Raw genomic sequence first — 57,501 nt, 5'->3', positions numbered from 1 at the left:
AGTCTGCCAAGAAGAATGGCGGGGCTTTTATGCACACCATCGACGGCGTGCTCAAAGTGGGTTCCAAAGTTTTTGATTGGGCCGCGACGGCTGTGGGCCTCCTCAGCTTCGTTCCGGGCCTGGGTCAAATCGCCGATGCCGTTTCAATGGCGCTCGAGGGGGCGTCGCAAGCAGGGAAACTCATTCATACCGCTATTAGTGGAGGCAACATTAAGAAGGCATTGGCCGAAGCAGGGCTCGATATCGCTGCTCAGGCTGTAGGCCTTGTCGCTGGCCCCGAGGTCAAACTCGCGATTCGCAACGGGCTCGCGAAGGCGGCGCTGGAAGAGGCCTTTACGGCCGGCGTCAACCTACCGGTCGAAGCCGCCAAATCCTACGCGGAGAATTATCTAACCGATCTGAAGGCAAGCCTTGAGGCTGGCCCCATGCAAGCGGCAGGCGTTCCCGACTTTGTAGGTATGGCGACGCTGGCTCAACGCGTGGCCTGACAAATCAATCCGCGTCTCCTTCGGCGCGGATTGGCCTATCCTGCCAATCAGCGGCTGTACAAACTTTGTCGCTTGATTGGTGGGCTAGGTGGCGACAGGGTGAACCCTTGGACGTGACAGATCGTGCATTGCATCGTCGGCGCGCCATCCAAAAACGATTTTCGTGAATCCTTCTGACAACAGTTCCGCGGGTCGATCGCCGACGCGGAGCGTAGCTCTACTCGATCCGGTGCCTGAGAGTAGCCTGGCAGGAAGGCGAAGTCTGTCCGACTGCGATAGCGCCCCCCAATGAATGCGCGGCTGTCTTTAGACTGATCTTCCGACGACCATTGCCATTTGCAGGCGTGGATTGACGAGGAGGAGTTGTCGAACAACGCGCGAACTCCTCGAGCGTCAGAGCCGGAGCACCATAGTTATCCCGATCACCTTCTGCACGTGGTACAGGCGGATCGAAAATGTGACACAGGACAGGAGGTATTTCACGGCGGCGGCGTGAGAAGTCGATCAGTAATTCCAACGAATGCTTCATCCCAGGGCAAACCAGGCAACATTCTGACGACGCTCCGAAGGGCTTTTGGGGAGAGGTTCCTCAAGTCTGATCGCCTAAATTTAATCGCCGCCCGGCATAGCCCGTTGCGTAATGCCTCCATCGATACCGTTGGCACCCAGCGACCATTCCTGCCCTTGCGCAACCGCCGTCATGCGTTGCCTGGCGGCGTATGTGCCATGGCCCCAATTGCTGTTACTTTCCCTGTTCTGCGCTGCTGGTCTTGCCCGTCTCGAAGGTCCTGTATTTGGCAACCGGGATAGCCGCGCGATCACCGAGACTTGGCCTGACAGCGTTGTTGTCGATCAAGTCGCGCGGATCGTTGACCATGACCGCCAAATTGCGGCGAGTCGAGCAGCCAAGCGTCCGGTCGAAGGAACTGTCATTGGCTAAAGGACCGGAAAATGGCGGACAGTCAGGAGGGAGGCTGTCGTAGACAATCGCCTCTATTCGCGCTGCAGAACGGTGGTGCTGTTCAAAGAGGCGGATGTTGTAGCCGTCAACTCCCATCTCCATCACCTGACTGGCGATCTGTGCGCCGAGCCAGGGCGGGCCGCTGATAAAAAGATGGACGGCATCGCTCCGGCCACGGCTGGCACTCGCAATGAAATTACGCAAACGCTGCCGTTCGACAGCGCGAAGGCTCTGCAAGAACAAGACCTTGTTCTCCTGCCGGACAATGATTTCGGTCGATGACTCAACCGGCGAGGAGCTTGTGCAGCCACTCACGCTTGCGCTCAGAGCGACCAGGAGGCTTGTGATCCGCATCATCATGGGCGTTACTATTCGATGATGAAGCCATCCAGGGCGCCTGAGCCGCCGGTAGCGTGGTCTTGCGGCGGATTTTCCGATGAATTCATCGGAGTGGCCTCCACGTCGGAAGCTGAGCCGAGGCGATCGGTGGGTGCGCTCATCTGCTTGGGATTTGATCCAGGCCTCACGATGTAAGGTGTGACTATGATAACCAGTTCCGTCTCCTCCTTTTGAAATGATGACGAACGGAACAGCGCGCCGAGGATCGGCAAGTCGCCCAGCCAAGGGAAGGCGCGAATATCAGTATTGACGCTACGCCTGATCAGCCCACCGATTGCAAAGCTTTGACCGCTGCCGAGCTCAACGGCGGTCTCGGCACGCCGGGTGGAGATGGCAGGCACGGAAATACCGTTGATTTGGACGGCACCTTGTGTCGACAGCTCACTGGCTTCCGACTTCACGCGAATATTGATCTGCTCGTTGTTGAGAACGGTTGGCACGAACTCCAGGCCGACGCCGAAGTGACGGAATTCAACCGAGACTTGCCCACTCCCCTGCACGACCGGAATGGGAAATTCACCGCCGGCCAGGAAGTTGGCGGATTCACCGGACATCGCGGTGAGATTCGGCTCAGCTAAGACAGAAGCGACATGCTCCTTTGCAAGCGCGTCGAGAACCGCGCCAAGGCTGACATTGCCATCATTGTACGCGACGCCGGCCGTACCGCCGCCGCTCGCCGCACCAGAACCGGCACCTTTGCCGCTGGCCAAACCCACTGTCAGATTGCCGATCTTGCCGAAAGCGGACAGGTTGATACCGAGTTCCTTCATGGCGCTACGGGAGACTTCAGCTACGCGCACACTCAGATTGACCTGCAACGACCCAGCGACTTGAATCTCATTGACGACCTGCGCACCGTCACCGAGAAATTGCTCAGTGACTTTCGTTGCGGTGTCGACGACTTGGGCATTGGGCGCTGTCCCGCTAAGGATCGCGCCGCGCGGCGTATAGCTGACGTGGATTGGATAGTCGCCGACCCGAGTCCTCAACATGGCGCGCAGATCCTCGATGGGTTCAGTGACAACAATATGCAATTGCGCGAGAGCCTCCCCGTTGGCGTCCAAAGCGAATAGGCTGGTCCGCCCGGATTTCTTGCCAAAGACGAAGACAGTCTTATTCGAGGGTGCCTGAAAATCTGCGATCGTCGGATCGGCAATAAAGATGCTGGCGGCTGGTGCGGACAAATGAATTGTCTTGCCAAGCGAAGAGGAAAGATTCAGCGTGCCGTTGATGCTATTGGCAGTGGCACGCGGTGCGCCTTCGTACCGCTTGTTTTGGGCCGTAGCAGAAAATGGGAAAAACAGAATGAGCGCGCAAAGAAGATAGGCCGAGCAAGGAGAAACCATAGTTCTCAAACCGCCAATGACGGTCGACCGACGATTGGTGGCAGGATGGCCAATAGGAACGACTTTCAAGACAATCTTCGCTTTCAAATGCGACCAGCTTAGGCAGATGGTGCGTCAGTCAATTCAAGGATGTAGCCAATGCCACGCGCTGTGTTGATTCGCAGCGTTGCCCCTGACTGACTCAGATTTTTGCGCAAACGATAGATGCCGACTTCGAGCGCGTTGGCCGAAACTTCATCGTCGAACGCATAGAGGCTATCTTCTAGCTGCGCGCGGGGAACAGTGCGGCCTGCGCGGTTGAGTAGATGCTCGAGAATACACAGTTCGCGGCGTGCTATCTTTACTGCCTGGCCCTCAACGAAAACTTGTCGGCCGATCGGATCGAATTGCAGGTTGCCAAATGCAAGGGTGGGGTCGGCAATTTGTGTTGAACGCCGCAGAATGGCTCGCATTCTGGCGATGAGCTCTTCGGTGCAGAAGGGCTTACGCAGGAAATCGTCCGCACCACCGTTGAAAATCGCGATCCGTTTTTCGAGATCGTCGACACTGCTCATGATGAGGGCAGGAACCGAATGCCCGTTGCTCCTTAACTGTGCCAGCCAGGGCAAGCTATCACCGTCCGGCATGACCAACTCCAACAGGAGAATGTGATAGCTCGCGCAACAAAATGCAGTGGATGCCTCGTCCAGGGTACGAGCCACGTCAACGGCGAAACCGCAATCCTCGAGCGCCCCCTGTATCGTGCGTGTAAGGTGGGCATGATGGTCAATGAGCAGCGTTCGCATTTCATCACCAATCAAGCACGTCAAAACATGGGTCCCGAATAGTGCGCGGTTTGTCGTGGCCGTCGGATAGAGGGTAGTCAACGCCCTCTTGTCCGAAGATCTGGTCTCTCCTTGCGCCGTAAATGACCTCACCGGACGGGATGGACTCGTGGCCGCCGCGACCGTCGATCCAGTCAACGCCCTGAGGCTGCTCGATCAGATCGTCGCTCTCACTGCTGAAGAAGGTATCGGGTCCGGTCATACCGCGAAGAGCGTTTGCCATCGGACATACTCCTGATGATGGCCCCCATGGTACTTTTTACACTTTACTTTGGATTCTTGAAAATCGATTGCTTGGATAATGTTCATCCACGTTACGGATGGATCACATTTCGCCCTTCCACTTTGCACTTTGTGTGATCTCATGAATTCCATGTAGCTATAACTTCGAATTTTGAGGCTAACCGGGGCAGACGCGACCTGTGAAGCACTGGATCAAAATAAGCCTGCCGCCAGTCCCCTTTCAATCGGCGGGTCCTGCCGGGTTCGCGGATTGACACGCATTTGTAACCGGCCATATTGACGGCCCAATTCTCGATCGGGGGTTCAGGTCCTGAAGGCCGCAGAATCTGCAACCGAGCAGTAGCTTCATGAGGTGGTCGTGGCCACGAGCCGGTTGAGTTTCTCAGCGCAAGAGTCACCCGAACGCGAACTCGGCCTACCTGAACGCGCTGCGCGCCTTCGAGGCCAGACAGAGACGATATTGTTGTTCGAGGTGTGGCGCCAAAGGTGGACGCTTCGGATTGGCAGCGCCGACGCAGTCGGTGATCGGCGGCGCTGATATGGCTGCAAGGGGCGCGCGCTGCCTTGCTCGCGCCGTAGGGCATTGGCATCCCCGCGATGGACGGCGCGGCTCGCCATATTGACGGTGCGTCGCCCGCCGTTGTCTTGAAGTGCTGGATAGCTTCCTTCCGAGATCGGCGGCGGCAAAAAAGCTGAAACTCCTTGTGCCAAGCCGATTTCCAGCGGCGCCAGCGCGCCAGCAGCGCTTCGGCGCTTAGCCTATGCGACCGTACTAAGCGATGGGACGGGCTCGTTCCGCGGTAAATTTTCGACGATTACCGCGCCGATATCGCCGGATTCCGCCATAACGAGAACAGTCTAGGTCGCCAATCAGCTTGCCCATCCTTGTCTCACTTACGTCAACAGATCGACCTGGGGTCCCCAAGTGTCGGAGAGCACAAAGCCGACAGGGAATGGTTCGTCGTGCGCAATCCGCAACTCCGAACGCCCGAAGACATAACCACGACCTGTGACGCGCGGCAGCACGGCCTTGCGGCCGCCGATTTCCGCTTCGCCTATCGCCTCGGCCGTGAACTCGCCGCCGATGATGGACCGAGAGATGCGGGCATCGCCGACTTTCACCAGGCCGCGTGCAAAAAGCGCCGCGAGGTTGGCGGAACTTCCGGTACCGCATGGCGAGCGGTCCACCCGGCCCGGCGGCAGCGTCGTGCAGGTACGCACCGCGCCATCGGGCTCGTGATCGCGGAACATGACGTAGGCAATCTCGTCGACACCCGAGAGCGTGGGATGGCTCACCGTCACCTGCTCCGCGAGCAGGCGCTTGAGCTCGATACCTGCTTCGGCGAGCCCGCGCGCGTTGGATGGCTTGATGGAAAGCCCGATCTGGCCCACGTCAACCAGAGCATAGTAGACGCCGCCGAACGCGACATCGACCTTGATCTTGCCCCATTGCGGCGTGTCGATTGCGTGGTCAAGCAGCTCCGCGAAGCTCGGCACGTTGTCGAGGCTGACGGACAGGCAGCGTCCGTTATCGCAGCGCGCCCGCGCCACGATGAGGCCAGCAGGCGTGTCCAGCCGCACGACCGTCTCGGGCTCGTGCATGGCGACGCATCCGCTTTCGAGAATCGCCGTGACGACGCAAATGCAGTTGCTGCCAGACATGGGATGAGCCTTGTCTGCCTGCAACACGATGAAGCCGGCATCCGCATCGGCTCGGGTCGGCGCGACCAGTAGGTTCACCGACATGGCCACATTCGCGCGCGGTTCTCTGGTGACGATGCGACGCAGGCTGTCATCCACGGCGTTGATGTGGTTCATCTTGTCGAGCATGGTACTGCCCGGGATTTGCGGCGCGCCGCCGGTCAGCACATGACCGACCTCGCCCTGGCAATGGACGAGCAAAAGGTCGAGGGATTTTTCGAAGCGCATGTGCCGGCTCCTACCAGGCCCAGGGGTCGTCGGTGACGTATTTCGTGATGAGCTGAGTGCTGCCGCCCTTCACGGGCTGAACCCATTTGCATCGATATAGAGTTGGCTTCGCATGGTCCGTCCCTTCCTGTCGAGCATCGCGGCGCTTTCTAGAAGCGGTCGACGCGATAGGGATTCATATCGATGGGCGGCTTGGCGCCTGTCACGAGATCGGCCATCAGCCGGCCGGTGGTCGCCGCATACGTCAGTCCCAAATGCCCGTGCCCGGTTGCATAGAAAACATTGTGATGCTTCGCGGAAGGTCCCATGACTGGTACCGTGTCGGGCAAAGCAGGGCGGTGCCCCATCCATTCGCTGGCCTCGTCGACCGTCAGGTCCGGCAAGGCTTCCTTCGCCCGCTTCACCAGCACCTTGGCACGGCGATAGTCTGGCGGAGCTTCGAGGCCCGCCATTTCCACCGTGCCGCCGACGCGTATGCCACCGGCCGTAGGCGTCACCATGAAGGCTCGGGCTGGCCAGATGATCGAGTGGCGCATCGAAATGCCAGGGGCCATGATCTGCGTGGAATAGCCGCGCTCGGTCTCGAGGGGAATCGGTTCGCCCAGCTTGGTGGAGAAGCCGGCAGTATAGGCCCCGGCGGCAAGCACGACGCGATCGGCCTCGAGGCGTCGTCCGTCCTTGAGCCGCAGCGCGGAAATCCCTGTCTCACTTTGCTCGAAGGCCACCACATCGCCTCGCACGATCGTGCCGCCGAGCGCCTGGAACGCCTCGAGCAGCGCTACGACGAGCTTGTACGGATCCGATATCGAACGGTTGTCGGGGAAAAGGACTGCCTTGCCGATCTTGCTCGCAAGTGCCGGTTCCAGTTCGCGGATTGCATAGCCATGGAGCACCTGGTGGCGCAAACCGAAGCGCTCGAGGATCTTAATATGCTCGCGGTCGGCGCGAAATTCCGCCTCGTCGGCATAAAGGCTAAGGCAACCCTCGGCACTCAGCATGTGCTGCAGCCCGGTCTCGCTCAGAAGCGCTGCCAGGTCTTCGTGTACGCGCCCGCAGAGCGCGGCACCGGCGGCTTCCAGTTCGCGCAGCTTCGACGGCCAGCTGGCTGCGAGAAAGCGCAGGAACCACGGTACCAGCCTCGGCATGTAGGCGGGGCGGATTCGCATCGGGCCTTCCCGATCGAGCAGCCATTTCGGCATTTGCGCCCAGACGCTGGGTCGCGATGCCGGCATGAACTCGGTCACCGCGATGCTCGCCATGTTGCCGAAGGATGCACCCCTGCCCGGCTGATTTCGATCAATCAGAACGACGGTCTCGCCGCGTCGCTGCAACGTGTAGGCTATCGTGGTGCCGATTATGCCGGCGCCAACGACCACGGTCTTTGAGTTCGGTTGTTGCGATCGAGCCATGCTAGATCAACCCAGGACGGGAGCCATGGCCTTCGCGAAGGCCACCTTTTCTTCCTCGTTCAATGGCAGCAGCGGTCCGCGACCATTACCGACCGGGGTTCCGGCCAACTCACAACCATACTTCACCTTTTGCACGAACTTGCCGCTCTCCAGGCTCGACATGGCTCCGTAGATCACCTGCATCTTGTCGCGAGCACCGATCCAGTCACCGGACTCGATCGTCTTCACGAGGTCCACACAGGCCTTGGCCATGCAATTCGCGGGGCCGCAAATCCAGGAAGTTGCGCCCCAGAGATAGAAGTCCAGCGTCTGGTCGTCCGAACCGTTGGTGACCTGGTAGCGGTCGCCAAAGCGCGAGCGGATGTCGATGGCGCGCAGCAAGTTGCCGCTGGACTCCTTGATGCCGATGATGCGCGGCTCGTCGACGAATGCGTCCAGCACCTCAAGCCCTACTTCGACGCCCACCTTGGGCGGATAATTGTAGACTACGATTTCAACGTCTACGGCATCCAGCACCGCGCGATAGTGCGAGATGAGCTCGTTCGGCGCCGGCGTTGCATAGTATGGCGCCGAAAGCAGCACGGTGCCGTAGCCAAGCGCGCGCGCACGTATGGTGTGCTCGATTACTTCCCAGGTTGACCCAGCATTCGTTCCGGCAATCAGAAGTTCGTCCTTGTTGGCGAACTCGGCCACGAACTTCAGGACTGAAGCACGCTCGTCCGCCGTCATTGCGTTGTATTCGCCTGTCGATCCACAGGGCACCCAACCCGATACTCCGTCGGCGCGCAGCTTGGTCAGAAGCTTCTCGAACGCCTTGAAATCGATCTTTCCTGCGGCATCAAATGGCGTCACCAGGGCCGGCATCACACCTTTTAGCTTCATAATCTTCTCCTTTGTCTTTGTGGATCGCGCGGTTCAGACCGCTAGTTTCTGGAGGATGCGCCTCTCGATCACAGTCACCGCCCTGGTCAGTGGGAACGCGATGACGAAGTAGATCAGAGCGACGACCGTCAGGACCTCGACCGGACGCGCCGTGTTGTTGGAAATGTTCGAGCCGATGAACATCAGGTCGGCCATGCCAACCGCCGACACGAGTGCGCTTTCCTTGAAGAGGCTCACGCAATTCGACAGCAAGGTGGGGATGGCGCGCAGCAAGGCCTGGGGAAGCACGACACTCGTGATCTGCGTCCACCGTGGCAAGCCGAGTGCCACGCAAGCATCGTACTGCTCCCGTCCGATCGATTTAAGGGACGCCCGGAATGTCTCGCTGGTGATTGCCCCCATATAGAGCGTGAGAGCGATGACCCCGGACGCGAAATTCGAGAGTTCGATGCCGAGCAGCAACGGCAGGCAGAAGAAAATCCAGAAAAGCTGAATCAGGACCGGAGTGCCTCGGAAGAACTCGACATAGACACTCGACAAATTGCGAAGCACAAGATTTGTGGATGTCCTCGCCAGCCCGACCGCAAATCCGATTGAGCAGCCCAGGACGACGCAGATCAAAGTGAGTTCCAGCGTGGTGGAGAGGCCTTGCAGGAGGGCATCGCGGAACCGAAGGACGACAGTGAAATCGAGAGAGTCCATGGCCATCTCCTATCCGGCAACCGCCAAGCGGCGACGCTCGAGATAGTCGACGAGCTGGGTCACCGGGAACGAGACGGCGAAATAAATCAGCGCCGCCACTGAGAAGGTCTCGATTGGACGATATGTTTGGGTCGCGAGAGATTTTGCCTGATACATCAGGTCCTGGACGGCCACGATCGCCACTAGCGCGCTCTGCTGGAAGATCACTATGCCGTTGGTCAGCAAAACGGGGATCGAGGCCCGAAAGGCAGTCGGCAGGACGATGTAGAGGATGCGCTGAACAGGGTTCAGCCCAAGCGCGATGCCAGCGTCGAGCTGCTCGCGCGGAACGGCCTGGATGGAAGCACGGTAGGCTTCCGCGTTGAACGCGGCGAGGTTGAACCCCAAAGCCAATATGCCCATGGTGATGGAGCCCAGAAACACGTTGAACAGCATTGGCACGCAGTAAAAGAACCAGATGATCTGGACGAGCGCAGGCGTGCAGCGGAAAAACTCCACGAAAAGGGTCACGGGCAGCCGCATCAAACGCCAGGGGCTCATCAAGAGCAACGCGAGCACAAAGCCTAGGGTGAGGCCGATCGCATTCGCGGCTACCGTAAGCTGGAGAGTCACCGCGAGACCGTCGAAAAGTGGACCAAGATTGCGCGTGACGGACTGGAAATCGAAACTGTAATTCATCGCGCTGCCTCACTGCCGAATGTGGAAGACGCGGTCGATGAAGTCCCGGGTTCTCTCCTCTTTGGGCGAGCCGAGCACCTGCTCGGGCGGACCGTCCTCGACGATTACGCCACCCGCACAGAACAACACCCGCGAGGCGATGTTTTTGGCAAACCACATGTCGTGCGTGACAATCATCATCGGCATGTCTTGCTTGGCGAGCTGAAGAATGACCTGCTCGACCTCGCCGACGAGTTCCGGATCAAGGGCCGAAGTCACCTCGTCGAAAAGCATCAGCTTGGGATCAAGCATGAGCGCGCGAGCAATGGCGACACGCTGCTTCTGGCCCCCCGACAGCTGGGAGGGATAGGCGGCCAGTTTTTCGCCAAGACCGAACCGGGAAAGCAGAGCGGCCGCTCTTTCGGATGCCTTGGCCTTCTTCTCGCCGCGGACCTTGCACGGGGCAAGGATCAGGTTCTGCATCACGTTCAGATGAGGGAACAGCGTGTAGTGCTGGAAGACCATTCCGATCGAGCGTCGCACCGCGATATCGATAACGGTGCGCGCCGGGGTCGCACCCGCCCGAATGTATGGCTTGCCGGCTAGAGTGACCGATCCGCCGTTGATGGTTTCCAAGCCCATCATGACCCTGAGCAGCGTGCTTTTGCCGCCGCCGCTGGGACCGATCACGACCAGCCTCTCGCCCGGTTTCATGGTTAGATCGATGCCCTTGAGAACTTTGAGGGCTCCATAGCTCTTTTGGAGCCCGCTCGCGCTGACAAGTGGAGCTGCCGGCTGATCGCGCATGGCGGACACCCTCATTCGTTTCGAGTTTCGTGAATAGCAATGAGGGCCGGACAATCCGTCGCAGCCCTCTTCGCGAAGCCTATTTCGCGCCCCTGAGCACTTCGTCGTTTGCTTTCTTGATCAGTTCGTCCACCTGGCCCGTCGCGACCCTCTCTTCGAGGAAGATGTTGACAACGTCCACATCGGAGAACGACAGGCTGTGCGGGAGGCCGAAGGCAACGCCTTGCTTCGCCAGCGCCGGCGTCGGATTCAGTGCGACAGCCCAATCCGGATTGGCCTGCGTGAACAGCGCGTTCGTATCTGAAGCGTCCACGAGGATGTCCGCACGGTGCGATTTCAACGCCAGGCGGGTCTCATCGTTTCCTGGAAGCCGTAGCACTTGAGCCTGCTTGATCGCCGCAGAGATAGCCTTGTCCTGCGCAGTACCGGACATGACTGCCAGCGTGATGCCGGGCTTGTCTATATCGGCGACCGACTTGGCGTCCGCAGCGATCTTGGAGTTGCTCTTATTGTAGACCAACGAGATCTGGTACTCCATCGCGGGAATGGAGAAGTTCACGGCCATGGCACGCGGCGGCGTGCGATTGAGCGCCAACGAGAGGTCCCACTTCCCCGCCTGAAGTCCGGCGACGATGTTGTCCCAGGTTGTGTCGACGAACTGGGGCTTGACCTTAAGGACGTCGGCGAATTCGCGGCAGAGTTCGGCAAAGAACCCCGAATACTCGCCAGTTGCCGGATCGCGCATGACGTAAGGAGGCGCCACGGCAGCTCCGCATCGCAGCACGCCCGCCTTTTGAACGCCCTCCCAATATCCCTCGGCTGATTGAGCACGGACCGTGGTCGAGATCGTCACGGCGATCGCAACCGCCGACAGCACCTTCAGGCTGGCGGCAAGAAATCTAGGCAGCATTGAATTCTCCTCTCTTCGAGCGCCCTCAGGCGCGTTCTCCGCGCAAGTCGGCTTCGGCCGATCATTTTTATGTCGGCATGGTGCCGACAAGATTTATATTGTCGGCACGCTGCCGACATGTCAACGGAAAAGTACAACGTGTCGACATGACCCCAGATTTGGGGCAATATGAATCGCGGCGCATGTCCGAGCCGGCGCACAAGGCGCGTGCTCTAATGCATAAGGAGGGCGAGATGGACGCGGGAACGGAGCCAAAACGGACTAAGGGGACGGGTTGGAAGAGCGTCTACGACACGCTTCGCGGGGAAATCCTATCGCTGGAGCTTCAACCGGGTACGCTGCTGGACGAGACGACGCTGTCGGAGCGGTTCGACATGTCCCGCTCACCCGTGCGCGAAGCGCTCATCCGGCTCGCGGGCGAAGAGCTTGTCGTGACGCTGCCAAACAGAAGCACCATTGTCGCCCCTATCGAGATCGCAAGCTTCCCGAAATACGTTGAGGCGCTCGACGTCGCGCAGCGGATGAACACTCGTCTCGCCGCTGAGCTTCGCACTGAAGGTGACCTCAAGAACATCGCTCGCCGCGAGCGCGAGTTCGAGGCAGCAGTCAAATCCGGCAATCATCTGGCCATGTCCGAAACCAACAAACAGTTTCACATGGCTATCGCGCATGCCGGCCGGAACCCCTACTTAGCCTCGTTCTACGAACGATTGCTCGATCAAGGTAGGCGTATGCTCCATTTGCATTTTGAGTTCCTGGAGCGAACCCACGATGGATATCTGCTTACCGATGAGCACCATCTCATGTTCACCGCGATCAAAGCGAAGGACGTGGAACAGGCAGACATTTTGGCGCACGCCCACACGCGCCAGTTCCAGGCCAACTTCATCAACTTCATGCTCGAGAACTATACGACCGATGTCACTCTTGGGCCTCCCTAATGGCGGCCAAATAGGGATGATTGCCCACAGCGTCGGTTTCATGGGAACGGGCCGCGGTGGGAAGATCATGCCGAAGGCATAGGCGGCCGCCTATGCCGCGCACCAGCGCCCGGTGCGGCGCGAGCCGCGAGCCCAGCGAAGCTGGTCGGTCACTCACAGGATGCCTGCGTCCAAGTGAACGGCCGGAATGAGGCGCGAAGCAGCCATTCATGGTTTAGCTGAGCGACTCTTGACAGTCTCGGATACGCTGCCTTGAGGGATCGGGGGTAGCGAACCCTCTGGCTCGATCACGCGCGCCATCTAAGAGACAGTGGCAAGGGACTGACAGGTCCTATTCGGGAACCGAACCTATCCACAGAAATATTTTGTTGGTATTTTTGTTGGAAGTAGCTGCGATTGAGCTTCCCCTAAGCATCTGAAAGCAAAATAGGATTTTCTTTACTTGGATTCCGCCTCTGGGCACCATCCCTCATGCTCCCCGCATTCGCTTTCGCCGAAGCGTGTACGCTTCGCCAACAATCAAGCCCTCTAGATCACCGCTTCCTCCAGGAAGGGCTCGTTGCGCGGGATCCTTTCATAGCAGAACGGCGACAGGTCGAGCGTCTGGAAGGCGCCGTGGACGATCAGCTCCGATACCGCCCGGCCGACCGCTGGCGATTGCTGCAGGCCGTGGCCTGAGAAACCGTTGGCGAACATGAAGTTCCTCACCTCAGGGTGGAAGCCGACGATGCCGTTGTGGTCGAGCATGTTGTATTCGTAATGGCCGGTCCAGCTTGTCTGGACCTTCAGCGCATCGAAGGCCGGGATGCGATGCCACAGCGCCGGCCAGATGTAATCGTCGAACTCCTCGAAATGCATTTCGAAGTCGTCGTAGTCGGCCGGCCCATCGCCCTGCGGCGTGTTGCCGGTGAGGAAAAGCTCGCCCTCAGGACGCACGAAAGTGCCGGAAAGATCGATGACATTGGGCATCCGCCCGGGGATCGGATTGGCGCTGGCGAAGACGAAGCTGTAGCGCTTGTAGGGCGCGACCGGAATGGACAGCCCTGCCATGGCGGCGACCTGCTGCGCGCGCGGACCGGCGGCGTTGACCAGCGTGCCGCAAGCGACAGTCTCGCCGGTCGCGAGCCGCACCGAGGCGACCCGCCCATCGACGACGTCCAGCGCGGTCACGGCATTGTCGATATATTCGACGCCGCTGCCGCGCGCTGCACGGCGGAAGCCGTTGAGCAGGCCCATGGAATCGAACCAGCCCTCTTCGCGCGAACCCCAGGAGCCGCCGCCGAGATCGTCGACATTCAGCCACGGAAACCGCTCCTTCAAAGCGCCCGGTTCGAGGAAGACCGTGTGGGCGCCAAGGCTGCGCTGCAGCTCGACCCGTTCCCTGGCCGCTTCCACGCCCTCGGGCGAGCAGCAATAGAGATAGCCGTGTTCCTTGAAGCCAAGATCGGGCGCCGGCTCGTCCGTGTAGAACGGCGCCATCCGCTCCTGGAAGCCGCGGATGATCTCGATGCCGAACTGGCTGATCTTCACATTGATCGGATTGGAATATTGCTGGCGGATGGCGCTGGTGGACAGCGCGGTCGAGGAGAATTCGTAGCTCGAGTCGCGCTCGACCACGAGGATCGAGACGCGGTTGCCCAGCGCCTGGCTCAGCCAGTAAGCAGTCGACGAGCCGACGACCGCGCCGCCGACGATGATGATGTCATAGGCGCTGCGCGAAGGTGCCTTGTAAGGAGGGATCGCCACGGTCTTTCTCCGGCTTACTGGTTGAACGAGGCGACCAGGGCATCCGAGCCCCGCGCCAGCAAGCCGAGGTCCGAACCGACGGCAACCATGGTGAAGCCGTCGGCGAGATAGCGGTCCGCGTCAGCTTTGACCGGCGCCAGAATTCCACTCGCCTTGCCGGCCGAGGCCGCGGCCTTGCGCACGGATGAAATCGCCTCCTGCACATGCGCAGCACCCGGATTGCCCATCGCACCCATGTTGGTGGAGAGGTCGCCTGGCCCGACGAAGAGAACATCGACGCCCTCGACCGCCGCGATCTCGGCGGCATTGGCGACGCCGGTCCCATCCTCGATCTGCACGGCCAGAAGCTGCTGCTCGCGCGCCTTGGCGTGATAGCCGGCGATGCGGCCGAATGCGTTGGCGCGGTGGCCGACCGAGAAGCCGCGGAACCCGCCAGGCGCGTAGGTCATCGCGGCGACGATTGTACGCGCCTGCTCCGCCGTGCGCACATTCGGGATCATCAGGCTGCGGGCGCCGACATCCAGCGCCTGCTTGATAAGATTGGCATCGTCCGAAGGCAGGCGCACCACCGCCTCGCAGGTAAACGCGGCCGCGACCTGCAGCTGCGCCATGATGCTGCGCAGATCGTTCGGGCTGTGCTCGCCGTCGATCAGCAGCCAGCCCGCTCCAGAGCCCGCCACCACCTCGGTGGTGAGCGCCGAAGCCAGCGAGCACCAGATGCCGATATGAGCCCGGCCGGCCTGAACGGCCGCCTTCAGCGAATTGACGCTCTCCTGCATTTTGCGATCGGTCTCCAGCCTGAAAGAAGGTACATTGAAATTTGTATGATGTCCTATATCATACGTCGAACTTGAGCTGCAAGGCGCCCTGACGCCGAACGGGAGTTGCTTAATGAAAATCGGCTTCATCGGACTTGGTGTGATGGGTGCGCCGATGGCGCGGCATCTCGCCGATGCGGGGCACGAGATCGTCACCGTCCTGAACCGCTCGCCTCTGCCTGCGGATCTGAAGGCATCGGTCGTCGCCTCGCCCACCGAGGTGGCGCGGATATCCGAGATCGTCATCACCATGCTGCCCGACACGCCCGACGTGGAGCGCGTCCTGCTCGGGCGGAACAGCGTGCTGGAAGGGATTTCGGCCGGCAAGCTGGTCATCGACATGAGCTCGATCAGCCCGATCGCCACCGCTGAATTCGCCGCAAAGATCAGGGAAGCAGGCGCCGGCTATCTCGACGCGCCGGTCTCCGGTGGCGAGGTCGGCGCCAAGGCTGCGAGCCTCACCATCATGGTGGGCGGGCCGGCCGCCGAGTTCGAGCGCGCGCGGCCGATCTTCGAGAAGCTCGGCAAGAACATCACGCTGATCGGGGAAAACAACGGCGCCGGCCAGACCTGCAAGATCGCCAACCAGATCATCGTCGCGCTCAACATCGAGGCCGTCGCCGAGGCGCTGGTCTTTGCCGGCAAGGCGGGCTGCGACGCGGCCAAGGTGCGCGCCGCGCTGATGGGCGGCTTTGCCTCTTCACGCGTGCTCGAAGTGCATGGCGAGCGCATGATTTCCCGCAGCTTCGCGCCGGGCTTTCGCATCCGGCTGCACCAGAAGGATCTCAATCTCGCGCTCGAAAGCGCCCGCGCGCTCGGCGTCGCCCTGCCGGGCACGGCGGCGGCGCAGCAGCTGATGAATGCCTGTTCGGCCAGGGCGGACGGCGCGGAGGCCGATCATTCGTCGCTCGTGCGGGCCCTCGAGATCTTGAGCAACCATGAACTGTCAACGGAAAGGAACTGAACCGATGCGCGGAACCGGCAAGGCCGATGTCTTCGTCATGCTGGCCCATCCCGTGGGTCATGCGAAGAGCCCCGGTATCTTCAACGAGATCTTCGAGCAGAAAGGGCTCGACAGCCTGATGGTGCCGCTGAGCTGCCGCCCGGAGGACTTCGACACGTTCTGGGCGGGCATCACCGCGGCCGAGAACATCAAGGGCGTGATCATCTCGGTGCCGTACAAGGTTCCGGTCTACCACAAATGCGCGGCGGCCCACGACCGCGCCGCGCGCGTGCAGAGCGCGAATTCCGTGCGCCGGCAGGCGGACGGCAGCTGGTATGCCGACAATTTCGACGGCGTCGGCTTCATCGAGGGACTGAAGGCGGGCGGACACCGGATCGCCGGCAAGCGCATCCTCCAGGTCGGCGCCGGCGGCGCGGGCGCCTCGCTGACCTATTGTCTTGCCGAGGAAGGCGCGTCGGAAATCCGTCTGGCCGATATCGATCGGGAGCGTGCGCAAAAACTCGCTTCGCTGGTCAACAAGACTTTTCCCAACTGCCGCATCGAGGTCGGAGAGCCCGATCCGTCCGGCATGGACATGGCGATCAACGCCACGCCGTCCGGCTTGAAGGCCGGCGATCCACTGCCGATGGATGTCAGCAAGCTGACGCCGGCAATGACGGTGGTCGATATCATCATGGAGCCGGCCGAGACGCCGCTGCTCAAGGCGGCGAAGGCAATCGGCTGCCGCATCCAGCCTGGACGGCCGATGATGGATTTCCAGGTCGAGGCCATGGCCGAGTTCTTCGACATCGAGCGGAAGGATCGCCGCCATGGCTGACGCACCGACCGCCGTCGTGATCGGCGGCACGTCCGGCATCGGCCGCGCGATCGCCGAGCGCTTCGCGGAAGACGGCTATCAGCTTGTCGTGGCCGGCCGCGACGCCGTTCGGGGCAAGGAAGCCGCCGATGCCTGCGAGAGCGGCGGCGCGCCCCGCGCCCTCTTCGTCCAGACCGACGTCGCCGATCCCGCCTCTGTCGGGGCGCTGGCGGCGGGCGTCGTGAACACGTTCGGCACGCCGCATGTCGTCGTCAACTGCGCCGGCATCCTGCAAAGCGGCAAGCATGTGCTCGACCAGGATCTCGACGAAGACGAGAAGATGTGGCGCATCAACTATCGCGGCACGCTGCTTGGCTGCCAGGTGTTCGGCCGTCTGATGTCGGCCGCCGGCCGCGGCGCGATCTTGAATGTCGGCTCGCTTGCCTCCTTCGCGCCGCTGTCGCTGCCGGCCTACACGCCGGGAAAGCATGCTGTTCTGGCACTCACCCAAATGCTGGCCGCCGAGCTCGGCCCGCACGGCATTCGGGTCAACGCGGTGGCGCCGGGCTACACGCTCTCCGACGGGCTTAAGGCCAAAATCGCCAAGGGCGAGCGCAACCCGCAAGCCATCCAGGCCACGACCGCGCTGCGCCGCTTCGTCGAGCCGCGCGATGTCGCCGAGGCGGCCTTGTTCCTCTGCTCCGGCCGTGCCGCATCGATCACCGGCGTCACGCTTCCGGTCGATGCCGGCTGGCTCGTCCAGGCGCCTTACGCGCAATATCTGCAGGGCAACCCCATCCGGCAGACGCCGGCGATCTGACGAGGAAAATCCATTGAGCGATATCCAACGCTTCGACTTCGACACGCGCATCCATCACGGCGTCATCCACAACGGCACGCTCTACCTCACCGGCCAGGTGGCGAGGCCGGGCCAGTCCGCGGCCGACCAGATGCGTGAAGTACTCGGCAAGATCGACGCGCTGCTCGCCAAGGCGGGCACCGACAAGACCCGCATCCTCCACGTCCAGATGTGGTTGGACGACATCAGGGATTTCGACGAGGTCAACACGGTCTGGGACGCCTGGATGCCGAAAGAGCATGCGCCGGCGCGCTCCTCGGGCGAAGGCCGGATGGCCAAGCCCGGCATGCTTGTCGAATTGATCGTTACCGCGGCGGTTTGAATGGTCTTGCCGGTTCGGGCATCATCGCGAATCTGAACTTGAACGGAAGACCTCAATGACGAAGCGCAAGCCGCTTTCCACCGTGGTGGCGGAGAGCCTGGCCGAAAAGATCCGCTCCGGTCAGCTGCAGCCCGGCGCGCAACTGCCGACCGAGGCGGAGCTTTGCGCTGAATATGACGTCAGCCGCACTGTCGTGCGCGAGGCGGTGGCGCGGCTGCGTTCGGAAGGCATGGTGGTGCCGCAGCAGGGACGCGGCATGTTCGTCAGCGAAACGCCGACCCCGCGCAATTTCTCGATACCCGACGAGGCGCTGCGGACGTTGCCGGAGACCATCGCTCTGCTCGAATTGAGGTTGAGCGTCGAAGTGGAGTCCGCGGGGCTCTGCGCGGAACGCCGCACCGACAAGGAGGCGCGCGATATCCGCGCAATGATGGACGAGATCGATGCCCGGCATGCCGACCCCGCCGCCGTCCAGATTCACTACGACTATGATTTCCACCTCGCGATCGCCAAGGCGGCACGCAATGAATTCATCCACGGCTTCCTCGCCTATCTGCGGCCGATGATCGTGCCGCGTTTCCAACTCGGCTATGTGGTCGAGCCGGGGCTCAAGGACAGCTATTACGCGCGCATCCACAGCGAGCACAAAGCGATCGTCGATGCCATCGAAAGACAGGATGGCGGCAAGGCCCGCCAGGCCATGCGCAAGCATCTGCACAACAGCCTCGGACGCGTGCGCGCCTTGGCTCGAGCTTCGGGAATAGAAGCGACGGACGCGGAACAAAAGGCCGCCGCGGCCTCGCTCTTCACCAAGATGAAACGGCCGGTACCGACAGGCGGTTAGGCCGCGGCAACGGGCGATTTGAAGCATCTGCTCCGGGGCACGCGCCAAGCAATTGCGAAAGCCATGTTTTGGCTCAAATCGGCTGGACGAACGCGCTCCACATGCGCGGAAAGCATTGCTTTCCTTGGCTTTGCAGCGTTTGGCGCCGCGCAAGCGGGGTGGAACGTTTTCAGGCGCCGGAAGCGCGTTCGAAAGTTTATCTTTCCTTTTTGCTGGTTTTCTTGGTTTCGCGACATCGGCCAAGGCCGCACACTGACGCCCAGGCAATTGGGGAAGCCCACGTGACGACAGCCTTCATCACAGGTGCGACGAGCGGTATAGGGCGCGCCATGGCGATCGCCTTGAGCGATGCCGGCTACGAGGTCTATGCGGTCGGGCGCAGCAAGGCGGCGCTCAAGGAACTGCAGGCCGAACGTCCAGGCATCGTGCCGATCGCCGTCGATGTCACCGATCGCGAAGCGCTGGAATCGGTGTTGGCGGGCCTCACCATCGACGTCTTGATCAACAATGCCGGCATAATGCCGCCGCTCGGCAATTTCGCCGACATGAAGATCGCCGACATCGACACCACGCTGGAGGTGAACCTCAGCGCGGTGATCCTGCTTACCCGGCTCGTCGTGCCGCAGATGCGCGAGCGGCAGTCGGGCCACATATTGTTCACCGGCTCCGTCGCGGGCCACGCCGCATTCTCCAACATCGCCGTATATTCGGCCACCAAGGCGGCGATCTCCGGCTTTGCCGCAGCGCTGCGCGCCGACCTCTCCCCATCCGGTATCCGCGTCACCGAGATCGTCGCCGGACGTGTCGAGACGCAGCTCTACGACGACATCCTCGACACCAAGGCGCGCGAAGCCATGTACGCCAGCAAAGTGGTGCAGCCGGATGACGTGGCCCGGATGGTCGTCGGCGTGCTCGCGCTGCCGGCATGGGCCGACGTCACCCGTTTCGACATCATGCCGACCTGGCCGACCTCGCCAAGCGGCACCAAGTAAGGAATAGTGGAATGAAGGATCTTTCCGTTCTGATCGTTGGCGGCGGCGCCGGTCTCGGCGCCCTTCTCGCCCGCATGGCCGTCGAGGCCGGGGCGGCAAAGATCGGCATCATCGACATCAACAAGGAAGCCGCCGAGAGCGCGCTCGAACCGGCAAAGGCAAAGGGCCTGCCGACCGCAGCCGCGGCCTGCGACATCCAGGTCGGCCCGCAATGCCACGCCGCCTTCGACGCAATCGTGGCGAAGCTCGGGCGGGTCGACACACTGATCAACTGCGCCGCCATCTATCCGCGCCGGCCGCTGCTCGAGATCACCGATGCCGACTGGGATGCCTCCAACGGCATCAACATCAAGGGCACCTACCATATGATGGTGGCGGCGGTCCGCCACATGCAGGCGCAGGAACCGAAAGCCCAGGTGCGCGGCCGCATCGTCAACCTGACATCCGTCGACGCCTTCAAGGCGCATCCGCAGAACGCGCATTACGCGGCCACCAAGGCTGCGGTCGTCAGCCTGACCCGTTCCTTTGCGCATTACGTCGCCAAGGACGGGATCCTGGTGAATTCCGTCGCGCCGGCCGGCATGGCCACCGAGAAGGCCAAGGCGCTCGGCTTCCTCGAGGAACTGGCCAAGGCAAGCCCGCTCGGCCGCGGCGCCGAGCCGACGGAAATCGCCGAATGGGTGCTCATGACCGGTGGACCCAAGAACACCTACATGACCGGCGAAAATGTCATCGTTTCAGGCGGTTACATCTACGCCTGACCAACGTCGCCAGCCGGGCGGCCAATACCCAGCAGTGCATGACCGACGGAGTCTCGAACGAAAGGAGGCGGAATTCACCATGACCGGCAAGCTTCGCCTTCCCTCGCTCAACGCGCTGCGCGTCTTCCATGCCGTGGTGCAGCACAAGAGCTTTCGGCAGGCCGCGGACGAGCTTCTGGTGACGCCGCAAGCGGTCGGGCAGCAGATCAAGCTCCTGGAAGACACGCTGCAGGTCACCTTGTTCGAGCGCAAGGGTCGTTCGATCGAATTGACGGAATCGGCGATCCTGCTCTCGCACTACGTCAAGGCGGGCTTCGACGAATTCTCCGAAGGCGTGCGCCGCGTCACCAAGTCGAACTACCGCGATCGCATCAACCTCAATGCGAGCCCATACTTCGCCACGCACTATCTGCTGCCGCGGCTGTCGCTCTTCCGCGAGATCCTGCCCGGCGCGGACCTGCGCCTGACCACGATGGTCGACCTGCCCGACTTCGGGCGTGACGACATCGATATGACTGTGCAGTGGGGCTATGGCAACTGGCCCGACTACGAGACCACGCTGCTTGTGCCGGATCCCAAGATCATCTGCTGCACGCCGGCGATCGGCGAAAAGATCAAGTCGGCGCAGGACCTGACGCGCTTCACGCTGCTCGATACCGTCAAGTCGAAGCGCCTGTGGCCGGACATATTGCGCCACCTCGCCGTGGAACAGGCGGAAGGCGATCACAGCATCGGCTTCGACGACGCGGCAACCATGCGCCGCGCGACCCTGCAAGGCATCGGCATCGGCCTGGTCTCGATCATCGATGCCGAGGAGGATTTCCGCTCCGGTGCGCTGGTCGCGCCGATCGGCCGCGATGCCCTCTCGGATATGAAGCCGGAGGAAGTTCCCGGGTTTTTCCTCGTGGTGCCGCGCGGGCACCTGCGCGTGAAGGCCGTGGCCGCGTTGCATCGATGGCTCGTCCAGCAGGACTGGGGAAGCGACCTCAAGCTTTTGCCGAAACCGATCCCGCTCACCGACTAGGAGCGGTTTCGCAACCGAGGTCCGAACCTGCTTCGGACCTCCAACAACAAGAACAAATGAACCTCAACAGTGGAGACAACAACCATGAAAATGATCAAATGGGGGGCCGCTGCCATGGCCCTGGGCCTCGTGCATCTGGCTGCACCCGCAGAGGCCGCCGGCGGCAAGACGCTGGAGGCCGTGAAGGGGCGCGGCGTGCTCAACTGCACCGGCCATGACGGCTCCTATCTCGGCTTTGCCGAGGTGGACGACAAGGGCAACTGGAAAGGCATGGATATCGACCTTTGCAAGGCGGTGGCGACCGCCGTGTTCGGCGATCCGGCGAAGCTGAAGATCGTGCCGATCAGCTGGGCGCAGCGTTGGCCGTCGCTCCAGTCGGGCGACGTCGACATCATCATCAAGGCCTCGGGCGGCACGCTCAGCCGCGACACCGAGCTCGGACTGCAGTTCTCCATGTCCTATTACCTCGGAACCACCAAGGTGATGGCGCACAAGGAGCTTAACCTGAAGTCGCTCAAGGACGCCAATGGCGGCACGATCTGCATCCCTGCGGGCACCTCGCAGGAGCAGCAGGTCGCAGCCTACGCCCAGAAGCTCGGCATCAAGCTCGAGCCGGTGCTCATCGAAAAGACTGAAGAACTCGAACAGGCATACTTTTCCGGCCGCTGCGATCTCTATGCGCAGTGGGGTCCGACGCTGGCCATCGCCCGCATCGCCAAGAGCAAGGTCGAGGACCATGTGATCCTGCCCGACGTGCTCGCCGTCGAGCCTGAAGTCATGATCATGCGCCAGGGCGACGACAATTGGGTCGACATCGCCAACTGGACGCTGAGCACCCTGATCTTCGCCGAGCAGGAAGGCATCACCTCCAAGAATGTCGACGAGATCAAGGCCAAGCCGACTTCGCCGCAAGTGGCGAAATTCCTCGGCGTCACGCCGGGCATGGGCAAGGGCCTCGGCCTTTCCGACGACTGGGCCTACAACGTCATCAAGAAGGTCGGCAATTACAGTGAGATCTTCGAGCGCGATCTCGGCAAGGACTCGCCCTACAAGATGGATCGCGAGCTGACCAATCTGTGGAACAATGGCGGCGTCCTGTTCCCGCTGGTGATCGACTGATCCCCCTGGTGATCGATTGATCCCTTGGTGATCGACCGATCCGTTCTTAACGCCTCGCCTTGAGCCCCGACTGGCGTTGCCAGCCGGGGCCGGCACAATTCGGGAAAGATCGTGATGGTCAGCCTGCTGAGAAATCAGAAGGTCCGCAACGCGCTGTTGCAGGTCCTTTACGTCGGCTCACTTGCCGCGGTGGTTCTTGCCTGCGTGATGATCGCTAGGCGCAACCTCGCCGAGCAGGGGATCACCTCCGGCTTCGACTTCCTCTACAAGTCGACGGGGTGGGACGTGAACTTCTCGCTGCTGCCGGCCACCGCCAACGATCCGTATTGGTGGTTCTTCCTGATCGGCATCATCAACACCTTGTTCCTCGGAACCACCGGTCTGATCCTGGCGACCATCGTCGGCACGATCGTTGGCCTGGCGCGCACGTCCTCGAACGAGCTGGCACGGCTGCTCGGCCGCACCTATGTCGACATCTTCCGCAACATCCCACTGATCCTGCAGGTCTTCTTCTGGTACGCTTTGATCACGCACCTGCCGACGCCGCGCGCCGCGCATGAGGCTTTCGGTATGCTGCTGACCAGCCGTGGTCTCTACGTGCCGGTGCCCAATGTCGGCGGGATGGCGATGGCGCTGGCCGTTTTGGCCGTGATCGCTGCGATCGCGCTGCCGGTCTGGCTCGGCCGCACATCGCATATCAGCCAACCGGTCGGCGAACGTTCGGCCATCCAGCTCGCCGGCGCGGCAGTGGCACTCGCCTGCGCGGTTGTCATCCTGATGATCGGTCGCCTGCCGGATGCACCGTTCCTCGACTTTCCTGCCCTGCAAGGCCTCAACCTGAAAGGTGGATTGCGCATCCCGCCTGAATTTTCCGCTTTGGCCGTCGCCATTGCCATCTATGGCGGCTCTTACATCGCCGAGATTGTACGCGGCGGCTTCAAGGCGGTCGGCAAGGGTCAGATGGAAGCTGCCCTTTCGTTGGGCTTGAGCCCCTGGCGCGTCTTCACGCTGGTCAGGCTGCCGCTGGCGCTGCGCGCCATGCTGCCGATCCTCGCCAACCAGTATGTCTGGCTGATGAAGGCGACGACCATGGGCATCGCGGTGGGCTTCACCGATTTCTTCATGATCGTGGCGCTGACGATCAACCACTCGGGCCAGACGCTCGAGGTGATCGGCATCCTGATGGCCGGCTTCCTCGCCATCAATCTCAGCCTCGCCGCGGTGTTCAACCGCATCAACAAGGCCATCGCCCTCAAGGGCAATCAGCTGAGGGGATGACAGAGATGGAGATGGTCGTTGTCGCTCCCCCTGCCCCGGGCAGGCTCGAAGACCTGAAGCGCCGCTTCTTCGCAACGCCGCTTCAGGCGCTGCTGTCGCTGATATCCCTGACGATCATGGCCTTCATCGTCTGGAAGCTGCTCAACTGGGCTATCTTCTCGGCCGTGTTCACCACCAGCGGCGGGCCCGAGGCCTGCCAGGCGGCGGCCGGCGCCTGCTGGTCCGTCATCGCCGCCCGGTGGCGCATCATGCTGTTCGGCCTCTATCCCTTCGAGGAGCAGTGGCGCTCCGCGCTTGCCTGCGTCAGCGTGGTGGTCATGACGGTGCTGAGCTGCATGCCGGCCTTCTGGACCGGCCGCCGCATCGCGTTGGTCTGGGGCGCAGGAACAGGCCTCTACTACGTGCTGATGAAGGGCGGCGTGCTCGGCTTGCCCTATGTCGGCGAGGAGGCCTGGGGCGGGCTGGCGCTCACCCTCTTCATCTTCGTCACCACCTGCCTGATCGGCTTCCCGCTGGCGATCTGCCTGGCGCTGCTGCGCCGCTCGGACCTGCCCTGGATATCGCGCACCACCGGTCTCATCATCGATGGCGTCCGCTCGCTGCCGCTGATCTCGATCCTCTTCACATTTGCTGTCGTTCTGCCTTTCGCCCTGCCGCAATGGCTGCAGGGCGACAAGCTCTACCGGGTGATCCTCGGCTCCGCGCTGTTCTTCTCCGCCTATCAGGCCGAGATCGTGCGCGGCGGCATGCAGGGTGTTCCTGCGGGACAGGAGGAAGCGGCCATGGCGCTCGGCATGAGCTACTGGCAGCGCATCGGCCGCATCGTGCTGCCGCAGGCCATGCGCAACGCGCTGCCGGCAACGATCAACCAGTTCGTCATCTCGTTCAAGGAAACCTCGCTAGTGGTGATCGTCGGCTTTTTCGAGATCCTGGCCTCCGGCAACGCCGCCTACGGCACCGGCGAATGGCGCTTCGCCTATGTCGAAGTCTACGCCTTCATCGCCTTCATCTATTTTATCTTCGTCTTCAGCCTGTCCCGCTACGGCGCTTACCTCGAGCGGCGCATGGCGGTCGGCGAACGCTAGGGAGGCGCACTTGGATTCGACGCTCCCATCCGGCCCGGCCGTCCGCATCGAAGGCCTCGACAAACATTACGGGTCGTTCCACGCGCTGCGGAAGGTGAACCTCTCCGTCGAGCGCGGCGAAAGGATCGTCATCTGCGGTCCGTCCGGCTCCGGCAAATCCACCTTGATCCGCTGCATCAACCGCCTTGAGCAACATGATGGCGGCCGCATTATCGTGCTCGGCACCGAGCTCAACGACGATGTCGCCAACATCGACGGAATCAGGCGGGAGGTCGGCATGGTGTTCCAGCACTTCAACCTGTTCCCGCATATGACGGTGCTGGAGAACTGCATGATCGCGCCGATGATCGTTCGAAAGCGGCCGCGCGCGGAAGCGGAGGCGACCGCCCGGCGCTATCTTGAGAAGGTCCGCATCCCCGAGCAGGCGATGAAGTTTCCCGCCCAGCTCTCCGGCGGCCAGCAGCAGCGCGTGGCGATTGCGCGAGCGCTTTGCATGCAGCCACAGATCATGCTTTTCGACGAGCCGACCTCGGCGCTCGACCCGGAAATGATATCGGAGGTGCTGGACGTGATGGTGACGCTCGCCGCCGATGGCATGACGATGATCTGCGTCACGCATGAGATGGGTTTTGCGCGACGCGTCGCCGACCGGGTGATCTTCATGGACGGAGGTGAGATCGTCGAAGAAGCGCCGCCGGAGGAATTCTTCACGTCCTCCCGAAACGAGCGCACCCGTCAGTTTTTGTCGCAGGTGCTGGGTCATTGAACGGCTTCTGGGAAGATGCAACGTTCAGGCTGCCTCGCACCCTCGGATAATATCTTCATGACTGACACCGTAGCCGCCCTGCGCGGAATCCTCGGACCGAAAGGTTGGCTTTCGGGCGACGATGCCGCGCCTTACCAGCGCGATTGGCTCAACCGTTATGGCATCCGGCCCCTTGGCGTTGCCAGGCCCGCGAACACCGCGGAGGTGGCCGCGGTCGTCAAGGCTTGCCGGCAGGCAGGATTGGCAGTCGTGCCGCAAGGCGGCAACACCGGCCTGTGCGGTGGCGCCATCGCCGATCAGGCGAATGCGGTGATCGTCTCGCTGTCCCGCATGACGGCGATCGGCGAACCGGACCTGGAGAGCGGGTCGATCCTCGTCGATGCGGGCGTGGTTCTCGCCGGGCTGCATGAGGCGCTGGAACCGCATGGCCTGATGTTTCCGATGCATCTCGGCGCCGAAGGCAGCGCCAGGATCGGCGGCCTGATCGGCACCAATGCCGGCGGCAGCCAGGCGTTTCGCTTCGGCATGATGCAGGATATGGTGCTCGGCCTCGAGGTCGTGATGCCGGACGGCACGGTGTGGGACGGTCTTCGCGCGGTGCAGAAGGACAATGCCGGCTATCAGCTGCGCAAGCTGTTCTGCGGTTCGGAAGGCACGCTCGGCATCGTGACGCGCGCGGTGCTCAGGCTCTATCCCACGCCAAAACAGCAGGCGAGCGCGCTTCTCGTCATGTCCGACTTCGCCGCCGCCGTGACCTTCGGCGCCTTCCTGCGCGGCGAGGCCGGAGAATTCCTCGCCGGCCTCGAATTCTTTTCGGATGTCGGCCTGACGCTGGCGCTCAAGCATCTGCCGGACCTGGCCTATCAGCTGGAGACAAGGGGCGACGTTTATCTGCTCGTCGAGGTGGCGTCGGGCTCGACCCGCGTCCCTCTCGACGATATCCTGGCTTCGGCGCTGGAATGGGGCATGGAGCAAGGTCTGGTCGTTGACGGCGCGCTGGCCAATTCGGGCGCGCAGCGGGCGCAGTTCTGGCGCCTGCGCGAGGAGCAGCCGGAGGGCCAGCGGCTGGAGGGCGAGCAGCTCAAGCACGACATCTCTGTGCCGCCGGGCGCGATCGCCCGCTTCATCGAGGCGGGCGCGAAACTATGTAACGACATTCTCCCGGGCGTGCGGATCAACCCGTTCGGCCATCTCGGCGACGGCAACATCCACTACAATCTGTCGCCGCCGGAAGGCCGTGCCGATTTCGACGGCAAGGCCACGGCGTTCGCCGAGGCGCTGGCTGCTTTGGCCACCGGCATGGGCGGCAGCTTTGCTGCCGAGCATGGGCTCGGTCGCGCCAAGGTCGCCATGGCCGACCGGAACCGCAGCTCCACCGAGCGTACCCTCATGGCGCAGCTCAAGCGCGCATTCGATCCGCAAGCCATGATGAACCCTGGTGTTCTCGTGCGAATTCCATAGCAAAGAAAAACTTTCGTATGGATCGCATTTCTTGATTTCGCGCCGGCCCGCCGCAGTGCAGGTATAGCTGCAGGGGCAGGCCCGATCCGCTTGCCGCCAGCTTTAAGAGGATGTCGAAGCATGGTCCGCAATGGCGGTCGCCTTCTTGTCGAGTGCCTGATCGGCCTGGGCGCGACCAAGAGCTTCGGCGTTCCGGGCGAAAGCTATCTGGCCGTTCTCGACGCACTGCACGATACCAAGGGCAGACTGGACTATGTGCTTTGCCGCAACGAAGGCGGCGCGGCCTTCATGGCCTCGGCCTATGGCAAGCTGACGGGCACGCCGGGCATCTGCTTCGTGACCCGAGGCCCGGGCGTGACCAATGCCAGCATCGGCGTCCACACCGCCATGCAGGACTCCTCGCCGATGATCCTGTTCGTCGGCCAGGTCGGCACCGACATGAAGGGCCGCGAAGCCTTCCAGGAGATCGACTACCGGGCGGTCTACGGGACCGTCGCAAAATGGGCGGTCGAGATCGACGACGTCGCGCGGCTTCCCGAGATCGTCGCGCGCGCCTGGACCACCGCCTTGACCGGCCGGCCCGGCCCGGTCGTCGTCGCGCTCCCCGAAGACATGCTGACGACCATGACTGAGGCCGCGCCGCTCAACGGCCCGGCGGCGATTTTCGAGGCCGCTCCGTCGCAGGAGGCAATCGCGTCGGCGCTTGAGATGCTGGCCTCAGCCGAGAAGCCGGTGCTGCTCATGGGCGGCGCCAACTGGACCGCAAACGGACGCGGCGCGCTCCAGGTCTTCGCCGAAGCTTCCGACATCCCTGTCGTTGCCGCCTTCCGCTACCAGGACCAGTTCGACAATCATTCGCCCGTGTTCGTCGGCGAAGCCGGCGTCGGCATGGTGGCGCATGTCAAAAACCTGATCCGCGACGCGGACGTGGTCCTGGCGGTCAATGTTCGCTTCGGCGAGATGACGACGGACGGCTACACGCTGCTCGACGTTCCGGTGCCGCGCCAGAAGCTGATCCACGTGCACGGCTCCGACCGCGAGATCGGCAAGATCTACGTGCCTGCGATCGGCATCCATGCCGGTCCGAACGCCTTCGCCAAGGCGCTCACCCCGGTGAAGGGTGGCTGGGCCGATTGGCGCGCTGCGGCGCGCAAGGCCTATGAAGGTACGTTTGCCGCGCCGGTGCAGCCGGGTCCGGTCGACATGGTCGCGGTCAGCGCCTGGCTGCGCGAGACCTTGCCGGCCGACGTCATCCTTACCAACGGCGCCGGCAATTTCACTGTGTGGCCGAACAAATTCTTCAAGTTCGGGCCTGACGCGCGGCTGCTCGCGCCGCAATCCGGCGCCATGGGCTACGGCCTGCCAGCGGCGATCGCGGCCAAGGTCGCGTATCCGCAGCGCACGGTCGTCTGCTTTGCAGGCGACGGCGACTTCCAGATGAACTGCCAGGAGCTCGGCACCGCCATGCAGGCCGGCGCGCAGCCGATCGTGCTCATCATCAACAACGGCATCTACGGCACGATCCGTGCGCATCAGGAACGCAATTATCCGGCCCGCGTTTCCGGCACTTCGCTGGAAAACCCGGACTTCGTCGCGCTGGCAAAGGCCTATGGTTTTCATGCCGAGCGCGTCCAAGCCACCGATGATTTCGCGGCAGCGTTCCAGCGGGCGCTGCAGTCGGCAACCGGCGCCGTTCTCGACATCGCCATCTCGCCTGAAGCGCTGACGCCCCGGCAGACCCTTTCCCAGATGCGCGACGCCGCGCTCGCTTCGCAGAAGGCCAAGGCATGACCTCCAGATCAGACGACATCCGTCTCGGCGCGGACATCGGTGGCACCTTCACCGACATCGCGCTCGATGTCAGGGGAACGATGTTCTCGACCAAGGTGTTGACCAATTATTCGGCGCCCGAGCAGGCGATCCTCGACGGCATCGACGTCGTGATCCGCGATGCCGGCATTTCGGCAGCCGAGATCGGCATCATCATCCACGGCACGACGCTCGCCACCAATGCGCTGATCGAGCGGCGCGGCGCCAGGACCGCGCTGGTCACGACGGAAGGTTTTCGCGACGTGATCGAGATGCGGACGGAGAACCGCTTCGAGCAGTATGATTTGAACCTGCAGCTGCCGACGCCGCTGATCCCGCGCGAGGACCGTTTCACGGTCAAGGGCCGCATCGGTGCCGAGGGACAGGAACTACAGCCCCTGGATGAAGCTGCCCTCGAAGAGATCGCCGACAAGATTGCAGCCGGCGGCTTCGGCTCGGTGGCGATCGGCTTCATCCACGCTTACGCCAATCCCGACCACGAGCTCCGCGCCCGCGAGATCCTCGCTCGCAAGCTCAGCATCCCGATCACGATCAGCGCCGAAGTCTCACCACAGATGCGCGAATTCGAACGCTTCAACACCGTCTGCGCCAACGCCTATGTGCGGCCGCAGATGGCCGACTACCTCGCCCGCCTGCAGACGCGCCTGAAGGACATGGGCGCCGACTGCCCCGTCTTCATGATCCATTCCGGCGGCGGGTTGATCTCGGTGGAGACCGCTTCGGAATTCCCGGTACGGCTGGTCGAATCCGGCCCGGCCGGCGGCGCCATTTTCGCGGCAGATATCGCCAGGCGCTTCGGGCTGGAAAAGGTCGTCTCCTACGACATGGGCGGCACCACCGCCAAGATCTGCCTGATCGAGGACTATGCGCCGCGCACGGCGCGGACCTTCGAAGTGGCGCGCACCTATCGCTTCTCGAAGGGTTCGGGCATGCCGATCTCCATTCCGGTGATCGAGATGATCGAGATCGGCGCCGGCGGCGGCTCCATCGCCTGGGTCGATGCCATGGGCCGCATCCAGACCGGACCTGAGAGCGCGGGATCGGAGCCGGGCCCGGCCTGCTATGGCCGCGGCGGCAAGCGCCCGGCAATCACCGACGCGGACCTGGTGCTCGGCAAGCTCGATCCCGACAATTTCGCCGGCGGCGCGATCAAGCTGGATACCGCCGCGTCGGAGCAGGCGATCCTGCGCGATGTCGGCGAACGCCTGTCGCTCAATGCGATGTCGACGGCCTTCGGCATCTGCGAGGTGGTGGACGAGAACATGGCCAATGCCGCCCGTGTCCATGCCGTCGAGAACGGCAAGAACATCTCCGACAATCTGATGATCGCTTTCGGCGGCGCCGCCCCGCTGCATGCCGCAAGGCTCTGCGAAAAGCTCGGCATCGACCAATGCATCGTGCCGCGCGGCGCCGGCGTCGGCTCGGCGATCGGCTTCCTCAAGGCTCCGTTCGGCTACGAGGCCCTGGCCTCGAAGCTGACGCGCTTATCCCGCTTCAAAGCGACCGAAGTGAATGCCCTGCTCGCTGATCTCAAGGCCTCCGCCGAGGGTTTCGTGCGCACCGGCGCCAGCGGCAGGATCGTCTGCGAAATCACCGCCTTCATGCGCTATGCCGGCCAGGGCTGGGAAATCCCGGTGCCGCTGGCGGACGAGCCGTTCGGAGACGACGCCGTTGCCAAGCTCAAGGACCTGTTCGAGGAGAACTACCAGCGCTTCTTCGGCCGCGCCATCGAAGGATTGGACGGGCTGGAGATCGAGATCGTCACCTGGTCGGTGAAGGCGACGGATGTTCGGCCTGCGGTTGCGAGGCACGAGCTCACCACGGGCAGGAAGACCGGCAAGCCGACAACGACCCGCGAGGTGTTCGACCCGGTCAGCGGCGCGCCGCGCAGCTATGGCATCGTCGAGCGCGACACGCTCTGCGCCGGCGACCGCGTCGCGGGACCCGCCGTCATCGTCGAGCGCGAGACATCGACCGTCGTCACCACAAGCTTCGACGCCGTCATCCAGAGCGACGGCGCCATCCTCCTGATCCGCAAAGGCAGCCACGCATGAGTGATATTGGCGAAATCCGCATGCAGGTCATGTGGAACCGATTGATCTCGGTGGTCGAGGAACAGGCGCTGACCTTGCTGCGCACGGCCTTCTCCACCTCGGTGCGCGAATCCGGCGACCTGTCGGCCGGCGTGTTCGACCCGCGCGGCCAGATGCTGGCGCAGGCGGTCACCGGCACGCCCGGCCACGTCAACACCATGGCCGAGGCCGTGCTGCATTTCATGCACGAAATTCCGCGCGAGAACATGTTCGAAGGCGACACCTATGTCACCAACGACCCCTGGCTCGGTACCGGCCATCTGCACGACATCACCATGGTGTCGCCGTCCTTCCTCAACGGCGAACTCGTCGCCTTTTTCGCCTGTACGGCGCATGTCGTCGATGTCGGCGGCCGCGGCTTCGGCGCCGACGGCAAGTCGGTCTATGAGGAAGGCATCCAGATCCCGATCATGAAGTTTGCCGAGAAAGGCAAGGTCAATCTCGACCTGGTCAGGATCCTGCGCGCCAATGTCCGCGAACCCAACCAGGTGGTCGGCGATTTCTATTCTTTGGCCGCCTGCAATGAAGTCGGCCATCGCCGCCTCGTCGACATGATGAAGGAGATCGGCCTGACCTCGCTCGATGGGCTCGGCGACTTCATCTTCTCGCGTACCCGCGACGCCATGCTCGAACGCATCAAGGCGCTGCCCAAGGGAAGCTGGTCGAACGAGCTGGTGACCGACGGCTATGACGAGCCGGTCAAGCTTGCAGCCACCGTCTCGGTCCGCGACAACCATGTCGAGGTCGACTTTACCGGCACCGACCCGATGAGCCGCTGGGGCATCAACTGCCCGATCATCTACAGCAAGGCCTATGCCTGCTACGCATTGAAATGCATGGTGGCGCCCGACATTCCCAACAATGCCGCCTCGCTCGCCTTCTTCACCGTGTCGTCGCCCATCAACATCCTGAACGCCGTGCGGCCGGCGCCGGTAGCGCTCAGGCACATTTTCGGCCACATGGTCCCAGATCTCGTGCTCGGCGCCTTCTCCAAGGCGTTGCCGGGCAAAATCCTCGCCGAAGGCGCCGGCGCGCTCTGGAACATCCATATCTCGGCCCGACCTGTCGCCGGCGTGTCCGGCCGCCGCGCCGAGGTGCTGATGTTCAACTCCGGCGGCATGGGCGCCCGCCCCGAGCTCGACGGGTTGTCGGCGACGGCCTTCCCGTCCGGCGTGCACACGATGCCGATCGAAGCGACCGAGCACACCGGCCCGATCGTCATCTGGCGCAAGGAACTGCGGCCCAACTCCGGCGGCGACGGCGAATTCCGCGGCGGGCTGGGACAGGTCATCGAGATCACCGCCACCGACGGCCACGAATTCGACTTCTCGGCCATGTTCGACCGCGTCAATCATCCGGCCCACGGCCGCAATGGCGGCAAGCCGGGCGTTGCCGGCGTGGTCAAGCTCGACGACGGCACCAAGATGCGCCCGAAGGGCTGGCAGCATGTGCCGGCCGGGCGCCGGCTGATCCTCGAACTGCCGGGCGGCGGCGGCTATGGCGATCCGGCCAAACGCAATGCGGCCGCACGGGCCAATGACCGGTCCAAGGGTTACATCACGGAGAACGACTGATGAGCTACATTGCCTCGCGCCTCTCGGTGGTGAAGCCTTCGGCCTCGATGGCGGCCTCGCAGGCCGCCAAGGCGCTGCGCGCCAAGGGTGTGGACGTGATCGATCTCGGCCTAGGCGAGCCCGATTTCCCGACTCCCCTCCACATCATCGATGCCGCTCATTTCGCCGCCAAGGCCGGCCAGACGCTCTACACCGCCGCTGCCGGGACAGGCGAAGTGCGCGAAGCCATCGCGGGAAAATTCCGGCGCGAGAACGGGCTGAACTACATGGCTGATGACATCGTCGTCGCCAACGGCGCCAAGCAGATCATCTTCAACGCGCTGATGGCGACGCTCGAGGCCGACGACGAGGCGATCCTGCCGGCGCCCTATTTCGTCTCCTATCCCGAGATGGTGAAGCTGCTCGGCGGCACGCCGGTCGTCGTCGAGTGCCCGGAAACCACCGGCTTCCGGCTGACGCCGGCGCTCTTGGAAAAGGCGATCACGCCGAGGACGAAGTGGCTCTTCCTCAACATGCCGGGCAACCCGTCCGGCGCGGTCTATTCTCAGTCCGATCTGAAGGCGCTGGGCGCGGTGCTGGCGAAACATCCGCAGGTGCTCATCCTTTCCGACGAGATCTATGAGCACATCCTGTTCGACGGGCGCGAATTCGTCTCCTTCGGCAAGGCCTGCCCCGAGCTCAAGGACCGCACGCTGATCGTCAACGGCGTGTCGAAATCCTATGCGATGACCGGCTGGCGCGTCGGCTATGCGGCGGGGCCTGCGCCGCTCGTCAAGGCGATGTCGACGATCCAGAGCCAGTCCTGCACGTCGGTGTGCTCGATCGCTCAAGCCGCGACAGTCGCCGCGCTCAACGGCCCGCAGGACGAGGTCGCCCGCTTCCGCCAGGCCTTCGAGGCACGCCGCGATCTGGTCGTGGTCGGCATTCGCAAGATCAACGGGCTCACGCTCTCGCCACCGGACGGCGCCTTCTACGCCTATATCGGCTGCGCCAGCCTGATCGGCCGCAAGACGCCCAAGGGTGTGGTGCTTGAGGACGACGCGGCCGTGGCGAATTATCTTCTCAACGAAGGCCGGGTGGCGTCGGTGCCCGGCGTCGCCTATGGACTGTCACCCTATTTCCGCATCTCGACCGCGACCAGCGAAGAGGTGCTGACCGAAGCGATTGCGCGGATCAATGCCGCCGTCGCGCAAGTGGAGTAAAGAATGCCGCATTACGAACGTATCCTGATCACCGGCGCCGCCGGCCGACTCGGCTCACAGCTGCGCAAAGGGCTGGTGCCGCTGGCCAAGACGATCCGCCTGGCGGGCCGCGAGCCGTTCGGCGACCTTGCCCCGCACGAAGAGGAAGCGATCTTCGACCTCGCCGACATGGAAGCGACGATCGCCGCGACCAAGGATTGCGACGCGATCGTGCATTTCGGCGGCGCGCCGCTCGAATGCGAGTGGCAGACCATCCTTGATTCCAGCATCCGCGGCTCCTACCACATCTATGAAGGCGCCCGGAAACACGGCGTGAAGCGCGTCATCTACGCCTCCTCCGTGCATGCCATCGGCTATCACGAGATCGAGGCGCATATCGGCGTCGACGCGCCGGTGCGTCCGGACAGCCTCTATGGCGTGTCGAAGAATTTCGTCGAGAGCCTCAGCCGGCTCTATTGGGACAAGTTCGGCATCGAGACCGTGTGCCTGCGCATCTTCTCGTCGTTCCCCGAGCCCGCCGACCGCCGCATGCTGTGGTCATACCTCTCCTTCGACGACTGCGTGCGCCTGGTCGAGGCGTCGCTCACCGCGCCGCGCGTCGGCCACACGATCTCCTTCGGCATCTCCGACAACAAGCTGAAGATGGTCGACAACAGCGGCGCGAACCACCTCGGCTTCATCCCCCAGGACAGCGCGGAACCTTTCCGCGCCGCGGTCGAGGCAAAGACCCCTGTTCCCGATCCAACGAAGCCGTCGGTGAAATATCTCGGCGGCTGGTTCTGCGAGCTAGGTCATCCCGACGACAAGCCGACGTGACGATCGGGCTTGCGCTTACACGATCAGCGACATTGCTTCACGTCGCCATCCGGCTCAACATCACGAAACGGCGCACGTCGACCGGACGTGCGACCAGATCGTCGAGGCGGCCGAACAGCGGCTTCAGATGCGGCATTGCCAGGTGCCGGTCGAGATCGTCCTTCGAGCGCCAGTTCTCATAGAACATGAATATGCAAGGGTCGGCCGGATCGACATGGAAATCGTAGTTGATGCAGCCCTCCTCGGCCCGCGTCGGCTCGACGAAGCCCGACAGGATCGCCTGCAATTCCTCGCGGGTCTCCGGCTTGGCGACGACGGTGCCTATCACCGTGTAGGGAACCGCCATGTCATTTCCTTCCCTGGCTGAGCGCGACGGCGAGGATGATGATGGCGCCACGCGCGATCAGCTGCTGGCTGAACTCCAGCCCCATGAGGATCAAGCCGTTGTTGATGAGCCCGATCATCAACGCGCCGACAATGGTTCCGATCACCGTGCCGGAGCCGCCGAACAGGCTGGTGCCGCCAAGCACCGCCGCCGCGATGACCGACAGCTCGTCGCCCTGGCCGAGCTGGAACCTCCCGGACTGCAACCGCCCGGCATAGAGCATGCCGGCCAGAGCCGCCGCCATGGCCGAGATGATGAGGACGCGGAACTTGATCGACTTGGTGTCGATGCCGGAATAGCGCGCCGCGACCTCGCCGCCGCCGGTGGCCAGCACACGCCGGCCGAAGCTCGTTCGCCTCAGCACGACATGGCCGACGGCGCCCAGCACCAGCATCCAGATCAGCAGGACAGGCGCCGGCCCGATATTGCCGCCGCCAAAAATCCATGAATAACTCTTCGAGATGATCGGCACCGCGGCCGTATCGCTCATCCACATCGCGGTGCCGGTGGCGATCCCCATCATGGCCAGCGTGGTGAGGAAGGATGGAATGCCGATGCGCGTCGTCAGGAGCCCGTTGAAGGTGCCGACGACGGCGCCGGTGGCAAGGCCTGCGACGATGCCGGTAACCGGTCCGCCGGCGTCGATCGCCATGGCCGTGGTCACCGAAGCGAGCCCGGCCACCGCCCCGACGGACAGGTCGATCTCTCCCGCCGACAGCACATAGGTCATGGCGATCGCCATGACCGCGATCATCGCCGTCTGGCGCACGATGTTGAGCAGGTTGTTGGGGTTGAGGAAGCCCTTGTCGAACAGCGTGATCGCGAACACGATGAAGATCACGACGAAGCCGATATAGATGATGTTCTGCCGCCAATTGGCGAGACCGAGGCTTGCGAGCAGCGAAGGGGCAGTGTCCCGATCAGTGGACATGTGTTCCTCCCTCGCTCTTGCTCAGTGCTTTCTGGATGACGATCTGCAGCTTGCGCTCCGCTGCCTGCAGCTGCGCGACCGGATCGTCCTTCGGCGCCGACAGATCGTCGAGATCGCCTCGGTCAATGTCGTCCATGACGCGTCCGTCCGCGATGACGAGTATGCGATCGCAAGCGGTCAGCATCTCGGACAGTTCGGACGAGATCATGACGATGGCCTTGCCGCTCTTGGCGAGTTCGCGCACCAGCGTGATGATTTCCGACTTCGAACCGATGTCGATGCCGGAAGTCGGCTCATCGAGGACAAGAATATCCGGCTCGGTCGAAAGCCATTTGCCGATGACGACCTTCTGCTGATTGCCGCCCGACAGCGTGCGCACCGCATTGTCGCGCGAAGCGGTCTTGATCCGCAGCTTTTCAATCTGGCTGTCGGACTGCTCGCGCATCTTGCTGTTCGACATGAAACCATTGCGGCTCAACCGGTCGAGCGAGGCGAGCGCGATGTTGGAGGCGACCGAATGTTCGGCGATGACGCCTTGCCGCAATCGGTCCTCGGGCACCAGCGCGATGCCGGCCTTGATGGCGTCGCTTGGTCTGGTGATCGCCACCGGCTTGCCGGCGATGCGAATTTCGCCTTCGACGATCGGTTCGATGCCGGCAATGACGCGGGCAATCGCGGAGCGGCCGGAGCCGAGCAGTCCGGCAAGGCCCACCACCTCGCCGCCGCGGACGACGAAGCTGGCGTTCTTCGGCTTCGTCACGCCCGACACATTGTCGAGCTCCAGCAATGGTTCTCCGATGCGCGATCCGCCGCGCGCTACATCCGACAGGCCGCGTGAGCGTTTGCCGACGATGTGTTCGATCATCGTTTCGACGGGCAGCTCCGACAGCGGCGCGGTGATGACATGGCGGCCGTCGCGCAGGATGGTGGCGCGGTCGGCGATGCGGGCGATCTCGTCCATGCGGTGCGACACATAGATGATGGCCACGCCATCCGACCTCAGCTTGCGCAGGAAGACGAACAGTCGCTCGACATCGGACACGGCCAGTGCCGTCGACGGCTCGTCCAGCACCAGCACCTTGGCGTCCTGCGAGATCGCCTTGACGATCTCGGTCAATTGCCGCTGGCCGGCGCCGAGATCGCCGACGATCGCCTTCGGATCGACCTCGACCTCGAGCATGGCGAACAGATCCCGGGCGCGCCGCTCGGCGGCGCGATCGTCGATCAGGCCGAACGCGCCCTTGGCTTCCCGGGTAAGAAACACGTTCTGCGCCACGGTCAGTGTCGGGATCAGGCTCATCTCCTGGAAGATCATGGCGATGCCCGCCCGACGCGAAGCCTCGGGCGAGATTTCGCCCAGCGGCTTGCCGTCGACAAGGATGGTGCCGCTGTCGGGCGCATGCACGCCGTTCAGCACTTTGAGGATGGTCGACTTGCCGGCGCCGTTGCCGCCGAGCAGGGCATGTATCTCGCCCTTCTCCACCTGCAGGTCGACATCGACCAGCGCCTTGACGCCGCCGAAGGATTTGCTGACGCCCTTCATCTCCACCGCATGAACGGGCGTCCCCTCGATCATGGCCGGACCTTGACCCAATGGCCGCTCTCACCGGATTCGATCAACGCGTCGGCGACCCGCTCCGTCTTGTAGCCGTCCTCGAAGTTCGGCGACGGCTGCTTGCCCGACGCGATGGCCGAGAAGAAGTCGAAGCACTCGACGATCTTGGTCTCGGAATAACCGATGCCAAGCGCCGGGATTGGCCAAAGACCTGAACCATAGGGATGCGCCGGACCGGAATAGACGGTCCTGAAACCACGCGCATCGGCAGGATCATCAGCGAACATGACCTGCAATTCGTCGCGCCGTTCGTAGTTGAAGGCAATGGAGCCCTTGGTGCCGTGGATCTCGAAAGTGATGAAATTGTTGCGGCCATAGGCATTGCGGGTCGCCTCGAGCGAGCCGATGGCGCCGTCGGCGAATTTGAGCAACGTCACCACCTCGTCGTCGACATCGACCTCGACCCGTTCCGCGCCGGTGTTCCGTTCGGCGGCGCCGAGCTTGTCGAGATTGCCGTGCTGGACCGGGCGCGTCTTGTTGTAGGTGCGCACCAGCGCGCTGACCTCGGCGATCTCGCCAACGAGGTAGCGGGCAAGATCGACGACATGCGTGCCGATGTCGCCGATCGAGCCGGAGCCGGCGATCTTCTTCTGGAAGCGCCAGGAGAGCGGGGAATCCGGATCCGCCGACCAGTCCTGGAGATAGGTGCCTCGGAAGTTGAGGATCTTGCCGATGCGGCCCTCCTCTATGTATTGGCGGGCCAGCGCCACCGCCGGAGTGCGGCGGTAATTGAAGGCGACCATGTGGATGATGCCCGCCTTCTTCACCGCGTCGAGCATGGTCTTCGCCTCGTCGCCGCCACGCGCCAGCGGCTTTTCGCAGATGATGTGCTTGCCGGCTTCGGCCGCGGCGATGGCGATTGCGGCATGGCTGTCGTTCGGCGTGACGATGTCGACAACGTCGATGTCCGGCCGCTTCACCACCGCGCGCCAGTCGGCGGACGATTCCTCGAAACCATAGCGGCGGCGGCCTTCGTCGGCCAAGGCCTCGGTGATGTCGACCACGACCTTGCGCACGGGAATGGCGGGCGCCGGCCAGAAGAACATCGGCATTGCCGCATAGGCCATCGCATGGGCCTTACCCATGAAACCGCCGCCGATCATCGCCACGTTGAGCGTTCGGGTCATGATGGTTCTCCAGATTGAACTGAGAAGGGGCGGCCGGCGGGGAGTTCGCCGGCCGCAGGGCCGCTACATGCTGCCCTTGATCTTGTCGGTAGCCTCGGCGTGGTACACGGCCTTCCAGCCTTCCAGCAGCGTGTCCTTGGTGACCGGCAGCGCCGGCAGGGCGACAAAGGCTGGCGCCTCCTTGCCGAGCAGGCCATAGCCGGCAAGCTTGGCTTCGGTGACGCCCTGGTCGAACGGACGCTGGGCGCCCAGCCCCTTCACGAAGCCGCCGCTTGCCATGTTGATGGCGACGTTCTCGCCGAGATCGCAGGTGGTGATGACGAGATCGTCGCGACCAGCGGTGCGCGCGGCCGAGATCACGCCTTCGGCCGGCACGTCCCACACCGCCCAGATGCCGTTGATGGTCGGGTGGGAGGTGAGGATCGCGGAAGCCGCCTTCTCGGCGTCACCGGTGAAGTCCGGCCCGCCAATGCCTTGCTCGGCGACGATCTTGATGTCGGGATAATTGTCGGCGATCGTCTTCTTGAAGCCGTCATAGCGCTGTTTGGTGACGAAGAAATCGGCGGCGTGGAAGACGAGGCCGATCTCGCCCTTGCCGCCCAGCGCCTTGGCCATCAGATGCGCGGCGGCGACACCGTTGCCGTAATTATCGGCGGAGACCACGGAGACGTAGTCCTTGCCGGCGGCGAAGCCGGCCGGAACGTTGTCCATGAACACCAGCTTGGCACCCTTGTCGGTGGCGGCCTTGTAGGCCGATGCCGTGGCCGACGGATCGGTCGGGATGGACACGATGATCTTCGGGTTCTGCGCCATCACCGTCTCGAGGTCGGCGACCTGCTTCTCCGGCTTGAAGCCGGCATCGGTGGTGGCGATCACCTCGATGCCCATCTTGCCGAACTGGTCCTTGAGCCCGGCGACCTGCGCCCTCGACCAGTCATTGCCGCCATAATGCATGACGATCGCGGCAGTGGCCTTCATGTCCTTGATCTTTGCCAGTTCCTCGTCGGTCAGCGTGACGGAGGCTGCCGATGCCGGCGTCTCGCCGTTCGGGCCCTTCGAAAGCACCGTCTTCTGCAGTTCAGCCAGCGCCGAATCCGGGTCGGCGAAGGCAGGCGCGGCGGCATAGAGACTGGTTGCCAGCAGCGCCGTCGTGAAGACCGCGGTCATTGTCCTGAAACGTGTCATTAGGTTCCTCCCTGATGACGGGCGCGAAGCCCGATTGCTTAACTTGGCCCCATGGCCTTGTTGAGGTAGTTCATGCTCAGTGCTGCTCCTTGCCTGGGATCCGCCCAGGCATCGAGTTCGGTGGTGATCCAGCCGGAAAAACCGATGTCCTTGAGCGCCTCGACGATCGGCACCATATCGAGGTCACCGCGATCGAGCGGCGTGAAGGCGAAGGGGTCGCGCTGCCAGCCTTTCAGATGCACGTAGCTGACGCGGTCCTTGAATTCGCGGATCTGCGCGGCCGGATCGCCGCCGGCGGCGGCCAGGTGCGCGGTGTCCGGACAGAAGTCGATCGCCGTGTGCCTGAAGATCTCACGCACGTCTTCGGGGCCTTCCACAATGGTCGACAGATGCGGGTGATAATGCGCGCGCAAGCCCGCCTTGGCCCCGATGTCGATGACCTTGTCGAGTGCCGCGCCGAGGCGCTTGAAATCGTCGGCCTGCCGGCCATTGGCGCGCTTGGCGCCGCCGCCGACCACCAGATGCTCGGCCCCGAGTTCAGCCGCCACCGCCGCGGCGCGCTCGATGCGGGCCAGTTCCTCGCCGAGGATATCGTCGAAGATGAAATTGGCGCCTGAATAGCCGGCCACGAGCGCGACGCCCGACTGGTTCAGGACGGCACGCAAGTCGCCGATGCGCCCTTCATAGTCGAGGAGATTGCCGTCGAAGAGTTCCGTTCCGACATAGCCGGCCGCGCCGATATCGCGGATCGCCTGCTCCATGTCGCCGAAAGTGCGGTAGGTGAGCTGGGTGATCGAGGTGACGCCGACGGCATTGCCGCCAAGCGGACCCCAGCAATTGGCATGATAGGCCAGTTTGACCGGCATCTCGTATCCTCCCATGCGGCCGCGACCAACAACGCGGCAGATATTGTCGACCGGAGGAAAAATAGGACACCGCTTGGTGGGGCCTTCCGAGCCTGCCCACCTCGGCCCTCCTCCGAGCCCTCACCATACTTATGCGCCCCTTTCGGCGTTCGTCAATTATTAAAATGCAAAAGTCGGCAAACTTTTGTTGATAAACGACATAAGTTCCTACTTGATCCGTAAATGGGGTCACGTTACCCATGGCGAAGTGGCCACGGCCACCGAGGCGGCACCGCGGATCCGGCAGATGAGGCGCGGCAAGGACATGGACGAACGCAGCATCTCAAATGATGAGCAGGCGGCCGCGCCACGCCGCGCCGCCGGCCGGCCGCGCGCCAGCGAATCCGCGCATGGCAGCCTGGCCCTGCTGCTCAATCTCGTGCGAAGCGGCGTGGCGACGACCCGCCAGGAACTGGAAATCCAATCGGAAATGGGGCGCGCCGTCGTCACCGACCGCCTCGCCACCCTTCTCAAGCTGGGGCTGATCGAGGAAGGCGAACTGGGTCTCGCCGTCGGCGGACGCGCGCCCCGTCATGTCCGCTTCCGCCCGCGCATGGGCATTATCCTTGCCGCCGTGCTCGATCATTCCTCGCTGGCGGTCGGCGTCTCGGATCTGACTGGACGTTTGCTGGCCGAACATCACGAGGCCGTCGAGCTGGCGGCGGGACCCGAACCTGTGGTGCAGCGGCTGGCAACGTTGTTTGCCTGGATGCTGGAGGAGCATGGCAGCGAAGGCGGCATCTGGGGCATCGGCCTTGCCGTGCCTGGAGCCGTCGAGAAACCCGATGGTCAGCGCCTGTTCGCGCCGGCGCTGACCGCGTTCCAGAACTGGGATGGATTTCCTTTTGTCGAACAATTGGCCACGCTTGTCGGCGCGCCCGTCTGGGTGCGAAGCGGCGTCCAGACAATGACGATGGGCGAGCTGAAGTCCGGAAGCGGCATCGGCCTGACGGACATGATTTTCGTCAAGCTCGGACGTTCCATCAGCGCCGGCGTCATCTCGGAAGGCGCGCTGCACCGTGGCGCGCAGGGCGCCGCCGGCATGATCGGCCACACTTTCGTGGAGGGTGGAAACCTCGAAACGATCGCCGGCAGCGAGGCGCTGACACGCGAGGCCCGTCAGGCGGCTGACAGCGGCCGCAGCCCCTATTTGGCCGGTGTCCTGGCACGCACCGGCGAAGTCACGGTAACCGATGCCGGCCATGGCGCGCAGCTGGGCGACCCTTTCTGCATCGACCTGCTCGGCCGCTGCGGCCGCGCCGTTGGCGAAGTGCTGGCGCCGCTGGCCAATCTGCTGAACCCGTCGCTGATCGTGCTTGGCGGCGCGGTTGCCGAGACCGGGGACATCCTGCTGGCGGCCGTGCGCGAGGCGGTTTATCGCCAGTCGCATCCTGTGGTGACACGCGACCTACGGATCGTGCGCTCGCAAATGGGCGGCTCGGCCGGGCTGGTCGGGGCCGCGCAGGTCGTGGCCGAGGCGCTGTTCGATCCCAGGTTCCTGCAGGGCTGGATTACGCTGGGCTCGCCGTGCGAGCACCCGGAATTCAAGGATTTTCTCGCACGCGCCGCGCTCGACACCGTTACCCGGCCGGCCAAGCCGCGCCCGCCGGGCGGCTCGCTTGCGTAGGACCTGCGATGGTACGCCACCGGCGCCTGGGGAGGATTGAGGAATGACGATCACCGGGCTAGGGCCGCATGGCGAACGGGCGGTTCCCGCCGATCAGGTCGGGCTGTCGGGCGCCGATGCCGATGCCGCTCGCAAACGCAACTTTTCAGTGGCCGTCGTTCTTCACACCACGGCAAGCGACTGGGCCAAGGAGGAGCTCGCCGGCATTGTCGCCACTCTTGGCCGCTACGGCGCGGCGGTCGTCGAGGTCATCGACTGCGCCTTCGACGTCGACAGGCAGGTCGCCGAACTGCAACGGCTCGCCACTGAACCGGTGGACGCCGTCATTTCCATCCCGATCGGCAGCGCCAGGGCGGCCGATGCCCATCGCGCGATAGCGGAGGCGGGAAAGAAGCTTCTGCTGCTCGACAATGCACCGACCGGCATGCTGCCGGGCAAGGATTACGTCAGCGTCGTTTCCACCGACAATTTCGGCCTCGGACAGATTGGAGCGGAACTGCTCGCAGGGCACGTAGCCCCGGGCGGCACGGTCGGCGTTCTTGCCTATGGGGTGGATTTCTTTGCCACGCATGAGCGCGAGATCGCTTTCCGCAAGTGGATGGCCACGCATCGTCCGGATCTGTCCTTGGTGCGCGGCAAATTCGCCGATGTGACGCAGGCCAGGGCCGCGACCGCCGGCCTGCTGCAGGGAAATCCCGATCTGGCCGGCCTGTTCGCTGTTTGGGACGTACCGGCGGCCGGCGCCATCGCCGCGATCCGCGACGCGGGAAAGATGATCCCGATCACCACCGTCGACCTCGGCAATGACGTGGCGGCGGACCTGGCCGCCGGTGGCCTGATCAAGGGCATCGCCGCGCAGCTCCCTTACGATCAAGGCGTCGCGGTCGGCATCGCGACGATCCTCGGTCTTCTCGAGCGGCAACCGCCACCCTGGATTGCTCTGCCTGGACTTGGTGTTACTGCCGTTAATGTGGTGGAGGCCTATCAGGTCGTCTGGCGCGCACCAGCCCCTGCCGCCTTGCTCAAGGCCCGCAAGCCGCGAAAGACCATGCCTTGACGGCAGGATGGCAGAGCCGAAAGCAGATCTAGTGCCGACAACGGCAGGCCCGTGTGTCGCATCTGTGTGATGCGCGGGCCCTCGGAGCTGCTGTCGGCCCTGCCCTATCTGGCGACGATCGTGGTGCTGGTGCTGATCTCGCGCAACCGCCAGATGCTTGCCCTGCACTTCCCCGCCTCGCTGGCAAAGCCGTTCCGCCCGGCGAGCTAGCCGGGTCCGGTACATTTGGCCGACTTTCATTACGGAGAGCTCCGCGTTCAGGTGACGGGTGCTCCGACGTTTGCGATGACCGCCCTCTCTCAGCGAATTTGCAGAACTCTTAGCACGCTACCTTGGATCGTGGCCACAACACCTACGATGCGGCTTGACCAAATTTCCGCGTTTCGCGGGCTGCCTCCGGCGAGGCGTAGAGCTGTGACGGCGCAGCCCAGGCCTCGGCCCCGTCCCTGCGCTCGCCGGTGATCAGGGCGCGCATTTGCGAAAGATAGGTCTCTATGAAAAAGGCGGTCTGCGATTCCAGCGGCGTATAAGGCCCGGGGCGATAGGCGCGCGAGGCGATCCCGTCGGCGTTGTCTTCGGTGATCTTCTTGTCCTGAACGGTCGTCACGTCCCACATCCACGAAATCTTGTCGACGTCGATCGACGCGTCGGCGTCCTTGTCGACCAGCCATGTCAGGATCACGTCGGTCTCGTTGGCGCTGCGCGGGATCATCTGGAACATGGTCAGATAGTCGTTGGGCGCGCTGAGGAATGAAAGCCGGCCGATCCGGAAGCCGTTTTCGCCGCCGTCGAACCTGCCGCGTCCACCCATAAGGCACGAAACCGGCTGGCCATCGTCGGAGAGCGTGAGACGACCCGAGCCGATCGGCTTGCGATGCATAGCGAAGGGCATCCTATCCAGGTCGCCGGGCTCCCACACGCCTTTGTGGAATTCGGCGTCGCCGATGACGCTGTGCCAGGCATCGATCTCCTGCTTCCATTCAGCGGCGTTGTAGTCGTCGCGCATGGCGGTCACCTTCACATGGCCGTTGACGCGGAAATATTCGGGGTGGGCCGGGCGGCAGTGGTAGCACTCGAGGAAATTCTCTAGCACCAGCTTCCAGTTCGCCTTGGTCAGGTAATTCTTGCGCGCGACGATGCGCGCGTCGGCGACCCCGTTCTCGCGCAGAAGGTCGGTCAGCCCTGCCGCCGCTGGCTCGATGTCAGGCAGGCTGGAGGCATCGAGGCCGCACATCACCAGGCCGCCTATCACCTTGGTCGGCACCTTGTGCAGCCCGAGGCTGTCGCCGTCGACGCCTTCGGGCAGGTCGCGCCGGGTCTGCAGCTCGCCGGTCAGCCGGAACGACCAGGCATGATAGGGGCAGACCAGCAGCTTGCCGCGGCCATCCTTGATGCACAGGCGCGAGCCGCGATGGGTGCAGACGTTGTAGTATGCGGCAACGTCATCCTCGCCATCGCCGTGACGGGCGATGATGATCTCCTCGTCGAACAACTGGCGGATGATGTAGCTGCCCTTCTCCGGCACCTCGCTCAAATGGGCGACGATCACCCATTGGCTAGGGAACCACAATTCGCGCTCAAGCGCGAAGATGTCCGGGTCGAGATAGAAGGCCTGCTGCAGCGACCAGTCCTTGCGATGCTCGTCGATCAGGCGCACCACGCGCGCGCGATCGAGACCGGACAACATCTTGTCGTTTGCATACATGGCAGACTCCAGGGGGCGGGCTCCAAGGCTGGCTAATGCCTTTTGATCAGGGTTGCAGCGGATTGCGGCTCTCATCAACCATGGATTTGGCAGGCTTCCATCTCAAAAAGTCATGGAATACTCTTACTGTCGATGAAGACCCTCAAAGCCTCGCTCCCCTTGCTCAACGCGATGGTCGCCTTCGAAGCGACCGCGCGACGCGGCAACCTCACGGCTGCCGCCGAGGAGCTTGCCATCGCGCAATCGGCCGTGTCGCGCCACATCGCCAATCTAGAAAAGCGGCTGGCGCTCGATCTTTTGGCGCGCAAGGGCAACCGTGTCTCGCTGACCGAAAACGGCGCGGCGCTGGCCGAATCGATACGGGACGGGCTGGGCACGATCCGCGATGCCGTCGCGCGGCTGCAGGAGGCCGATCGCGGTTCCCTCGTCATCGCCAGCGGCTACGACCTCGTCCAGGCGTGGCTGATGCCGCGCTTCGACCTCGTGACCTCGCTCGTCACGCATGGCCGTGTCACGCTGCTGACCTCCAGCAATCCCGACGATTTCGGCCGGCCGGAAGTCGGGATCTCGATACGCTTCGGACGTCCCGCGCTTTGGCCTGGCTTCGCCGCCCGCAAGCTGTTCGACGGAGAGTGGTTTCCCGTCTGCTCGCCGGGTTTCCTCGAACGGCACCCTGCTCTGGCCTCGGAGGATCCGGCAGCCTTTCTCGACGTGCCGCTGCTGCATCTCGCCGCTCCCGAAGATGCGATCGACAATTGGAAATCCTGGATCGGCACCGGCCGGAGCCTGCCCGGTCCGACATTCTCCAGCTATCTGTCGATGATGCATGAGGCGATAGCCGGCCGCGGCGCGGCGCTCGCCTGGGCCGGCTTCGTCGAGGAGCAGCTGAAGCTCGGGCAGCTGGTGCAACTGACCAGGACTCCGCGCCGCCATGCCGACGCGTTCTACATCGTCACCCGAACGAAGGCGACGCCAACCGAACAGATGGTGGCGCAAACGCTGCTCGACAGCGCAACGGCGCGCTGACCTTCTGGCTTACTCCGCGGCGGTGGCGAAACGCCTGGCGCCGTGGCGCGCGCTCCATGCGGGCATCGAGGCCTCGACATCTACCTCGCTCGGGAAGGCATCGCGCGCGTAGCGGTCGATCCTGAACCGAGCAGGATCGACGAAGCGCGGCGCGTCCAGCAGGATCTCGGTGGCCAGCCTGCCGAGACCCGGCCCATGGCTGACGCCGGTCTCGTTGTCGCCACCCACGACGACGATGTTCGCGTGGCCCGGCACATGCCCGACCATCAAGCCGACGTCGGGCGTATAGCAGGGAATGCCCTGCGACCAGTTCGCAACCTTCGAGCCGCGCAGCGGCGGGAAGACCTCCTGGAGCTTCTCCATCTGGTGATCGACCATGGACTGCATCAGCTCACGATTATGCGGCTGGCCGGGTTCGGGCTCGCTCTCCTCAAGGCGATGCATCGGCGTGTAGTGGCTGCCCGTGCCCCACATGATGGCGCCGAAGGTCTCGCGCAGCCAAAGCCGCAGCTCACGGCACTGGATGGTCGGCAGGGCTGAAGGCAAGCCTCGATCGTCGGTGACCACGCGCGTGGCCAGCACCCGCAGCAGCGGCAGGTGCCAGTCGAGGCTGGCGAGGACCTCGTTGTTCCAGGCTCCCGCCGCCACGACCACGCCATCGGCCTCGATGACGTCGCGGTCGGTTTCCAGCGTGACCTTGCCGCCAATGTCGTTGATCTTCCGAACCTTGGTCCTGTCGCGCACGACGCCGCCGAGCTTCTTGATCTCGTTGACGAGCACGCCGAGCGCGAGCTTGGTGTCGACCTGAATGCCGTGCGGGTTGTAGGCGCCGGAATGAACTTTCGCCGGATCGACCAGCCCGCCCATCTTCTCGCCGATCTGCGCGGCGTTCAGATCCTGCATCTCCTTCGGCGCATAGGGCGAGCTGAGCACCGGCATGACGAAATCCTCGCGTCCCTGCGGCGTCAGCGCCATGATCAGCGTGCCGTTCGGCCGGTAGCCGATCTCGGTGCCCAGCTCGCTCAGCATCCGGTAGAAGTCGAGGCCGTATTGCTGCAGGCGAAGGCCTTCCTCGCCGGCCGGGATCATGCCCGCCGACCAATGCGAGACGAAGCCGGCTCCGGCGCTGGTCGTTGCCGCGCCGGGCTCGGTTGCCTCGACCAGCGTCACGGTCTTCACGCCCGATTTCAGCAGGTGGTAGGCGGTGGAGCAGCCGATGATGCCGCCACCCACGACCACGATATGCTTGCTGTTGGTTGCTGCCGGCATCTCTCTTCCTCCTTAGATCGTCGCGGTCGAAGAACCGCCAACATAGGTGTCAAGCCACCAGACGATGCGGGCGGCGGTGTCGATATATTCCGGATAACCGCGCAGGCTATGGCCGGCGTTCGGATAGGTCGCGAGCGCGCTGGGCGAACCCGAGCGCAGGGCAGCGAAATGGCACTCCAGCGCCTGGCCGGGCGGCGTGCTCTTGTCGATGCCCCCGGCCATGACCAGCGTCGGCACGCTCTTGCGCTGCCTGTGGAAAGCGGGGCTGCGAGCAAAGTAGGCGCCGCCCTCTTCCCAGGGCGAGGATTCCAGCATCAGCGCGTCGAATTCCGGTATCTGCGTCGTGCGATGCTGGCTGTACCAGTCGCCGACGGGCGAGATCGGGATGGCGGCGGCGAAGCGAACGCTGCGCGTCGGCAACCATGCGGACATGAAGCCGCCATAGCTCGTGCCGGTGATCGCGGCGCGGTCCGGGTCGACAAGGCCTTTCTCCACCAGCGCATCGATGCCGCTCAAAATGTCGTCGGCATCGGCGCCGCCCATATCGCCCTGCACGGCACGGGCGAAGGCGTCGCCGCGCCCCGTGCTGCCTCTTGGATTGGGGAAGAAGATCGTCCAGCCGCGCGAGACGAGCAGCGGCGCGGAACGCGTCCGCGCCATCCAGCGGTTGCGATGGGAAGAGATCGGCCCACCGTGAATATCGACCAGGAGCGGCGTCGGCCCGGTCGCGGCCGGCGGGCGAACAAGCCATCCCTGGATTTCGAGCCCGTCCGGGGCGGCCCAGGAGAACGGCTCGGCCTTGCCCAGACCGGACATTGTCGAAAGCGCATCGGATGCGGCAAGCGAGACGATCTCCCGCAACTCGCCGTCGACGACTTCAGCAAGGATTGGTGCCCGGTCATACGCTTCGCCGACGAAGAGCGAGCCGCGGGCTCCCACCGGCACGCTGGCGGGCGCCCACTCGCCGCAGGTCAGCTCGGTGGATGACCAAAGCTCGGTCAGCGTCGCGCTGGAAAAATCGTAGTCGGCCACGACCGTTTCGTGGCCGCGGATGCCCGACAGGTGGATGCTGTTGGCGGAACGCCATTCGATCGAGGTGACGTCGATCGCATTGGTCGGGATGATCGCGACCTCGCCGCTCGCCGGATCGAGGATCGACAGCTGCCCGGCAACGAGGCCGCGGTCGCTGCAGAAAGCCTGGATGAAGGCGATGCGGGCACCGTCGGGCGAGCCGCGAGGAACGCCGATCTGGTCGCGCGGCGTGTGGAGAAGCGTCGCCGATCCCGACTTCGCGTCGATGAGCGACTGCTTCGCCGCATACCAGCTGCCTTCGCCATGGTCGTCGCTGGTCACGGCAGCAATTCTATCCAGTCCGCACCAGCTCGCTTCCCAGACATTGACCGGTACCGACGTGAGCGCGGTTGGCTGGCCCTTCAGATCCCAGAGCCAAATGCGGCGCCAAAGGTCCTCACCCTCGCCCCAGCCGACTTCGGGCAGCCATGCGGGCGCATCCGTCTTCTGCTTCTGCGCGTAGCCGCCGTGAATGCCGGCGAGGTCAGCGCCGGTGCCGGCGACGACCAGCAACAGCTTCTGGCCGTCGGGCGACCAGTCGATCAGCTCGATCCGGCCGGGCACATCCGCCACCGCGATGCCTTCGCCGGCAGACCAGATCTCGATACGGTCGACGCCCACCTCTCCCCCGGCATAGGCGACCGCCAGGCTCTGTCCGTCCGGCGAAAGACCGATTTGCCTGGTCTCCGCATCATTGAGCCGTTGAGGCGATCGATCGCCGCGCCGCACCTGGTAGAGACGGCTGACCGGCGCGCTATCAAGGCCGCCCTCGAAGCTCTGGCCGATGAAGAACATCGCATCGTTGGAGGCGCGACCGCAAAGAGAGCGGGCCGCGAAGACGTGCCCGTCCGGTCCGAAGAGGGCGGCGTAGAAGCCTTGTGCCTCGGCGAATTCCGCGGCGGAGCGGAAGTCTCCGGACATCCGGCCGGCGACCGGCGCGACCACAGATCCGGAATTCCGCACCCTGCTCATCTCGACTTCCCAGCACCGCGCTCTACCGGGCGCGATCGCCACGGCAAGCTCACGGACCCAACCATAACGAGAGCCGGCGCATTGTCTAGACACCGGTGTACATTAGATTGGACCAGCGACCGATGGGCGGTTGACCCGCCACGATCGGAATGCGCAAATTTCGAAGGCGACGAAACAAATTTGGACACAGACGCGATGAGCCTTGACGACAGAGTCCAGTCGATCCTGAAGAGCGAAGTCATCTGGGATGCGCATTCCGGCTTCATGCCCGACCCCGCCGCGGACCTGAACAATCTGCGGATCTGGCGCGACGCAGGCGTCGACTATCTTTCCATCGATGTCGGCTTCGATCTCCTGCCCTGGGAAAAGACCGTCGCCACACTTGCCTATTTCCGGCACTGGATCCTGGCGCGCCCAGCCGACTACGCGCTCGTCTCGTCGACCGATGAAATCCTCGCCGCGAAGGCGCAAGGCAAGCTTGCGGTCACCTTCGATATCGAGGGCATGAACGCGCTGAACGGCCGGATCGAAATGGTCGAGTTCTACCATCACCTCGGCGTGCGGCAGATGCTGTTCGCCTATAACCGCAACAACCTCGCAGGCGGCGGGTGCCACGACGATGACACGGGCCTCACCGCTTTCGGCCGGCAGGTGATCGACGAGATGAACCGTCTCGGCATGTTCGTGGACGTCAGCCACACAGGCTATCGCACCACGATGGACGTGATGGAATATACCGACCGGCCGGTGATCTTCTCGCACTCCAATCCGAAGGCGCTCTGCGCCCATGGGCGCAACATCACCGACGAGCAGATCAAGGCCTGCGCCCGAACCGGCGGCATCATCGGCGTCGTCGGCCTCAACCGCTTCCTCGGCGAGGGCCGCACCGACTCCGAACGGCTGGCCGACCACGTCGAATATCTAATCGACCTCGCCGGTCCACGCCATGTCGGCATCGGGCTCGATTACGCTTTCCCGGTCGAGGTCGAAGGCATCGAGGACATCATCTCCAGCAATCCGCATTTCTGGCCGAAGAACGAATATCCCGAAGGCAAGACGACCTATTCCACTCCGGGCCAGACGCAGGAACTCATCGAGGTCCTGCTGCGACGCGGCCAGCCGGAACGCACCGTTCGCGATGTGATGGGCGGCAACTTCATGCGGCTGGCGCGCGAGATCTGGAAATAGCGATCGGAACGACCGTCGCGTCGATCGCCGATAACCGGAAAAGGTATCCGGTTCGACGATATATGATGTATTTTTTTCACTAGACATAAGTGTATAGCCGGGGCAGGCTGAGCGAAATTGGGACCTTTGGAGGGGTCCCCCGCGGCCGAGCTGGCGCCGGCATCATAAGCAAGAGGGGTAGTGCAATGATCAAGACCGCGAACATCAACATGACGCGCCGTGGGGTGCTGGCCGGCGCCGGGGCGCTCGGCCTGGCCTCGCTGATCTATTCCACTAAGCGCTCCCAGGCGGCGGGCTCCGTCCTCAAGGTGCGCTCATATGGCGATATCCAGACGCTCGATCCGGCCTTTCGGCTTGCCGCGCCCGAAGGCGACATCACTAATGTCATTTTCGCGGGCCTGGTCGTCGCCACGCCGGGCGACAGCTGGGGCTGGAAGCCGATGGCGGTGGAGAAGATCGAGCAGCTCGATCCGCTGACCATCGCCTTCAAGCTGCGCGACAATATCGGCTTTACCGACGGCTTCGGCCAGATGACGGCGGAGGACGTGAAGTTCTCGATCGAGCGCCTGGCCGATCCCGCCAACAAATCCCCTTATGCGGGCGACTGGGCGACGCTCAAGGAAGTCGAGGTCAAGGACAAGCTCTCGGGCATCATCCATCTGAACAAGGCGTTCGCACCGTTGTGGACCTCGACCTTGCCGACGCCGTCGAGCACCATCCTGTCCAAGCGCGCCGTGACCGAAGCTGGCGGCAAGCTCGGCGTGAAGCCCGTGGCGCAGTCGGGCCCCTATCTGCTCAAGGAATGGACGCCCAAGCAGCGCACCGTGCTCGTGCGCAACCCGGACTGGAAATACGAGCAGGGCGGCTACGACGAGATCCATGTCCATCCGATCGAGGACGAAAAGACCGCGGAGCTCGGCTATGAGGCGGGCGATCTCGACTATACCTGGACGTCCGTATCCTCGATCAAGCGGCTGAAGGAAACGCCGCCGGCCGACACCGTCGTGGTCGAGAAGCCATCGCTCGCCTTCGTCTGGCTCGGCATGAACCAGATCGCGGCGCCTTTCGACAATCCGGACCTTCGCCGCGCCGTCCAGTACGGCGTCGACCGCAAGGCGGTGGTGGACGCGGCCTATTTCGGCGCCGCCGCCACCTCCACCGGCATCATCGCGCCTGGGCTCGTCGGCCATCGCGAGAAGAACCTCTACGAATACGATCCCGACAAGGCGCGCGAGCTGGTCAACAAAGCCGGCGCCAGCGGCGTGACCGTCACGCTTGACATCCTCAACAAGGCGGAACGCCTGTCGGCTGCGCAGGTGGTGCAGGCGAACCTGCAGGACATCGGCATCAACGTCGAGATCAAGCAGAACGACAGCGGCACGTTCTGGACGCTGGGGTCGAAGCAAAACCCCTATTACAAGAAGCTCCAGATGGTGCTGTCGCGCTTCTCGATGCAGCCTGATCCGAGCTGGGCGACGGAGTGGTACACGACCAGCCAGATCGGCGAGTGGAACTGGGAGCAGTTCAGCAGCGCTGAATTCGACAAGCTGGTCACCGAGGGCAAGATCGAGCTCGACCCGGCCAAGCGCGACGTCATGTACAAGAAGATGCAGGACCTGATGGAGAAGAGCGGCTGCTACGTCTTCCTCACGCACGAGGTCACCGGCGTGATGTATCGCAAGAGCGTGGCGGCCGCCCTCAAGCCGAATGGCGAGCCGTGCTTCGCGGACTTCAAGCCTGCCTGACGTGATGCAAGACGACGGCACGGCGCGGGGCGGATCGGCCGGCTCCTGAGATGCTCCGCTATGCGCTGAAACGACTAGGCCTGGGCATCATCATCGTGAGCGTCGCGATGGTGATGCTGTTCGCCATGATCTATGTGATCCCGGGCGATCCGGCATCCGTGGCGCTCGGCCCGCGCGCCACGCCCGAGATGGTCCAAGCCCTGCGCAGCCGCATGGGGCTGGACCAGCCGATCTGGATCCAGTTCTTCCGGTTCTATTTCTCCGCGCTGCGCGGCGACCTTGGCACCGAGGTGCTGTCCGGGCGGCCGGTGATCGACGTCGTGTTCGAGCAACTGCCCTACACCCTGGCGCTGATCGCGGGCGCGATCTCATGGTCCGTGCTGCTCGGCATTCCGCTGGGCTGCATCGCGGCGGTGCGGCGCGGCGGCTTCGTCGACCGCGTCATCGGCGTCCTGTCGGTCGCGGTGATCGCGGTGCCGTCCTTCGTCATCGCGATCTATTCCCTGCTGATCTTCGCCGTCGCCCTGCAGTGGCTACCGGCCATCGGCGCCGGCGAGCCCGGCAATCTCGCCAGCCAGCTCAAACATCTTGCCCTGCCCTCGCTCGCGATCGGCGTCGGCTGGGTCGGCTACATCGCGCGCATGGTGCGCGCTTCCATGCTGGAGACACTGGAAGCCAGCCACATCCGCACCGCGCGCGCTTTCGGCCTGACCGACCGGCGCATCACCTATTCCTATGCCTTGCGCATCGCCATCCTGCCGACCGTCACGCTGCTCGGCGTCGGCATCGGCAATATGGTGTCTTCCGCCGTCTTCGCCGAGATCGTCTTTGCCCGCCCCGGCATCGGCAAGCTGGTCTATGAGGCGATCTCGGTGCGCAATTATCCGGTCGTCACCGGCGCCGTGCTGGTGACGACCGCTTTCTTCGTCGTCGTGAACGCTCTCGCCGACATCCTCATTGGTGCGTTGGACCCCCGTGTCAGAACAAGTCTTAATTGACAGGCCCTCACGGCAGCGCGCCGCCAAGATCGGCCGCGTGCTTCGGCGCATCCTTCGCGAGCCGCTTGGCGCGTTCGGTCTCACGCTGGTCGTGATCGTCGTTCTCTCGGCTCTCTTCGCCGATGTGCTTGCCAGCTATCCACCGACGAAACTCGCCCCCGCCGAGCGCTTCGCGCCCGCAAGCCTGCAGCACCTGCTCGGCACGGATCATCTGGGACGCGACCTGTTCTCTCGTGTGCTCCATGGCGGCCGCATCGCGCTGGCCATTGCCCTTGGCGCGACCGGACTGTCGCTCATCGGTGGCATCGTGCTCGGGCTCATCGCCGGCTATGGCCCACGCTGGCTCGACAATCTGATGCTCCTGCTCTTCGATGCCATCAAGAGCTTCCCGACCGTGATGCTGGCGCTCACGCTGGTCACGCTGACCGGACCGTCGCTGCTTGCGGTGCTGATCGTGGTCGTGCTGGTCAACGTGCCGGGCTACGCCCGCATCATCAGGACACAGACGCTGGTCCTGAAATCCGCAGAGCATGTGATGGCGGCGCGCTCGATGGGCGCGAGCACCGCGCGCATCCTCACCGTCCACATATTGCCCAACGTCATCGGCCCGATCCTCATCCTCGCCTCGATGGACATCCCGGTCGTCGTGGCGATCGAGGCGGGCCTGAGCTTCCTCGGCCTCGGCGTCAGGCCGCCTCTGCCAAGCTGGGGCTCGATCCTGAACGACGGCTTCGTCAACATCCGCGATTCCTACTGGATCGTGGTCGCCGGCGGCTTGCCGATCATCCTCACCACGCTCGGTTTCACCTTCCTCGGCGAGACCTTGCGCGACGTTTTCGACCCCCGGCTGAAGAGGCGCGAATGACCGTCCTCGACATCAAGGACCTCAGCGTCGACTTCGCCACCGAAGCCGGCACATTGCAGGCGCTGCGCAAGGTGAGCCTCGCGGTGCCGGCGAACCGGATCGTCGGCGTGGTCGGCGAGTCGGGCTGCGGAAAATCGACATTGATCAATGCCGTTCTCGGCCTGCTCGCCGACAATGGCGCGGTCACGGCAGGCCAGATCCTGTTCGAGGGCAAAAGCGACCTCGTCCATCTCGACGGCAATGGCATGCGGGCGCTGCGCGGCCAGAAGATCGCAACCGTCTTCCAGGACCCGATGGGGGCGCTGAACCCGGTGCTTTCCGTGGGCAAGCAGATGCGCGACATTCAGTACCGCTCCGGGCTGTCGCGCAAGGAAAAGGACGCGCTCTCCGTCGAGATGCTGCGCAAGGTCCGCATTCCCGATCCCGAGCGCCGGCTGGCGCAGTTTCCGCACGAATTCTCGGGCGGCATGAAGCAGCGCATCGCGATCGCCATGGCGCTGCTGATGCGGCCCTCGCTGCTGATCGCTGACGAGCCGACGACGGCGCTCGACGCCACGCTCGAAGTCGCCATCATCGAGCTGCTCAAGGACCTGCAGAAGCAGATCGGCTGCTCCGTCCTGTTCATCTCGCATCATCTCGGCGTCATCGCCGAGCTGTGCGACGAGATGATCGTCATGTATGCCGGCGAAGTGGTCGAACGCGGCTCGACCCGCGACATCTTCCACAATCCACGCCATCCCTACACGAAGAAGCTGCTCGACTGCGATCCGGCAAGGCTCTCGCGCCGCGAGCCGCGGCTGCCCACCATTCCCGGCACGCTGCCGGACCTTCGCAACCGTCCGAAGGGCTGCGTTTTCCAGTCACGCTGCGAGCTCGCGGACGATACCTGCTCAAAGATGCCCCCCGATGCCGCGCTGAGCGCGTCTCATGTCGCGCGGTGCTGGCACACCGACGAGACGGCCGGAGCGGCCGCATGACGACAGAGCCCCTGCTTTCCGTTTCCGATCTTCGGGTGCGCTTCCGCATCGGCGGCATGATGAGCGCGCTCACCGGCCGGCGAACCGAAATCGAAGCCGTCTCCGGTGTCGGCTTCACGCTGGAGCGCGGCCAGACGCTTGCGCTGGTCGGCGAATCCGGATCGGGCAAGACCACGCTGGCCCGCGCCGTCGACGGGCTGCAGCCGGCCGCGGGCGGCTCGATCCGCTTCGAGGGCCGCGAGTTGCGCGACCTGCCGAAGAAGGACTGGAAGCCGTTGCGGCGCAAGATGTCGATGATGTTCCAGGACCCGGTCGGCTCACTGTCACCGCGCCTCAGCGTTCGTTCGCTGCTCGCGGAGCCGTTCGCCATCCACGGCCTGTCCGGCCGCAGCCTCGAAGCCGAGGTCGAGCGCCTGCTCGCCCTGGTCGGGCTTCCGCGCGATTTCGCCGACCGCTATCCGCACCAGCTCTCCGGCGGCCAAGCGCGCCGGGTTGGCGTCGCAAGAGCCGTCGCGCTCGACCCGGAGCTGATCATCGCCGATGAACCGACAGCCGGGCTCGACGTGTCGATCCAGGGCGAGGTGCTCAACCTGCTCAACGACCTGCGCGACCGTATGGGCCTGTCGATGCTCATCATCACGCACAATCTGCACGTCGTGCGCCAGATCGCCGACCGGATGGCGGTGATGTATCTCGGGCGCTTCGTCGAGGAAGGCGAGACCGAGGCGATTTTCCGGGCGCCGCATCATCCCTACACGGCGGCGCTGCTTTCCGCGAACCCTGAGCCCGATCCGGACAAGGTGCATAACCGCATCGCGCTGCCGGCCGAGGTGCCCTCGCTGCTCGACAGGCCCTCGGGATGCGAGTTCCACACACGCTGCCCGTTCGCGCAAGACATCTGCACGACGCAGGCGCCCGCCCCGTCCGCGGTCGGCTCGAGCCGGCTCACCTGTCACTTCCCGCTCAATGGCGGCCCGCACGCCGTCGAGGCAATCGCCGCAAGTTAAAGGAGGTCCGTCCGATGAAAGACATCCGCGTGGTCACCGATTTCCCGCGCAAGGTCCGTGAGATCGAGAACCTGTGGATCCCGATGCCGGACGGCGTGAAGCTCGCCGCGCGCATCTGGCTCCCGGAGGACGCCGAGGCCGACCCGGTGCCGGCCATCCTCGAATACCTGCCCTACCGCAAGCGCGACGGGACGGTGGAGCGCGACGCGCTCACCCATCCCTATTTCGCCGGCCACGGCTATGCCGGCGTGCGTGTCGACATGCGCGGCACCGGCGACAGCGAAGGCGTCTGCAAGGGCGAGTATCTGAAGCAGGAACAGGACGATTGCCTCGCTGTCATCGAATGGCTGGCGAAGCAGCCCTGGTGCTCGGGCACGGTCGGCATGATCGGCATCAGCTGGGGCGGTTTCAACGGGCTCCAGGTCGCGGCCCGTCGCCCGCCGGCGCTGAAGGCGGTCATCTCGCTCTGCTCCACCGACGACCGCTACAACGACGACGTCCACTATCTCGGCGGCGCGCAGATGTGCGACAACCTGATGTGGGGCACCACTGCCTGGGCGATCGCCATGACGCCGCCCGATCCGCTGATCGTCGGCGACCGCTGGCGCGAGATGTGGGAGGGGCGCCTCGACGGCAACGGCATCTGGATGCAGGACTGGTTCGAGCATCAGCGCCGCGACGACTTCTACAAGCACGGCTCGATCTGCGAGGATTATTCCGACGTCGAGATCCCGGTCTACGCCGTCGGCGGCTGGGCGGACGGCTACCCGAACCCGATCTTCCGCATGCTTGAACACCTGCCGGGTGTGCGCAAGGGACTGATCGGCCCGTGGGGCCATAAATATCCGCATTTCGCCATGCCGGGGCCGCGCATGGGCTTTCTCCAGGAATGCCTGCGCTGGTGGGACCAATATCTCAAGGGCATCGACACCGGTATCGCCGACGAACCCATGCTGCGCGCCTGGATGCAGGACCCGGCGCCCCCGGCCGCGATCTAT

Annotated in this window: 52 protein-coding genes and 1 pseudogene (2 of these 53 only partly in view); 31 read left to right on the top strand and 22 right to left on the bottom strand. The window is 63.6% G+C overall.

From position 1 onward, the window contains the following. Window positions 1-488 carry the 3' end of an HrpF/NolX family T3SS translocon protein gene (locus tag RFM41_RS23085; protein ID WP_320251067.1) on the top strand. Its footprint begins 1,426 nt before the window's first position, so the window shows 488 of its 1,914 coding nt (coding positions 1,427-1,914); its start codon lies beyond the left edge, outside the window; its stop codon occupies window positions 486-488. Window positions 489-1,230: 742 nt separating this feature from the next. Here RFM41_RS23085 and RFM41_RS23080 read toward each other — a convergent pair. The 11 genes from RFM41_RS23080 to RFM41_RS23030 all read right to left on the bottom strand — a co-directional run bounded on the left by RFM41_RS23080 (window position 1,231) and on the right by RFM41_RS23030 (window position 11,557). After that, window positions 1,231-1,809, bottom strand: a complete 579-nt coding sequence (locus RFM41_RS23080; RefSeq protein WP_320223456.1) for a CpaD family pilus assembly lipoprotein — start codon at window positions 1,807-1,809, stop codon at window positions 1,231-1,233. A gap of 8 nt (window positions 1,810-1,817) precedes the next feature. Continuing rightward, window positions 1,818-3,263 (bottom strand): type II and III secretion system protein family protein, encoded by a 1,446-nt coding sequence (locus RFM41_RS23075; protein WP_430681819.1) that lies wholly within the window; start codon window positions 3,261-3,263, stop codon window positions 1,818-1,820. Between the two features lie 29 nt (window positions 3,264-3,292). Continuing rightward, window positions 3,293-3,979: a winged helix-turn-helix domain-containing protein gene (locus RFM41_RS23070; protein WP_320251069.1), complete on the bottom strand. Its 687-nt coding sequence runs from the start codon at window positions 3,977-3,979 to the stop codon at window positions 3,293-3,295. Between the two features lie 4 nt (window positions 3,980-3,983). Continuing rightward, complete coding sequence (locus RFM41_RS23065) at window positions 3,984-4,241, bottom strand: hypothetical protein (protein WP_320216886.1); 258 nt, start codon at window positions 4,239-4,241, stop codon at window positions 3,984-3,986. Between the two features lie 914 nt (window positions 4,242-5,155). Continuing rightward, window positions 5,156-6,190 carry a proline racemase family protein gene (locus RFM41_RS23060; RefSeq protein ID WP_320251070.1) on the bottom strand — a complete coding sequence of 345 codons (1,035 nt, stop codon included), beginning with the start codon at window positions 6,188-6,190 and terminating at the stop codon, window positions 5,156-5,158. A gap of 149 nt (window positions 6,191-6,339) precedes the next feature. After that, on the bottom strand, window positions 6,340-7,599 hold the full coding sequence (locus tag RFM41_RS23055; RefSeq protein WP_320236363.1) for an NAD(P)/FAD-dependent oxidoreductase: 1,260 nt from the start codon (window positions 7,597-7,599) through the stop codon (window positions 6,340-6,342). Window positions 7,600-7,605: 6 nt separating this feature from the next. Next, entirely contained in the window at window positions 7,606-8,481 is an 876-nt protein-coding gene (locus RFM41_RS23050; RefSeq protein ID WP_320216889.1) for a dihydrodipicolinate synthase family protein, read from the bottom strand. Window positions 8,482-8,514: 33 nt separating this feature from the next. Next, window positions 8,515-9,183 carry an amino acid ABC transporter permease gene (locus RFM41_RS23045; protein WP_320236362.1) on the bottom strand — a complete coding sequence of 223 codons (669 nt, stop codon included), beginning with the start codon at window positions 9,181-9,183 and terminating at the stop codon, window positions 8,515-8,517. Window positions 9,184-9,192: 9 nt separating this feature from the next. Next, window positions 9,193-9,861: an amino acid ABC transporter permease gene (locus RFM41_RS23040; RefSeq protein WP_320236361.1), complete on the bottom strand. Its 669-nt coding sequence runs from the start codon at window positions 9,859-9,861 to the stop codon at window positions 9,193-9,195. Window positions 9,862-9,870: 9 nt separating this feature from the next. Beyond that, window positions 9,871-10,647: an amino acid ABC transporter ATP-binding protein gene (locus RFM41_RS23035; protein WP_320216892.1), complete on the bottom strand. Its 777-nt coding sequence runs from the start codon at window positions 10,645-10,647 to the stop codon at window positions 9,871-9,873. 79 nt (window positions 10,648-10,726) lie between these two features. After that, window positions 10,727-11,557: a substrate-binding periplasmic protein gene (locus RFM41_RS23030; RefSeq protein WP_320216893.1), complete on the bottom strand. Its 831-nt coding sequence runs from the start codon at window positions 11,555-11,557 to the stop codon at window positions 10,727-10,729. Between the two features lie 233 nt (window positions 11,558-11,790). Between RFM41_RS23030 and RFM41_RS23025 the strand changes: the two genes are divergently transcribed. Continuing rightward, entirely contained in the window at window positions 11,791-12,498 is a 708-nt protein-coding gene (locus tag RFM41_RS23025) for a GntR family transcriptional regulator (RefSeq protein WP_320216894.1), read from the top strand. A gap of 528 nt (window positions 12,499-13,026) precedes the next feature. On the opposite strand, the gene RFM41_RS23020 is transcribed toward RFM41_RS23025, so the two are convergent. Beyond that, complete coding sequence (locus RFM41_RS23020; protein ID WP_320251071.1) at window positions 13,027-14,244, bottom strand: NAD(P)/FAD-dependent oxidoreductase; 1,218 nt, start codon at window positions 14,242-14,244, stop codon at window positions 13,027-13,029. 14 nt (window positions 14,245-14,258) lie between these two features. Beyond that, entirely contained in the window at window positions 14,259-15,023 is a 765-nt protein-coding gene (locus tag RFM41_RS23015; protein ID WP_320251073.1) for an HpcH/HpaI aldolase family protein, read from the bottom strand. Between the two features lie 112 nt (window positions 15,024-15,135). Between RFM41_RS23015 and RFM41_RS23010 the strand changes: the two genes are divergently transcribed. From RFM41_RS23010 to RFM41_RS22925, 18 genes are all read left to right on the top strand, one after another. Beyond that, entirely contained in the window at window positions 15,136-16,026 is an 891-nt protein-coding gene (locus tag RFM41_RS23010; RefSeq protein ID WP_320251075.1) for a 2-hydroxy-3-oxopropionate reductase, read from the top strand. A gap of 4 nt (window positions 16,027-16,030) precedes the next feature. Continuing rightward, window positions 16,031-16,843 (top strand): shikimate dehydrogenase family protein, encoded by an 813-nt coding sequence (locus RFM41_RS23005; protein WP_320251076.1) that lies wholly within the window; start codon window positions 16,031-16,033, stop codon window positions 16,841-16,843. Then, window positions 16,836-17,642, top strand: coding sequence for an SDR family NAD(P)-dependent oxidoreductase (locus tag RFM41_RS23000; protein WP_320251078.1), 807 nt, complete (start codon window positions 16,836-16,838; stop codon window positions 17,640-17,642). The genes RFM41_RS23005 and RFM41_RS23000 overlap by 8 nt, the downstream gene beginning before the upstream one ends. A gap of 13 nt (window positions 17,643-17,655) precedes the next feature. Further along, complete coding sequence (locus RFM41_RS22995; RefSeq protein WP_320251079.1) at window positions 17,656-18,003, top strand: RidA family protein; 348 nt, start codon at window positions 17,656-17,658, stop codon at window positions 18,001-18,003. A 55-nt stretch (window positions 18,004-18,058) separates the two neighbouring features. Continuing rightward, a complete protein-coding gene (locus tag RFM41_RS22990; RefSeq protein WP_320251081.1) occupies window positions 18,059-18,847 on the top strand; it encodes a FadR/GntR family transcriptional regulator in 789 nt (262 codons plus the stop codon). Window positions 18,848-19,128: 281 nt separating this feature from the next. Then, window positions 19,129-19,839 carry an SDR family oxidoreductase gene (locus RFM41_RS22985; protein WP_320251083.1) on the top strand — a complete coding sequence of 237 codons (711 nt, stop codon included), beginning with the start codon at window positions 19,129-19,131 and terminating at the stop codon, window positions 19,837-19,839. Window positions 19,840-19,850: 11 nt separating this feature from the next. Next, window positions 19,851-20,600, top strand: a complete 750-nt coding sequence (locus RFM41_RS22980) for an SDR family NAD(P)-dependent oxidoreductase (RefSeq protein ID WP_320251085.1) — start codon at window positions 19,851-19,853, stop codon at window positions 20,598-20,600. Between the two features lie 79 nt (window positions 20,601-20,679). After that, the gene (locus RFM41_RS22975) at window positions 20,680-21,624 is read left to right on the top strand and encodes a LysR substrate-binding domain-containing protein (protein ID WP_320251087.1); all 945 of its coding nucleotides are present in this window, start codon (window positions 20,680-20,682) and stop codon (window positions 21,622-21,624) included. An 84-nt stretch (window positions 21,625-21,708) separates the two neighbouring features. Continuing rightward, a complete protein-coding gene (locus RFM41_RS22970; RefSeq protein ID WP_320251088.1) occupies window positions 21,709-22,743 on the top strand; it encodes an amino acid ABC transporter substrate-binding protein in 1,035 nt (344 codons plus the stop codon). A 114-nt stretch (window positions 22,744-22,857) separates the two neighbouring features. Beyond that, window positions 22,858-24,021, top strand: a complete 1,164-nt coding sequence (locus RFM41_RS22965) for an ABC transporter permease subunit (protein WP_320251377.1) — start codon at window positions 22,858-22,860, stop codon at window positions 24,019-24,021. A 5-nt stretch (window positions 24,022-24,026) separates the two neighbouring features. Continuing rightward, the gene (locus RFM41_RS22960) at window positions 24,027-25,106 is read left to right on the top strand and encodes an amino acid ABC transporter permease (RefSeq protein ID WP_320251089.1); all 1,080 of its coding nucleotides are present in this window, start codon (window positions 24,027-24,029) and stop codon (window positions 25,104-25,106) included. A 10-nt stretch (window positions 25,107-25,116) separates the two neighbouring features. Then, window positions 25,117-25,872 (top strand): amino acid ABC transporter ATP-binding protein, encoded by a 756-nt coding sequence (locus tag RFM41_RS22955; RefSeq protein WP_320251090.1) that lies wholly within the window; start codon window positions 25,117-25,119, stop codon window positions 25,870-25,872. A 57-nt stretch (window positions 25,873-25,929) separates the two neighbouring features. Beyond that, window positions 25,930-27,333, top strand: coding sequence for an FAD-binding oxidoreductase (locus RFM41_RS22950; RefSeq protein WP_320251092.1), 1,404 nt, complete (start codon window positions 25,930-25,932; stop codon window positions 27,331-27,333). A gap of 120 nt (window positions 27,334-27,453) precedes the next feature. Continuing rightward, a complete protein-coding gene (locus RFM41_RS22945; protein WP_320251094.1) occupies window positions 27,454-29,124 on the top strand; it encodes a thiamine pyrophosphate-binding protein in 1,671 nt (556 codons plus the stop codon). Next, window positions 29,121-31,217 carry a hydantoinase/oxoprolinase family protein gene (locus tag RFM41_RS22940; RefSeq protein WP_320251096.1) on the top strand — a complete coding sequence of 699 codons (2,097 nt, stop codon included), beginning with the start codon at window positions 29,121-29,123 and terminating at the stop codon, window positions 31,215-31,217. Before RFM41_RS22945 ends, RFM41_RS22940 begins: the two co-directional genes overlap by 4 nt. Continuing rightward, entirely contained in the window at window positions 31,214-32,830 is a 1,617-nt protein-coding gene (locus RFM41_RS22935) for a hydantoinase B/oxoprolinase family protein (protein ID WP_320251098.1), read from the top strand. Before RFM41_RS22940 ends, RFM41_RS22935 begins: the two co-directional genes overlap by 4 nt. Continuing rightward, window positions 32,830-34,032 (top strand): pyridoxal phosphate-dependent aminotransferase, encoded by a 1,203-nt coding sequence (locus RFM41_RS22930; RefSeq protein ID WP_320251099.1) that lies wholly within the window; start codon window positions 32,830-32,832, stop codon window positions 34,030-34,032. Before RFM41_RS22935 ends, RFM41_RS22930 begins: the two co-directional genes overlap by 1 nt. 3 nt (window positions 34,033-34,035) lie before the next feature. Beyond that, window positions 34,036-34,848, top strand: coding sequence for an NAD-dependent epimerase/dehydratase family protein (locus RFM41_RS22925; protein ID WP_320251101.1), 813 nt, complete (start codon window positions 34,036-34,038; stop codon window positions 34,846-34,848). A 37-nt stretch (window positions 34,849-34,885) separates the two neighbouring features. Here the strand turns inward: RFM41_RS22925 and RFM41_RS22920 are convergent, their stop codons facing one another. The 6 genes from RFM41_RS22920 to RFM41_RS22895 form a co-directional block, all read right to left on the bottom strand. After that, the gene (locus RFM41_RS22920) at window positions 34,886-35,194 is read right to left on the bottom strand and encodes a putative quinol monooxygenase (RefSeq protein ID WP_320251103.1); all 309 of its coding nucleotides are present in this window, start codon (window positions 35,192-35,194) and stop codon (window positions 34,886-34,888) included. A gap of 1 nt (window position 35,195) precedes the next feature. After that, window positions 35,196-36,164 (bottom strand): ABC transporter permease, encoded by a 969-nt coding sequence (locus RFM41_RS22915; RefSeq protein WP_320251105.1) that lies wholly within the window; start codon window positions 36,162-36,164, stop codon window positions 35,196-35,198. Continuing rightward, window positions 36,154-37,740 (bottom strand): sugar ABC transporter ATP-binding protein, encoded by a 1,587-nt coding sequence (locus RFM41_RS22910; protein ID WP_320251106.1) that lies wholly within the window; start codon window positions 37,738-37,740, stop codon window positions 36,154-36,156. The genes RFM41_RS22915 and RFM41_RS22910 overlap by 11 nt, the downstream gene beginning before the upstream one ends. After that, complete coding sequence (locus RFM41_RS22905; protein WP_320251108.1) at window positions 37,737-38,906, bottom strand: levoglucosan dehydrogenase; 1,170 nt, start codon at window positions 38,904-38,906, stop codon at window positions 37,737-37,739. The genes RFM41_RS22910 and RFM41_RS22905 overlap by 4 nt, the downstream gene beginning before the upstream one ends. A 63-nt stretch (window positions 38,907-38,969) precedes the next feature. Beyond that, window positions 38,970-40,073, bottom strand: a complete 1,104-nt coding sequence (locus tag RFM41_RS22900; protein ID WP_430691551.1) for a substrate-binding domain-containing protein — start codon at window positions 40,071-40,073, stop codon at window positions 38,970-38,972. A 56-nt stretch (window positions 40,074-40,129) separates the two neighbouring features. Next, window positions 40,130-40,957 carry a sugar phosphate isomerase/epimerase family protein gene (locus RFM41_RS22895; RefSeq protein ID WP_320251112.1) on the bottom strand — a complete coding sequence of 276 codons (828 nt, stop codon included), beginning with the start codon at window positions 40,955-40,957 and terminating at the stop codon, window positions 40,130-40,132. A 286-nt stretch (window positions 40,958-41,243) separates the two neighbouring features. On the opposite strand from RFM41_RS22895, the gene RFM41_RS22890 reads away from it, so the two are divergent. From RFM41_RS22890 to RFM41_RS22880, 3 genes and pseudogenes are all read left to right on the top strand, one after another. Then, window positions 41,244-42,623, top strand: a complete 1,380-nt coding sequence (locus tag RFM41_RS22890; protein WP_320251114.1) for an ROK family protein — start codon at window positions 41,244-41,246, stop codon at window positions 42,621-42,623. Window positions 42,624-42,666: 43 nt separating this feature from the next. After that, complete coding sequence (locus tag RFM41_RS22885) at window positions 42,667-43,680, top strand: substrate-binding domain-containing protein (RefSeq protein ID WP_320251116.1); 1,014 nt, start codon at window positions 42,667-42,669, stop codon at window positions 43,678-43,680. Between the two features lie 78 nt (window positions 43,681-43,758). Beyond that, window positions 43,759-43,890 (top strand): annotated as a pseudogene (locus RFM41_RS22880) (ABC transporter permease); the annotation flags it as partial. A gap of 142 nt (window positions 43,891-44,032) precedes the next feature. Here the strand turns inward: RFM41_RS22880 and RFM41_RS22875 are convergent. Continuing rightward, window positions 44,033-45,385 carry an aromatic ring-hydroxylating oxygenase subunit alpha gene (locus RFM41_RS22875; protein WP_320251117.1) on the bottom strand — a complete coding sequence of 451 codons (1,353 nt, stop codon included), beginning with the start codon at window positions 45,383-45,385 and terminating at the stop codon, window positions 44,033-44,035. A gap of 132 nt (window positions 45,386-45,517) precedes the next feature. On the opposite strand from RFM41_RS22875, the gene RFM41_RS22870 reads away from it, so the two are divergent. Continuing rightward, window positions 45,518-46,411, top strand: coding sequence for a LysR family transcriptional regulator (locus tag RFM41_RS22870; protein ID WP_320251119.1), 894 nt, complete (start codon window positions 45,518-45,520; stop codon window positions 46,409-46,411). A 9-nt stretch (window positions 46,412-46,420) separates the two neighbouring features. On the opposite strand, the gene RFM41_RS22865 is transcribed toward RFM41_RS22870, so the two are convergent. Both RFM41_RS22865 and RFM41_RS22860 read right to left on the bottom strand, forming a co-directional pair. Further along, a complete protein-coding gene (locus tag RFM41_RS22865; protein ID WP_320251120.1) occupies window positions 46,421-47,680 on the bottom strand; it encodes an NAD(P)/FAD-dependent oxidoreductase in 1,260 nt (419 codons plus the stop codon). 12 nt (window positions 47,681-47,692) lie between these two features. Next, a complete protein-coding gene (locus RFM41_RS22860) occupies window positions 47,693-49,723 on the bottom strand; it encodes a S9 family peptidase (RefSeq protein ID WP_320251122.1) in 2,031 nt (676 codons plus the stop codon). Window positions 49,724-49,918: 195 nt separating this feature from the next. Between RFM41_RS22860 and RFM41_RS22855 the strand changes: the two genes are divergently transcribed. From RFM41_RS22855 to RFM41_RS22825, 7 genes are all read left to right on the top strand, one after another. Beyond that, a complete protein-coding gene (locus RFM41_RS22855; RefSeq protein WP_320251124.1) occupies window positions 49,919-50,911 on the top strand; it encodes a dipeptidase in 993 nt (330 codons plus the stop codon). 185 nt (window positions 50,912-51,096) lie between these two features. Next, entirely contained in the window at window positions 51,097-52,656 is a 1,560-nt protein-coding gene (locus RFM41_RS22850) for an ABC transporter substrate-binding protein (protein ID WP_320251126.1), read from the top strand. Window positions 52,657-52,706: 50 nt separating this feature from the next. After that, window positions 52,707-53,654 (top strand): ABC transporter permease, encoded by a 948-nt coding sequence (locus RFM41_RS22845; protein WP_320251128.1) that lies wholly within the window; start codon window positions 52,707-52,709, stop codon window positions 53,652-53,654. Window positions 53,655-53,691: 37 nt separating this feature from the next. After that, window positions 53,692-54,519, top strand: a complete 828-nt coding sequence (locus RFM41_RS22840) for an ABC transporter permease (RefSeq protein ID WP_320251130.1) — start codon at window positions 53,692-53,694, stop codon at window positions 54,517-54,519. Next, on the top strand, window positions 54,516-55,496 hold the full coding sequence (locus RFM41_RS22835; protein ID WP_320251131.1) for an ABC transporter ATP-binding protein: 981 nt from the start codon (window positions 54,516-54,518) through the stop codon (window positions 55,494-55,496). The genes RFM41_RS22840 and RFM41_RS22835 overlap by 4 nt, the downstream gene beginning before the upstream one ends. Beyond that, on the top strand, window positions 55,493-56,503 hold the full coding sequence (locus RFM41_RS22830; protein WP_320251132.1) for an ABC transporter ATP-binding protein: 1,011 nt from the start codon (window positions 55,493-55,495) through the stop codon (window positions 56,501-56,503). The genes RFM41_RS22835 and RFM41_RS22830 overlap by 4 nt, the downstream gene beginning before the upstream one ends. A gap of 14 nt (window positions 56,504-56,517) precedes the next feature. Then, window positions 56,518-57,501 carry the 5' end (the start) of a CocE/NonD family hydrolase gene (locus RFM41_RS22825; RefSeq protein ID WP_320251133.1) on the top strand. Its footprint extends 1,044 nt past the window's final position, so 984 of the gene's 2,028 nt are visible here — the first part of the coding sequence; it begins with the start codon at window positions 56,518-56,520; its stop codon lies beyond the right edge, outside the window.

This window comes from Mesorhizobium vachelliae (assembly GCF_033977325.1).
Lineage (GTDB): Bacteria > Pseudomonadota > Alphaproteobacteria > Rhizobiales > Rhizobiaceae > Mesorhizobium > Mesorhizobium vachelliae.
This window is presented reverse-complemented; position numbering and strand designations above follow the sequence as displayed.

Bases quoted from the DNA above. Each gene is read 5' to 3' on its own strand.
- RFM41_RS23080 (WP_320223456.1), bottom strand. From the start codon at position 1,809: ATGATGATGCGGATCACAAGCCTCCTGGTCGCTCTGAGCGCAAGCGTG.
- RFM41_RS23070 (WP_320251069.1), bottom strand. From the start codon at position 3,979: ATGCGAACGCTGCTCATTGACCATCATGCCCACCTTACACGCACGATA.
- RFM41_RS23065 (WP_320216886.1), bottom strand. From the start codon at position 4,241: ATGGCAAACGCTCTTCGCGGTATGACCGGACCCGATACCTTCTTCAGC.
- RFM41_RS23060 (WP_320251070.1), bottom strand. From the start codon at position 6,190: ATGCGCTTCGAAAAATCCCTCGACCTTTTGCTCGTCCATTGCCAGGGC.
- RFM41_RS23055 (WP_320236363.1), bottom strand. From the start codon at position 7,599: ATGGCTCGATCGCAACAACCGAACTCAAAGACCGTGGTCGTTGGCGCC.
- RFM41_RS23050 (WP_320216889.1), bottom strand. From the start codon at position 8,481: ATGAAGCTAAAAGGTGTGATGCCGGCCCTGGTGACGCCATTTGATGCC.
- RFM41_RS23045 (WP_320236362.1), bottom strand. From the start codon at position 9,183: ATGGACTCTCTCGATTTCACTGTCGTCCTTCGGTTCCGCGATGCCCTC.
- RFM41_RS23040 (WP_320236361.1), bottom strand. From the start codon at position 9,861: ATGAATTACAGTTTCGATTTCCAGTCCGTCACGCGCAATCTTGGTCCA.
- RFM41_RS23035 (WP_320216892.1), bottom strand. From the start codon at position 10,647: ATGCGCGATCAGCCGGCAGCTCCACTTGTCAGCGCGAGCGGGCTCCAA.
- RFM41_RS23030 (WP_320216893.1), bottom strand. From the start codon at position 11,557: ATGCTGCCTAGATTTCTTGCCGCCAGCCTGAAGGTGCTGTCGGCGGTT.
- RFM41_RS23025 (WP_320216894.1), top strand. From the start codon at position 11,791: ATGGACGCGGGAACGGAGCCAAAACGGACTAAGGGGACGGGTTGGAAG.
- RFM41_RS23015 (WP_320251073.1), bottom strand. From the start codon at position 15,023: ATGCAGGAGAGCGTCAATTCGCTGAAGGCGGCCGTTCAGGCCGGCCGG.
- RFM41_RS23010 (WP_320251075.1), top strand. From the start codon at position 15,136: ATGAAAATCGGCTTCATCGGACTTGGTGTGATGGGTGCGCCGATGGCG.
- RFM41_RS23005 (WP_320251076.1), top strand. From the start codon at position 16,031: ATGCGCGGAACCGGCAAGGCCGATGTCTTCGTCATGCTGGCCCATCCC.
- RFM41_RS23000 (WP_320251078.1), top strand. From the start codon at position 16,836: ATGGCTGACGCACCGACCGCCGTCGTGATCGGCGGCACGTCCGGCATC.
- RFM41_RS22990 (WP_320251081.1), top strand. From the start codon at position 18,059: ATGACGAAGCGCAAGCCGCTTTCCACCGTGGTGGCGGAGAGCCTGGCC.
- RFM41_RS22980 (WP_320251085.1), top strand. From the start codon at position 19,851: ATGAAGGATCTTTCCGTTCTGATCGTTGGCGGCGGCGCCGGTCTCGGC.
- RFM41_RS22975 (WP_320251087.1), top strand. From the start codon at position 20,680: ATGACCGGCAAGCTTCGCCTTCCCTCGCTCAACGCGCTGCGCGTCTTC.
- RFM41_RS22970 (WP_320251088.1), top strand. From the start codon at position 21,709: ATGAAAATGATCAAATGGGGGGCCGCTGCCATGGCCCTGGGCCTCGTG.
- RFM41_RS22965 (WP_320251377.1), top strand. From the start codon at position 22,858: ATGGTCAGCCTGCTGAGAAATCAGAAGGTCCGCAACGCGCTGTTGCAG.
- RFM41_RS22960 (WP_320251089.1), top strand. From the start codon at position 24,027: ATGGAGATGGTCGTTGTCGCTCCCCCTGCCCCGGGCAGGCTCGAAGAC.
- RFM41_RS22950 (WP_320251092.1), top strand. From the start codon at position 25,930: ATGACTGACACCGTAGCCGCCCTGCGCGGAATCCTCGGACCGAAAGGT.
- RFM41_RS22945 (WP_320251094.1), top strand. From the start codon at position 27,454: ATGGTCCGCAATGGCGGTCGCCTTCTTGTCGAGTGCCTGATCGGCCTG.
- RFM41_RS22940 (WP_320251096.1), top strand. From the start codon at position 29,121: ATGACCTCCAGATCAGACGACATCCGTCTCGGCGCGGACATCGGTGGC.
- RFM41_RS22935 (WP_320251098.1), top strand. From the start codon at position 31,214: ATGAGTGATATTGGCGAAATCCGCATGCAGGTCATGTGGAACCGATTG.
- RFM41_RS22930 (WP_320251099.1), top strand. From the start codon at position 32,830: ATGAGCTACATTGCCTCGCGCCTCTCGGTGGTGAAGCCTTCGGCCTCG.
- RFM41_RS22925 (WP_320251101.1), top strand. From the start codon at position 34,036: ATGCCGCATTACGAACGTATCCTGATCACCGGCGCCGCCGGCCGACTC.
- RFM41_RS22920 (WP_320251103.1), bottom strand. From the start codon at position 35,194: ATGGCGGTTCCCTACACGGTGATAGGCACCGTCGTCGCCAAGCCGGAG.
- RFM41_RS22915 (WP_320251105.1), bottom strand. From the start codon at position 36,164: ATGTCCACTGATCGGGACACTGCCCCTTCGCTGCTCGCAAGCCTCGGT.
- RFM41_RS22910 (WP_320251106.1), bottom strand. From the start codon at position 37,740: ATGATCGAGGGGACGCCCGTTCATGCGGTGGAGATGAAGGGCGTCAGC.
- RFM41_RS22905 (WP_320251108.1), bottom strand. From the start codon at position 38,906: ATGACCCGAACGCTCAACGTGGCGATGATCGGCGGCGGTTTCATGGGT.
- RFM41_RS22900 (WP_430691551.1), bottom strand. From the start codon at position 40,073: ATGACCGCGGTCTTCACGACGGCGCTGCTGGCAACCAGTCTCTATGCC.
- RFM41_RS22895 (WP_320251112.1), bottom strand. From the start codon at position 40,957: ATGCCGGTCAAACTGGCCTATCATGCCAATTGCTGGGGTCCGCTTGGC.
- RFM41_RS22890 (WP_320251114.1), top strand. From the start codon at position 41,244: ATGAGGCGCGGCAAGGACATGGACGAACGCAGCATCTCAAATGATGAG.
- RFM41_RS22885 (WP_320251116.1), top strand. From the start codon at position 42,667: ATGACGATCACCGGGCTAGGGCCGCATGGCGAACGGGCGGTTCCCGCC.
- RFM41_RS22875 (WP_320251117.1), bottom strand. From the start codon at position 45,385: ATGTATGCAAACGACAAGATGTTGTCCGGTCTCGATCGCGCGCGCGTG.
- RFM41_RS22870 (WP_320251119.1), top strand. From the start codon at position 45,518: ATGAAGACCCTCAAAGCCTCGCTCCCCTTGCTCAACGCGATGGTCGCC.
- RFM41_RS22865 (WP_320251120.1), bottom strand. From the start codon at position 47,680: ATGCCGGCAGCAACCAACAGCAAGCATATCGTGGTCGTGGGTGGCGGC.
- RFM41_RS22860 (WP_320251122.1), bottom strand. From the start codon at position 49,723: ATGAGCAGGGTGCGGAATTCCGGATCTGTGGTCGCGCCGGTCGCCGGC.
- RFM41_RS22855 (WP_320251124.1), top strand. From the start codon at position 49,919: ATGAGCCTTGACGACAGAGTCCAGTCGATCCTGAAGAGCGAAGTCATC.
- RFM41_RS22850 (WP_320251126.1), top strand. From the start codon at position 51,097: ATGATCAAGACCGCGAACATCAACATGACGCGCCGTGGGGTGCTGGCC.
- RFM41_RS22845 (WP_320251128.1), top strand. From the start codon at position 52,707: ATGCTCCGCTATGCGCTGAAACGACTAGGCCTGGGCATCATCATCGTG.
- RFM41_RS22835 (WP_320251131.1), top strand. From the start codon at position 54,516: ATGACCGTCCTCGACATCAAGGACCTCAGCGTCGACTTCGCCACCGAA.
- RFM41_RS22830 (WP_320251132.1), top strand. From the start codon at position 55,493: ATGACGACAGAGCCCCTGCTTTCCGTTTCCGATCTTCGGGTGCGCTTC.